At 36.8% G+C, this 57,671-nt stretch carries 54 protein-coding genes, 3 riboswitches and 1 other annotated feature (2 of these 58 only partly in view); of the genes, 8 read left to right on the plus strand and 46 right to left on the minus strand.

Annotated features, from left to right (window positions below; translation table 11 throughout):
- Positions 1-1,099 carry the 5' portion of an ABC transporter substrate-binding protein gene (locus MHB53_RS10990; RefSeq protein WP_340918083.1) on the minus strand. It extends 224 nt beyond the left edge of the window, so the window shows 1,099 of its 1,323 coding nt (coding positions 1-1,099); it begins with the start codon at positions 1,097-1,099; its stop codon lies beyond the left edge, outside the window.
- Between the two features lie 823 nt (positions 1,100-1,922).
- Here MHB53_RS10990 and MHB53_RS10995 point away from each other — a divergent pair.
- Positions 1,923-2,801 carry an AraC family transcriptional regulator gene (locus MHB53_RS10995; protein WP_340918085.1) on the plus strand — a complete coding sequence of 293 codons (879 nt, stop codon included), beginning with the start codon at positions 1,923-1,925 and terminating at the stop codon, positions 2,799-2,801.
- Positions 2,801-3,406 (plus strand): YesL family protein, encoded by a 606-nt coding sequence (locus MHB53_RS26365; RefSeq protein WP_445661424.1) that lies wholly within the window; start codon positions 2,801-2,803, stop codon positions 3,404-3,406. Before MHB53_RS10995 ends, MHB53_RS26365 begins: the two co-directional genes overlap by 1 nt.
- 242 nt (positions 3,407-3,648) lie before the next feature.
- Here MHB53_RS26365 and phoU read toward each other — a convergent pair whose 3' ends face one another.
- The 10 genes from phoU to MHB53_RS11045 form a co-directional block, all read right to left on the minus strand.
- Positions 3,649-4,308 carry a phosphate signaling complex protein PhoU gene (gene phoU / locus MHB53_RS11000; protein WP_340918088.1) on the minus strand — a complete coding sequence of 220 codons (660 nt, stop codon included), beginning with the start codon at positions 4,306-4,308 and terminating at the stop codon, positions 3,649-3,651.
- 24 nt (positions 4,309-4,332) lie between these two features.
- A complete protein-coding gene (gene pstB / locus MHB53_RS11005; protein WP_340924628.1) occupies positions 4,333-5,115 on the minus strand; it encodes a phosphate ABC transporter ATP-binding protein PstB in 783 nt (260 codons plus the stop codon).
- 23 nt (positions 5,116-5,138) lie between these two features.
- Entirely contained in the window at positions 5,139-5,882 is a 744-nt protein-coding gene (gene pstB, locus MHB53_RS11010) for a phosphate ABC transporter ATP-binding protein PstB (RefSeq protein ID WP_340924631.1), read from the minus strand.
- A gap of 106 nt (positions 5,883-5,988) precedes the next feature.
- Positions 5,989-6,873: a phosphate ABC transporter permease PstA gene (pstA, locus tag MHB53_RS11015; protein WP_340918090.1), complete on the minus strand. Its 885-nt coding sequence runs from the start codon at positions 6,871-6,873 to the stop codon at positions 5,989-5,991.
- The gene (pstC, locus tag MHB53_RS11020; RefSeq protein WP_340918092.1) at positions 6,870-7,802 is read right to left on the minus strand and encodes a phosphate ABC transporter permease subunit PstC; all 933 of its coding nucleotides are present in this window, start codon (positions 7,800-7,802) and stop codon (positions 6,870-6,872) included. The genes pstA and pstC overlap by 4 nt, the downstream gene beginning before the upstream one ends.
- A 68-nt stretch (positions 7,803-7,870) precedes the next feature.
- Positions 7,871-8,779 carry a phosphate ABC transporter substrate-binding protein gene (locus tag MHB53_RS11025; RefSeq protein ID WP_340918094.1) on the minus strand — a complete coding sequence of 303 codons (909 nt, stop codon included), beginning with the start codon at positions 8,777-8,779 and terminating at the stop codon, positions 7,871-7,873.
- Positions 8,780-9,357: 578 nt separating this feature from the next.
- Positions 9,358-11,130, minus strand: a complete 1,773-nt coding sequence (pnpS, locus tag MHB53_RS11030) for a two-component system histidine kinase PnpS (protein WP_340918097.1) — start codon at positions 11,128-11,130, stop codon at positions 9,358-9,360.
- A gap of 2 nt (positions 11,131-11,132) precedes the next feature.
- Positions 11,133-11,837, minus strand: a complete 705-nt coding sequence (locus MHB53_RS11035) for a response regulator transcription factor (RefSeq protein ID WP_340918099.1) — start codon at positions 11,835-11,837, stop codon at positions 11,133-11,135.
- A 50-nt stretch (positions 11,838-11,887) separates the two neighbouring features.
- Positions 11,888-13,966: a heavy metal translocating P-type ATPase gene (locus MHB53_RS11040; RefSeq protein ID WP_340918101.1), complete on the minus strand. Its 2,079-nt coding sequence runs from the start codon at positions 13,964-13,966 to the stop codon at positions 11,888-11,890.
- A 45-nt stretch (positions 13,967-14,011) separates the two neighbouring features.
- The gene (locus MHB53_RS11045; RefSeq protein WP_340918104.1) at positions 14,012-14,344 is read right to left on the minus strand and encodes an ArsR/SmtB family transcription factor; all 333 of its coding nucleotides are present in this window, start codon (positions 14,342-14,344) and stop codon (positions 14,012-14,014) included.
- Between the two features lie 290 nt (positions 14,345-14,634).
- Here MHB53_RS11045 and MHB53_RS11050 point away from each other — a divergent pair, with 290 nt between their 5' ends.
- The gene (locus tag MHB53_RS11050; RefSeq protein WP_340918106.1) at positions 14,635-14,877 is read left to right on the plus strand and encodes an indolepyruvate ferredoxin oxidoreductase subunit alpha; all 243 of its coding nucleotides are present in this window, start codon (positions 14,635-14,637) and stop codon (positions 14,875-14,877) included.
- Between the two features lie 68 nt (positions 14,878-14,945).
- On the opposite strand, the gene trpB is transcribed toward MHB53_RS11050, so the two are convergent.
- Positions 14,946-16,115: a tryptophan synthase subunit beta gene (gene trpB / locus MHB53_RS11055; RefSeq protein ID WP_340918108.1), complete on the minus strand. Its 1,170-nt coding sequence runs from the start codon at positions 16,113-16,115 to the stop codon at positions 14,946-14,948.
- A gap of 207 nt (positions 16,116-16,322) precedes the next feature.
- Positions 16,323-16,570 (minus strand) — a binding site (T-box leader).
- Between the two features lie 56 nt (positions 16,571-16,626).
- Positions 16,627-17,157, minus strand: coding sequence for an STM3941 family protein (locus MHB53_RS11060; protein ID WP_340918110.1), 531 nt, complete (start codon positions 17,155-17,157; stop codon positions 16,627-16,629).
- 261 nt (positions 17,158-17,418) lie between these two features.
- Here MHB53_RS11060 and MHB53_RS11065 point away from each other — a divergent pair, with 261 nt between their 5' ends.
- A complete protein-coding gene (locus MHB53_RS11065; RefSeq protein WP_340918113.1) occupies positions 17,419-18,594 on the plus strand; it encodes a Gfo/Idh/MocA family protein in 1,176 nt (391 codons plus the stop codon).
- Positions 18,595-18,703: 109 nt separating this feature from the next.
- Here MHB53_RS11065 and MHB53_RS11070 read toward each other — a convergent pair whose 3' ends face one another.
- The 21 genes from MHB53_RS11070 to flaG form a co-directional block, all read right to left on the minus strand.
- On the minus strand, positions 18,704-19,597 hold the full coding sequence (locus tag MHB53_RS11070) for a DMT family transporter (RefSeq protein ID WP_340918116.1): 894 nt from the start codon (positions 19,595-19,597) through the stop codon (positions 18,704-18,706).
- A gap of 401 nt (positions 19,598-19,998) precedes the next feature.
- A complete protein-coding gene (locus MHB53_RS11075; RefSeq protein ID WP_340918119.1) occupies positions 19,999-21,195 on the minus strand; it encodes a PDZ domain-containing protein in 1,197 nt (398 codons plus the stop codon).
- 226 nt (positions 21,196-21,421) lie between these two features.
- On the minus strand, positions 21,422-22,870 hold the full coding sequence (locus MHB53_RS11080; RefSeq protein WP_340918122.1) for a S41 family peptidase: 1,449 nt from the start codon (positions 22,868-22,870) through the stop codon (positions 21,422-21,424).
- Between the two features lie 95 nt (positions 22,871-22,965).
- Entirely contained in the window at positions 22,966-23,949 is a 984-nt protein-coding gene (locus MHB53_RS11085; RefSeq protein ID WP_340918125.1) for a homoserine dehydrogenase, read from the minus strand.
- Between the two features lie 72 nt (positions 23,950-24,021).
- Positions 24,022-25,317 (minus strand): O-acetylhomoserine aminocarboxypropyltransferase/cysteine synthase family protein, encoded by a 1,296-nt coding sequence (locus tag MHB53_RS11090; protein WP_340918128.1) that lies wholly within the window; start codon positions 25,315-25,317, stop codon positions 24,022-24,024.
- 132 nt (positions 25,318-25,449) lie between these two features.
- Positions 25,450-25,564: riboswitch (SAM riboswitch) on the minus strand.
- A gap of 262 nt (positions 25,565-25,826) precedes the next feature.
- A complete protein-coding gene (locus MHB53_RS11095) occupies positions 25,827-26,432 on the minus strand; it encodes a redoxin domain-containing protein (RefSeq protein ID WP_340918130.1) in 606 nt (201 codons plus the stop codon).
- Positions 26,429-27,049: a hypothetical protein gene (locus MHB53_RS11100; RefSeq protein ID WP_340918132.1), complete on the minus strand. Its 621-nt coding sequence runs from the start codon at positions 27,047-27,049 to the stop codon at positions 26,429-26,431. The genes MHB53_RS11095 and MHB53_RS11100 overlap by 4 nt, the downstream gene beginning before the upstream one ends.
- A gap of 24 nt (positions 27,050-27,073) precedes the next feature.
- Positions 27,074-28,528: a cardiolipin synthase gene (cls, locus tag MHB53_RS11105; RefSeq protein ID WP_340918136.1), complete on the minus strand. Its 1,455-nt coding sequence runs from the start codon at positions 28,526-28,528 to the stop codon at positions 27,074-27,076.
- Positions 28,529-28,652: 124 nt separating this feature from the next.
- Entirely contained in the window at positions 28,653-30,056 is a 1,404-nt protein-coding gene (locus MHB53_RS11110; RefSeq protein WP_340918139.1) for a murein hydrolase activator EnvC family protein, read from the minus strand.
- Positions 30,057-30,135: 79 nt separating this feature from the next.
- Positions 30,136-31,020: a permease-like cell division protein FtsX gene (ftsX, locus tag MHB53_RS11115; protein ID WP_340918142.1), complete on the minus strand. Its 885-nt coding sequence runs from the start codon at positions 31,018-31,020 to the stop codon at positions 30,136-30,138.
- On the minus strand, positions 31,010-31,696 hold the full coding sequence (gene ftsE / locus MHB53_RS11120; RefSeq protein ID WP_340918144.1) for a cell division ATP-binding protein FtsE: 687 nt from the start codon (positions 31,694-31,696) through the stop codon (positions 31,010-31,012). The genes ftsX and ftsE overlap by 11 nt, the downstream gene beginning before the upstream one ends.
- A 481-nt stretch (positions 31,697-32,177) precedes the next feature.
- Positions 32,178-32,501, minus strand: a complete 324-nt coding sequence (cccB, locus tag MHB53_RS11125) for a cytochrome c551 (protein WP_340918147.1) — start codon at positions 32,499-32,501, stop codon at positions 32,178-32,180.
- A 126-nt stretch (positions 32,502-32,627) separates the two neighbouring features.
- Positions 32,628-33,726 (minus strand): peptide chain release factor 2 gene (prfB, locus tag MHB53_RS11130; protein ID WP_340918150.1). Its coding sequence is split into 2 segments (ribosomal slippage): positions 32,628-33,653 and positions 33,655-33,726, totalling 1,098 coding nucleotides; the frame shifts between segments, so codons are not numbered across the junction.
- A gap of 156 nt (positions 33,727-33,882) precedes the next feature.
- Positions 33,883-36,396: a preprotein translocase subunit SecA gene (gene secA, locus MHB53_RS11135; RefSeq protein ID WP_340918153.1), complete on the minus strand. Its 2,514-nt coding sequence runs from the start codon at positions 36,394-36,396 to the stop codon at positions 33,883-33,885.
- A gap of 211 nt (positions 36,397-36,607) precedes the next feature.
- The gene (locus MHB53_RS11140; protein WP_340918155.1) at positions 36,608-37,141 is read right to left on the minus strand and encodes a chromate transporter; all 534 of its coding nucleotides are present in this window, start codon (positions 37,139-37,141) and stop codon (positions 36,608-36,610) included.
- Positions 37,138-37,695, minus strand: coding sequence for a chromate transporter (locus MHB53_RS11145; protein WP_340918159.1), 558 nt, complete (start codon positions 37,693-37,695; stop codon positions 37,138-37,140). The genes MHB53_RS11140 and MHB53_RS11145 overlap by 4 nt, the downstream gene beginning before the upstream one ends.
- A 131-nt stretch (positions 37,696-37,826) precedes the next feature.
- Positions 37,827-38,378: a ribosome hibernation-promoting factor, HPF/YfiA family gene (gene hpf / locus MHB53_RS11150; RefSeq protein WP_340918163.1), complete on the minus strand. Its 552-nt coding sequence runs from the start codon at positions 38,376-38,378 to the stop codon at positions 37,827-37,829.
- 266 nt (positions 38,379-38,644) lie between these two features.
- A complete protein-coding gene (locus MHB53_RS11155; RefSeq protein ID WP_340918165.1) occupies positions 38,645-38,998 on the minus strand; it encodes a flagellar protein FliT in 354 nt (117 codons plus the stop codon).
- Positions 38,998-39,402, minus strand: coding sequence for a flagellar export chaperone FliS (gene fliS, locus MHB53_RS11160; RefSeq protein ID WP_340918166.1), 405 nt, complete (start codon positions 39,400-39,402; stop codon positions 38,998-39,000). Before fliS ends, MHB53_RS11155 begins: the two co-directional genes overlap by 1 nt.
- A 32-nt stretch (positions 39,403-39,434) precedes the next feature.
- On the minus strand, positions 39,435-41,444 hold the full coding sequence (gene fliD, locus MHB53_RS11165; RefSeq protein WP_340918169.1) for a flagellar filament capping protein FliD: 2,010 nt from the start codon (positions 41,442-41,444) through the stop codon (positions 39,435-39,437).
- A 119-nt stretch (positions 41,445-41,563) separates the two neighbouring features.
- Positions 41,564-41,938, minus strand: a complete 375-nt coding sequence (gene flaG / locus MHB53_RS11170; protein ID WP_340918171.1) for a flagellar protein FlaG — start codon at positions 41,936-41,938, stop codon at positions 41,564-41,566.
- 222 nt (positions 41,939-42,160) lie between these two features.
- Here flaG and MHB53_RS11175 point away from each other — a divergent pair, with 222 nt between their 5' ends.
- Complete coding sequence (locus tag MHB53_RS11175; protein ID WP_445661425.1) at positions 42,161-42,433, plus strand: spore coat protein; 273 nt, start codon at positions 42,161-42,163, stop codon at positions 42,431-42,433.
- A 95-nt stretch (positions 42,434-42,528) separates the two neighbouring features.
- Here MHB53_RS11175 and MHB53_RS11180 read toward each other — a convergent pair whose 3' ends face one another.
- The gene (locus MHB53_RS11180; protein ID WP_340918172.1) at positions 42,529-43,011 is read right to left on the minus strand and encodes a glutathione peroxidase; all 483 of its coding nucleotides are present in this window, start codon (positions 43,009-43,011) and stop codon (positions 42,529-42,531) included.
- A gap of 161 nt (positions 43,012-43,172) precedes the next feature.
- Here MHB53_RS11180 and MHB53_RS11185 point away from each other — a divergent pair, with 161 nt between their 5' ends.
- Complete coding sequence (locus MHB53_RS11185) at positions 43,173-43,298, plus strand: hypothetical protein (RefSeq protein WP_340918174.1); 126 nt, start codon at positions 43,173-43,175, stop codon at positions 43,296-43,298.
- Between the two features lie 109 nt (positions 43,299-43,407).
- On the opposite strand, the gene tenA is transcribed toward MHB53_RS11185, so the two are convergent.
- The 11 genes from tenA to MHB53_RS11240 all read right to left on the minus strand — a co-directional run bounded on the left by tenA (position 43,408) and on the right by MHB53_RS11240 (position 55,447).
- Complete coding sequence (gene tenA / locus MHB53_RS11190) at positions 43,408-44,094, minus strand: thiaminase II (protein WP_340918176.1); 687 nt, start codon at positions 44,092-44,094, stop codon at positions 43,408-43,410.
- 84 nt (positions 44,095-44,178) lie between these two features.
- A riboswitch (TPP riboswitch) is annotated at positions 44,179-44,286 on the minus strand.
- Between the two features lie 232 nt (positions 44,287-44,518).
- Positions 44,519-44,932, minus strand: coding sequence for a YkvA family protein (locus tag MHB53_RS11195; protein WP_340918178.1), 414 nt, complete (start codon positions 44,930-44,932; stop codon positions 44,519-44,521).
- A 79-nt stretch (positions 44,933-45,011) separates the two neighbouring features.
- The gene (gene nadR / locus MHB53_RS11200; protein ID WP_340918179.1) at positions 45,012-46,034 is read right to left on the minus strand and encodes a multifunctional transcriptional regulator/nicotinamide-nucleotide adenylyltransferase/ribosylnicotinamide kinase NadR; all 1,023 of its coding nucleotides are present in this window, start codon (positions 46,032-46,034) and stop codon (positions 45,012-45,014) included.
- Positions 46,031-46,756, minus strand: a complete 726-nt coding sequence (gene pnuC, locus MHB53_RS11205; RefSeq protein WP_340918181.1) for a nicotinamide riboside transporter PnuC — start codon at positions 46,754-46,756, stop codon at positions 46,031-46,033. Before pnuC ends, nadR begins: the two co-directional genes overlap by 4 nt.
- A complete protein-coding gene (locus tag MHB53_RS11210) occupies positions 46,756-47,646 on the minus strand; it encodes an NUDIX hydrolase (RefSeq protein WP_340918183.1) in 891 nt (296 codons plus the stop codon). The genes pnuC and MHB53_RS11210 overlap by 1 nt, the downstream gene beginning before the upstream one ends.
- 144 nt (positions 47,647-47,790) lie before the next feature.
- A complete protein-coding gene (locus MHB53_RS11215) occupies positions 47,791-49,902 on the minus strand; it encodes a sensor domain-containing phosphodiesterase (protein WP_340918186.1) in 2,112 nt (703 codons plus the stop codon).
- A gap of 265 nt (positions 49,903-50,167) precedes the next feature.
- The gene (locus MHB53_RS11220) at positions 50,168-50,335 is read right to left on the minus strand and encodes a YezD family protein (protein WP_340918187.1); all 168 of its coding nucleotides are present in this window, start codon (positions 50,333-50,335) and stop codon (positions 50,168-50,170) included.
- A 175-nt stretch (positions 50,336-50,510) separates the two neighbouring features.
- Positions 50,511-50,620: riboswitch (SAM riboswitch) on the minus strand.
- Between the two features lie 142 nt (positions 50,621-50,762).
- Positions 50,763-51,902, minus strand: coding sequence for a J domain-containing protein (locus MHB53_RS11225; RefSeq protein ID WP_340918189.1), 1,140 nt, complete (start codon positions 51,900-51,902; stop codon positions 50,763-50,765).
- Between the two features lie 171 nt (positions 51,903-52,073).
- The gene (locus MHB53_RS11230) at positions 52,074-53,792 is read right to left on the minus strand and encodes an Hsp70 family protein (RefSeq protein WP_340918191.1); all 1,719 of its coding nucleotides are present in this window, start codon (positions 53,790-53,792) and stop codon (positions 52,074-52,076) included.
- 27 nt (positions 53,793-53,819) lie between these two features.
- Positions 53,820-54,356, minus strand: a complete 537-nt coding sequence (grpE, locus tag MHB53_RS11235; protein ID WP_340918193.1) for a nucleotide exchange factor GrpE — start codon at positions 54,354-54,356, stop codon at positions 53,820-53,822.
- Between the two features lie 203 nt (positions 54,357-54,559).
- The gene (locus tag MHB53_RS11240; protein ID WP_340918196.1) at positions 54,560-55,447 is read right to left on the minus strand and encodes an AraC family transcriptional regulator; all 888 of its coding nucleotides are present in this window, start codon (positions 55,445-55,447) and stop codon (positions 54,560-54,562) included.
- 102 nt (positions 55,448-55,549) lie between these two features.
- Between MHB53_RS11240 and MHB53_RS11245 the strand changes: the two genes are divergently transcribed.
- Positions 55,550-56,851 carry an alpha-glucosidase/alpha-galactosidase gene (locus MHB53_RS11245; protein WP_340918198.1) on the plus strand — a complete coding sequence of 434 codons (1,302 nt, stop codon included), beginning with the start codon at positions 55,550-55,552 and terminating at the stop codon, positions 56,849-56,851.
- Between the two features lie 163 nt (positions 56,852-57,014).
- A protein-coding gene (locus MHB53_RS11250) for a Gfo/Idh/MocA family protein (protein ID WP_340918199.1) crosses the window boundary here: on the plus strand, positions 57,015-57,671 show its 5' portion. The gene runs 351 nt beyond the window's last position; 657 of the gene's 1,008 nt are visible here — the first part of the coding sequence; it begins with the start codon at positions 57,015-57,017; its stop codon lies beyond the right edge, outside the window.

The following is a 57,671-nucleotide window of genomic DNA, read 5'->3' on the forward strand; positions in this document are numbered from 1 at the left end:
CTACATCCTCTTCCGATACTTCAAACGCTGTCATTTCCTCCCAAATTTGATAAACAATCTGAGGATCTTCAACCCCTTTTGGAATTACATCTCCACCAAAGTCGGAGAGAGGTGTGACATAGTCGGTTGCTTTTGGTCCTTTCGGCCAGAAAACATACCCCCACTCAAACGGAGCCTCTAGACGCCCTTCCGCTTCCCATACCCAACCTTGAGTCATGCCTACTAAACCTTCAGTAAAGTAATTACGGGGATCTTCATAGTTGTTACCTTCGTTTGGTTTAATTACCTTATGTTCATTGTATAAAGAAGAAACAAATTCCAATGCTTCAATTGCATTTGGTGAATCTACGGTTACTTTCCCTGTAGATGAATCAATAAACTGTGCATCATTCGTAAAAATTGAATACTCCGCCAGTAGATTCGGATCAGCGCTCAAGCCGTAAGTAGTGCCATTTGTAAGCTTTTTAGCCGCTTCTAACATAGCTTCCCATGTCCACTCTCCAGCTTCCTGCAATTCGTACGGATCAGGAAGACCAGCCTGTTCAAACATCGTTTTATTGTAGAACATGCCACCACTTTGATTTACTTGACTAGTCAAAAAGTAAACCTTTTCGCCAAGCGTACCTAACTTTTTCATTGTCTCAGTCATTTTTGATGATTCAAGATCAATAATCTCGTCTAACGCATACACATAATCTTGTTGAACAAGAGCGGCTACATCTGTAGTACCGAGCCCCCAAATATCAGCAGCGGGTTCGCCGGCTAATAATGTAGTGGTCAACTGATTTACTTTTTCCTCGAATGGGATAACCACCCATTCAATTTTGACATTATATTTTCCCTCTACTTCTTTCCACTTTTCAACCTTTAAATCTTCAATCTCTGTCCCACCCTGTGGAGTTCGGTCATAGTGATCCGCGATTTTAATTACTCTCCCACCTAAATCGTATGTTGCTTCATCTTCTTTTGGTCCCTCCGTTTTTTCCGAGTCATTTCCCGTTTCTGACTTCTCTCCAGAGGTTTCTTTTCCGCCACTACATGCAGTTAGTAACAAAACAAATATTGCCATGATAAGAAAAGACAGTTTAGCTTGTTTCACATTGACCCCTCCCGTATCTTTTAATTAAATTCAAAAGTAAATGCCGCCATCCTCCTTTCATTAAGGGAAAATTAGTAATCTTCCCAATTTTTAATTAATAACTCGCGCGATTAAGTTACACATTAATTACGAAACTTAATTAACGCCTTCCAAATTACTTTGTTTTTTCGATAAAGGTAATAATTGTAACCCCTTACATGTATACCTATAATATTCAAACTTGTGCACTAGGTAAATAGAAAAATACTAGTTATCATGTAAAAAGACTAGTTGTTTTTAGACAAATAGCTCAAAAAGGGAGTAATTGTTTCTTTAACACTATTGAAGTAGGATAAATCCTCCTCGTTTATAAAGTAAATGTCGATTAAGTTATTATTACTAAAAAGAAGGTTTATTTCACTAAAAAAGTAAGATGCGGATTACTAGGGATAGATGAGGCACAATATCATATTTCTATTTTTGGTAATTAAATTTAAAAGAAAAAGATTTCCTTAAGGTTTTGCCCTTTGAGGTTCTTAACGTACAATTGGATAATCATTTTACCAAAGCGTTGAGGAAAAATAATGGAGGTTTAATTAAATGAAATTTCTTTATAGAGCCCTTAAGTATGCAAAATGCGTGTTCACCCAAGACTATATCCAGCGGCTTCTAAAAAAGTGATTTCCCCCTTTATTCCTTTCGGTATACGTTGAACTTTCTCTCACATATCGTTATCCTAATCATTAACCTTATTAATTAGGTAACCATCAGGATAAATGTTTATCAATAAAGTTAATTTATATGGTATAATCATTTACATTCACTTACCCAAGGAGGTAAACTTATGTCGCAAACCTTGGTATACGTCCCAAAAAATTTACATTTTAAAGATCTTTATTTACATACATATGGAGTGGAAACATGTTGGCCTGGGTATTTCTTTGGTCCTGCTGTTCGTGAATACTATTTAATTCACTTTATTCTTGATGGCGAAGGAGTTTTTAAAGTTAATGATGAGGTATATCATTTAAAAAAAGGGCAAGGTTTTCTAATTGATCCACATATAGTAACTTACTATAAAGCTGATCAAAACAACCCTTGGACCTATTGTTGGATTGGGTTTCATGGTATTCAATCGGAAAGTTTCATTGGTGAAACAAGGCTGTCTAACCGTGCGCCTATTTTTGATTTCGATTTAAATGATCCTTGTATTCTGCTTTTTCAGGATGTGATTAAACGCGAGGATTCGACCGTTCAAGGAGAGTTAAGAGTGCATGGTTTGCTCTATTTATTACTTGCTCAAATTGTGGAAGCGTACCCAAAACGGAAAGTTAGCCGGCGGCAAATTAAGAAAGAAGAATATGTAAATAAGGTCATTGATTTCATTGAAATGAATTATGTTAATAAAATTACCATCGCAAAGATCGCTGAATATGTCGGCCTTGACAGAAGTTATTTATGCTCCCTTTTTAAGGATTATCTACAAACTAGCATTCAACAATATTTAATCCATTTTCGAATGAATAAAGCTTGTATACTTCTTGATGACAGTGATTTATCGATTGGAGATATCGCACGGTCTATCGGTTATGAAGACCCATTACTATTTTCAAAGATGTTCAAGAAATATAAAGGCGTATCACCTAAAAAATATCGAAATAACGCCTACACACAAATGCCTGCTGAAGACGGAAAACCAACAACCTATTATGGAGGAACATAATGAAACTACTTGACTCCAAATTCTACTCAATATTAGAATCGCTATCAAACTTCTTCTTACTTAATTTAATATGGATTCTATTTTCCTTACCCTTGATCACCTTATTCCCTGCAACTGCTGCAATGTTTGCTGTAATAAGAGATTGGAAACTAGGAAAGCATACTAGTATATTCATTGCATTCCTTACGTATTTTAAATCTAATTTTATGATAAGCTTTATCTCGGGATTATTATTTTTCCTATTCGTGTTCATTTTTTACATAGACTTTACATTGATGGACCAGTTAGGACCTACAATGAGTGTGCTCGTGCTATCCCTACTTTTTATTCTGAGCTTAATTACCCTGAGCGTCAGTATCTATTTATTCCCCGTAATCGTGCATTTTAAGTTATCGTTTAAAAATGCCTTAAAAAACTCATTTCTATATGCGGTTATGTATTTTCCAACTACTATTGTTTCTATATTATTATTGATATCAATGGCATTGCTCATTTTCCTTGTACCTATTTTTTCACTTATTGCTTTCAGTGTCACCGCTTATATTATCTTTCTATTATGCCATCGAAGTTTTAATAAAATTGAGGCCCTTCGTTCAGTCGATTAATTAACAGGTCTTATCATCAGCTAACCTAATGGTAAGCCGTTCATAGAGAGCGAGGACTTTCTCTATTTGTAAGCAAAAAAAAAGCGGGGATCCCTTACGATCCCTACTTTACTATATATATTTTTATAAGTAATGATGTTGCACAGGACTTGATCCTCTTCGTCAGTATTCCTTCTCGAACTTAATCAATGTTCAATTTTACATATACGATGATAGCTAGGCCACTTTCGTTTTTCGGTTCATCAATTATTCAATTCCACTATTTGTCCCGCTTCCATATAAACAATCCATTCACAAATATTCGTAGCGTAGTCGCCAATGCGTTCCAAGTACTGGGCAACTAATAATAAATGTGTCGCCTGACTAATCAATTGTTTATCTTTCGTCATCATATCGATTAACTCAGAAAATACTTTTCTATACTGAGCATCGATCGCATCATCTTGCAGTGCAATTTTATATGCACCTTTGTGATCCAATTGAATATAGGCGCTAATCGAATCTCTGACAATTTTTTGCACATGCTCACCCATTTTCGGGATATCGATTAACGGTTTTGCATATGTTTCATCTTTTAAGATAATTGTTGTTTCAGCAATGCTAACTGCATGGTCTGCCATTCTTTCTAAATCGGTAGCTACCTTTAACGTTGTTGCAATTCTTCGCAAATCACCGCCGACCGGTTGTTGTAGAGCAAGTAGAGAAAAACATGCTTTTTCAATTGCAATTTCGGCATCATTAATTGCTTTATCCCCAGTAACAATCGATTGAGCTAAAACCACATCTTTTTCACTAAGAGATTTTACAGATTTAAAAACGGCTTCCTCGACCATCATCCCCATTGTTAATAATTGCTGATGAAGTCCATTCAACTGTTCATCAAATTGGCTTCTTATCGCCATAACAAACCCTCCTCTTTAATTTTCTCAACCAAATCTTCCAGTTATATAATCTTCTGTTTGCTTATTAGTAGGATTTGTGAAAATCTGGTTTGTATCGGAAAACTCGACCACTTCACCGTTTAAAAAGAAAGCAGTCTCGTCTGAAATTCTAGCAGCCTGCTGCATATTATGAGTGACAACAATGATCGTATATTGCTTTTTCAAGTCTAAAATTAATTGTTCCAACTTCAATGTTGAAATCGGATCTAAAGCAGATGTAGGCTCATCCATTAATATAATCTCTGGCTTGACAGCGAGGACTCTTGCTAAAACCAGACGTTGCTGTTGACCACCAGATAAACCCAACGCAGATTTACCCAAAGTATCCTTTACCTCATCCCAAAGCGCTGCTGAACGTAGGCTTGATTCAACTAATTCATCCAATTCACTTTTGCTTTTCCGTCCATGGATACGAGGACCATAAGCGATATTGTCATAGATTGACATTGGGAATGGATTCGCTTGTTGAAATACCATGCCAACTCGTTTCCGCAACTCTACAGCATCCATATTCGGATCGTTTACATTCCAGTCGCCTATCATAATTTTACCTTCTGTTCTCGTGTTAGCGATCAAATCATTCATTCTGTTTAATGTTCTCAGAAAAGTAGATTTACCACAGCCGGAAGGACCAATTAGAGCTGTTGCCCTGTTTGGTTTAATATTCAAATTAATATCTATTAATGCATGCTTTTTTCCATAATAAAAATGCAATTGTTCTGATCGAATGGCGAATTTTTCAGCGACTTTGTTTTTTTCATTAAGCATTACGGTCATCGTAGTCCCTCCTTTTAGCTAAAATTACCTGAAATATAATCTTCCGTTTGTTGCTTACGTGGATTGGTAAAAATTTGTTCTGTTTTTCCATATTCAACGACATTCCCCATATAGAAAAATGCAGTGTAATCGGAAATCCGCGCAGCTTGCTGCATATTATGTGTAACAATAATAATCGAGAATTCTTCTTTTAACTCACTGATTAACTCTTCGATTTTTCCCGTTGAAACAGGATCAAGTGCAGAAGCAGGTTCATCTAGAAGCAGTACTTCAGGTTTCATTGCCAATGCTCTTGCAATACAAAGACGCTGCTGCTGACCACCAGATAACGCTAATGCTGATCGATGTAGCTGATCTTTTACTTCATCCCATAATGCTGCTTTTTGTAAGCTTTCTTCCACGATGTCATGCAGTTGTTGCTTATTTTTCACTCCATGATGGCTCGGTCCGTATGCTATATTATTAAAAATCGACTTTGCAAATGGATTTGGCTTTTGAAACACCATGCCTATTTGTTTTCTCACTTCAAAAACATTTGCTGCATCACTATTAATATCTACTTGTTTATACATAATTTTTCCGTCTGTTCGACATTGTTCTATTTCATCATTCATCCGATTTAAGCTACGTAAATACGTAGACTTCCCACATCCAGATGGCCCGATTAAGGCCGTTACATTTTTTTCAGGAAAACGTAATGATACTTGGTGAATTGCTGTTTTCTCACCGTAATGCACACTTAAATCGATTGTTTCCATAGCTATCTTCTCTATATCAGCACCAGTTTGAACTGGTTGTTTATCTGTGTTGAACACGTCTTGAGTTTTTCTTTCAAGTATTGCTGCCATTACTAAACCCTCCTGCTTATGCTGAAGTCATTTTCCGATGGACAAAGCCACCGATCCACCGTGCTCCAAGATTAAAGATAAGAATCGCTATTACAAGTAATGCTGCTGCACCGTCAGAAACTGCTGCTGCATCAGGCATAATTCCTTCCCCATTGATTTTCCAAATATGAACCGCTAATGTTTCAGCTGGTCGCATAGGATTGAGAGGAGAAGTTGGCGATAACGGATTCCAGTTGGAGAAATCAAGATTAGGGGTGCTCATTCCTGCTGTATAAATGAGCGCTGCTGCTTCGCCAAATACCCTTCCTGACGCTAAAATAACGCCGGTAATAATTCCTGGTAATGCTGCTGGAAGCACAATTGTTGTAATTGTTTCCCATCTTGATACACCGAGTGCTAATCCTGCTTCTCTTTGCTGCTGAGGAATATTGCGGATCGATTCTTCCACTACTCTGACCATTAATGGTAAATTAAACACTGCTAGTGCAAGTGCACCTGAAAGAATCGAAAATCCCCAGCCCATATAAATAACGAAAAACAAAAAACCGAACAATCCAACGACGATTGATGGAAGCGATGAAAGTACTTCGATCATCGTCCGAAGAAAATCTGTCCACGCATTTTTTTTTGCGTACTCAGCCATATAAATGCCAGCCCCGAGTGAGATTGGAATGCTAATAATCATTGTAAGCACAAGCAAATAAAATGAATTGAAAAGCTGCGGCCCAACACCTCCACCAGTTTTAAATATTTGTGGTGGGGAGGAAATAAACTGCCAACTTAATTTCGGAACACCGTGATATAAAACATAGCCTAGCAAACTAGCTAATATGAGAACGATAATAATCGCAATCGCATAAAAAATTGCTGTGGCTACCCGATCTGCAAATTTAGCATTCATGATGTCTTTTTCCCCTTCCCAATCATTCTGACCGCAATGATAAATATAAATGACATAATGAGGAGAACGAGTGCAAGTGACCAAAGGGCATTATTTTCCGCTTGCCCCATCACCGTATATCCCATGCCCATTGTCAAAATACTTGTCAAAGTCGCGGCAGGTTCAAATAATGAAGATGGGATAACTGCTGAATTCCCAATAACCATTTGGACGGCTAATGCTTCTCCAAAAGCCCGAGCCATGCCGAATATAACAGCTGTTAGCAAACCAGGTCTAGCTGTTTTCAAAACAACGCGGTAAATCGTTTGCCAGCGCGTCGCTCCAAGTGCTAACGATGCTTCTCGCAACTGCCTAGATACACCTCTTATTGCATCTGTCGCTAAGCTAGTAATCGTCGGTAAAATCATCACTGATAATACTATTGTTCCAGCTGCAATCCCAAATCCACTACCTGTTAGATGATCTCTAATAAATGGAACTACTACTGTCAGTCCAATAAATCCGTAGACAACAGATGGAATTCCAACGAGTAATTCAATTACAGGTTGAAGGATTTTCTTTCCGAATCCTGGGGATATTTCTGTCATAAAGATAGCTGCTCCAATCGCAATTGGTGCACAAATGAGAGCAGATAAAAAAGTAACAACAAAGGAGCCAAATATGAATGGCAAAGCACCAATTATTGGTTTCCCAAGTTCATTCACTGTCCCTGGATTCCATTTCAAACCGGTGAAAAAGTCAATCACACTACCTTTATTAATGTAAAATGTAGATAAACCTTTTGATGTAACAAGAAATAAAATAGCAAAAGCAATGGTAATTGTTATTCCCACTGCTGTAAATGCAAGTATTTTTCCAGTCCGTTCTATTCTGACTTTTTTATTCGGCTTCAATAATTGAAGTGAAATATCTTCTGTCCATTTCTCCACAGATGTTACCCCTTCCCATTAAATGGCTTGAGGTGGCTGTTAAGCCACCCAAGCTGAGCATACTAATTTTATTTCACATTGCCTTCTGCATCGCGTTCCACTTTCATACCTGTAACAGGTAAATAGTCTAGTTGCGGAACTAATTCTTCTTGTACTTCAGCTGTTAACATATAATCAAGAAATGCCTTCGTTAAGCCGGTTGGCTCACCATTTGTGTACATATGTTGGTATGCCCAAATTTTCCAATCATTTGTTTCTACATTTGCTTGTGTTGGTTCATTTCCATCAATAGTCAAGGCAACAATGGAATCATCAAAATAGGAGAATGCTAGATAGCTTATGGCCCCAGGTGTTTCACTAACAATTTTTCTAACCGTACCTGATGAATCTTGTTCTTGTGCTTCCGTTGCCTCTGCACCATTCAAGCCAAATTGTTCAAAAGTCGCTCTAGTACCTGACCCTTGCGCACGGTTGATTACGATCACTTCTTGATCAGCTCCACCAACCTCTTTCCAATTTTTAACTTTACCTGTAAAAATATCAATCAACTGTTCTTGTGTTATATCTTTAACATCCACCTCTGGATGAACGACTGGTCCCATTCCAACAACTGCTACTTTATGGTCAACTAATTTTGCAGTATCAATACCACCCTTTTCCTCTGCAAAAATGTCCGAGTTACCAATATCGACTGCGCCTTCGCTAATTTTGCTTAAGCCCGTCCCACTACCGCCGCCTTGCACATTAATAACTGCTTCAGCATTTTCAGTGGAAAACTGTTGAGATGCTGCTTCCACTAATGGTTGTAATGCACTTGAGCCAACGGCAGTGATCGATCCAGATATGGCGGCAGCTTTATCTTTATCACCTGTTTTTTCTTCTGCTTTCGCCCCTGTATCTTCATTTTTACCGCAACCTGCTATAACAATCATACAAATAAGTACAAAGCTGTAAATAGCTAACATATTCTTTTTCATGAGTGAACCCCACCTCTTCAATTTTTATAATCTACTAACTGCTTGCATATATAATGTAACCCCCTATGTTTAAGTTCATATGAATCTATTGTTAAGATATTGTAAAGATTAAAAGAAAAGCAGGAAGCGCCTCGCAATGGAAGAACGACTAAGTTCGCCTCGTCCTGTGGCAACACCGTCCTGACCCGCATCGTGCGGTACGGGCCGTATTGTGAGATTTTACTGGACTCCTGCGGGGTTTGTTGGCCACTCACCAGATTTGTTGGCCACTCGGGGGATTTACTGGCCACTCACGGAATTTACTGGCCACTCACCAGATTTGTTGGCCACTCACCAGATTTGCTGGCCACTCGCGGGATTTGCTGGCCACTCACCAGATTTACTGGCCACTCACCAGATTTACTGGCCACTCACCAGATTTGTTGGCCACTCACCAGATTTGCTGGCCACTCGCGGGATTTGCTAGCCACTCATGAGATTTGCTGGATTCTATAAAAAATCCCTGCATCCGTAATGAATGCAGGGATTAGATATGATCAAACCATTAATGGAGCTTCAGCTAAGATCACTACTTGAACTTAACTATTAATTGATTGTTTTTTTGGTAGGGTGACGGTAAATGTCGTGCCTACTCCCTCTACACTTCTCACATCAATTGTACCATGATGTGCATCGACCAAATGCTTTACAATCGCCAGTCCAAGACCTGTTCCACCTGAATCACGCGATCTTGCTTTGTCTACTCTGTAAAACCTTTCGAAAATTCTTGGTAGTTCTGATGTACGAATCCCGATTCCTGAATCTTCAATTTGTAACATTACATATCTATCACTTTCAGTCATACTAATCGTAATTTTCCCCTTATTTGGCGTATAGGCTATCGCATTGGAAGTTAAGTTCAAAATAATTTGTAAAATGCGATCTTTTTCACCTTCGATCCATATTTCTTTTTTCTCAGGAAGCTTCATTTCCAAATTCTTTTTCATCGCTTCCTCTTTGACAGTATCGAATGTTCCATACACGGCTTCCGTCAAATTGACATTTTCAATTTTGAGCGGAATTTGGTGTTGCTCAATACTAGATAGGTCGAGAATATCATTAATTAACCGATGGAGTCGCTCACTTTCATCATATATAATCGTGAGAAAGCTGCGTAAAACCTCTTCATCTTCCAATGCTCCATCTAGTAATGTCTCCGCAAAACCTTTTACAGACGTAATTGGTGTCTTTAATTCATGTGAGACATTGGCCACAAATTCACTTCTCATTTTTTCAAGTCTGCGAATATCTGATACATCATGGAGCACCGCAACAATACCTTTCATATCTCCTTCATCGTCTACATATGGAGCGAGATGTGCATCCAATATCCTCTCTTTCGGATAAAATAGTCGAACTTCCTCCCGCATTTCTTTTCCAGTTTGTAAACACTTTTCTATTAACGTACTAAGATCTACACTTCTGCCTACTTCCATATGTAACTTACCAGTAAACTTATCTAATTTCTCACCAAGTAGGTGCCCTAAGGCTCTATTCGCTAATAATATACGCCCTTCCGTATTAACGAGCAACACACCGCTCATCATATTCGCTAAAACACCAGTAAGTTGTTGTTCATTTTCCTCGATCATTTCCATTTGTTTTTTTAGGCTGGAAGCTAGGACATTGATCGCCTGAGCTAACTGCCCAAGTTCACCTTTTGGATTAATTATTACACGCGCATCATAATCGCTATCCTTTAATTTATCCGATACTAAAATCATTTCTTCTACAGGTCGCGAAATTCCCTTCGCTATCCTAATACCAATCAAAGTAATTAATAAAATGGCAGCAACTAATACAATTATAATACTTGTCCATAATTTATTTATCGCAGCATCAATATTTTTTAATGTGAGCGCTGTTCTCATTACTCCGCTCACTTCTCCATCTTCATAAATCGGAATAGTCGCATACATCATCCGATATCCAAGCGTGTTACTATACCTAATCGATAATCCAGATGTCTTATTTTCTTCAAAAATTTGTTTTACTTCTGGACGGCTCGCATGGTTACTCATCTTTTCCGGATCGTCTTCAGAATCTGCCAACACATTACCATCGCGATCAATCATCGTAATCCGTGCATTGATTGGTTTTGATAAATCTGTTATTCTATTTTGCAAATTAAGATTACTATCATCCATTTCTATCGACTTTAATATAACTGCTGCCGTTTGATTTAGATAGTTTTCTTTCAAATCAAGATATGTATTTTTCATAATTTCCGCAAGAAAAAAACCCGCTATAAGCAATACAGATGAAAACAGTACTAAAAACGAGAGAGTAATTCGGAGCCATAGTCTTTGCATAATTATGGTGTCTCCAGTTTATAACCAAATCCACGAACTGTTTTAATATAAAGCGGTTTTCGCTTATCCATTTCTATTTTTTCACGTAAATGACTGATGTGTACGTCAACAATTCGCGAATCACCAGCATAGTCATAATTCCAAACAGCGGTTAGCAGTTGATCTCGATTTAACACTTTTCTGCGGTGATGCGCAAGGTATAGTAATAATTCAAATTCTTTCGGAGTCAAATCGAGAATATTGCCACCCATCGTCGCTTCATATCTCTCAGGATAGATGACGAGCTCTCCTATTTGGATAGAAGACTTTTCTTCCGTTTCATTATTTGCTCCCTTTTCACTCATATTTACTCGTCTTAAAATCGCCTTAACCCTAGCAACTACTTCACGGGGGCTAAAAGGTTTGGTCAAATAATCATCTGCACCAAGTTCTAATCCAAGTACTTTATCAAATTCATCATCCCGGGCCGTTAACATCAAAATAGGTGTTTCCACTTTTTCCTGTCTGAGCTGTTTGCAAACATCCATTCCATCCATAAATGGCAGCATCAAATCTAGCACGATTAAATCAGGCTTTTCTTCCATCGCCAATGAAAATCCTGCTTTTCCATCCACCGCGGTAATCACCGAAAATCCAGCCTTTTCCAAATTAAATTTAAGCAATGTAACAATCGATGGTTCATCATCCACTACAAGTATTTTCTCCACAAATTTACCTCCCTCAAACAAAGGTCAGATTTTTAGACCTGACCTTATATCTATTTTCTTTTTTCGATTAATACCGTCAAGCTAATTAATGTTACGAGCACGGTCGCTCCCATATCTGAAAGGATTGCAATCCACAATGTAAGCAAGCCAGGTATCGTCAGCAGCAAAGCAATGATTTTTAATCCTAAAGCGATTGAGATATTCCACTTGATAACAGCATTTACACGTTTTGAAATGTTAATTGCCTCAGGTAATTTCCCTAGATGATCCTGCATTAAAACAATATCAGCCGTCTCTATCGCGCTATCTGTTCCTTTCCCCATTGCAATGCCAAGGTCAGCCGTGGCGAGTGCCGGCGCATCGTTGATCCCATCACCAACCATCGCAGTTTTACCATTCAGTGTCAATTCCTTCACTTTATTTACTTTCATATCAGGTAATAGATTTGCGTAATAATTTGTTAAGCCAGTTGCATTCGCTACTTTCTTCGCTGTCATTTCATGGTCACCTGTCAACATGACGACATTGTGCACACCTGCTTTATACAACTCATCAACTATCTTTTTGCTTTCAGGACGTATTTCATCCGCGATTCCAAATAGCCCAAGCACTTGATCCCGATCCGAAACAGCAACAATCGTTAATCCATCTTCTTTATATACTGCAATTTGCGACTGGATATCTGCAGTAAATGCTGTGGGAGGGATACTTGCTTCATTTCCAAGCCAATATTCTTTTCCACCTATCACGGCTTTAATTCCTTGACCAGCTATTGTGTTAACTTCAGTCGGTTCTTCTAGCACTACTGAATATTCACTTACCTTTTTCAAAATCGCTTTCGCTAAGGGATGGGAGGATGACTTCTCTATAGATCCAGCTATATGTAGAAATAATGAATCATCATATACATCCATTTTTTCGACATGTGGTTCTCCCTTAGTCAGTGTTCCAGTTTTATCAAACGCCACCGTTTTGATTCGTCCTAACTGCTCTAAAAAAACGCCGCCCTTGATTAAAATACCATTTCGAGCATTACGAGCAATCCCGGAAACAATCGCAATCGGTGATGAAATAATAAGTGCACATGGACAACCAACGATCAATACAGCAAGACCTTGGTAAAACCATGATCCCCAAGTGCCACCAAATAAAGGTGGTACAACCATTACCAACGCAGCAATAACCATAATAATTGGCGTATAGTATTTCGCAAACTTATTAATAAATTGTTCAGTAGGTGTTTTCGTTTCTTGCGCTTCTTCTACTAGATGTAAAATTTTTGCAAGAGAAGAATCCTCGTAAGCTTTAAGAATTGCTACTTTTAAAACACCTTCATTATTAATACTTCCCCCAAATACTTTTTCTCCTGGTACTTTATCCACCGGCATGGATTCGCCCGTAATTGCAGCTTCATTTACAGAGCTTTTACCAGCTTCAATCGTCCCATCTGATGGAATTTTTTCGCCTGATTTAACAAGTACAATATCGCCAACACGTAAATCAGCAATTGGAATAACTTTTTCTTCATTCCCTTGTATAATGATCGCTTCTTTTGGCGCCACCTTTAATAAGGTTTCCATAGATTTTCTTGCTTTTTCCATCCCCATGCCTTCAAGATACTCATTAATACCAAATAAGATAGCAACGAGCGTACCTTCTTTCCATTCACCGATTCCGAATGCACCAATTAATGCAATTGTCATTAATGTATCAATATTAAATTTGAACTTGAAAAGATTTTTCAACCCTTTTAGAAAGGTAGAATAACCGCTAAATGCCGCAGCACTTATATATATAAACACCGCAAAAGACTCACTCCATTGCTTTTCAACAATAATTGCAACTGCAAATAGAATAGCTGATAAACCAATTAAAAAAAGCAGCTTTCGTCCACTTCCATGACTGTGTATGTGGCCTTCAGAATCTGAAGTTGTTTCTTTTACAAATGCTGCTCCATCATTTGCTAAGATTTTCTCCACTTTATCTAATGCAATCTCATCTGAAACAATCAGTTTGCTTGAATTAAATAAAACCTTTGCATCGTCACCATTGTGAAGCTTTTGAATTTCTTCTTCTATTTCTCGGGCACAATTTGCGCATGATAACCCTTGAAGCTTATACTCCGCCATAATGCTTCCTCCTTTACCTGCTAATTCGCTCATTATCATGTACAATTAGTTGTGCATTGCGTGGTCAATTGTATGTTCTAACATATTCATTACATGATCATCATCATGCGAATAATAAAGGCTTGTGCCTTCTCTTCTATATTTAACTAATCTTAAATTTTTTAAAAATCGTAACTGATGCGAAACCGTTGATTGTAACAGGGATAATTTTTCGGCAATTTCATTGACAGAGCACTCTCGATCTGATAATAAATGAAGAATTCTAATTCGGGTCGGCTCTGATAAAGCTTTGAAGGTTTGCGCGACAATAAACAATGTTTCTTCATCTAAACCCTCTGTTCCACCATGCTTATGAGATGTTGATTGATCCTTTTCCATTTGGATTAACCTCCTTTGAAATCTATATATGAACATATACTCATGTATTAATATAAGTGTATGCAATACTCGATAAAGTGTCAAGGAAAATATAGAAACTAATAAAAAATTCTGTTGATTTGATGAAAATTATATACTAAAAGTCCGTGTAGTGGTTAATGATATTACACCATGTACATATAAACTGCATTGAATCTAAGTCGCTTTTTTGTTATATTAACAATATTAGTCCAAGTAGATATCTAATATGGTGGAAGCATATATACTTTCATAAAAGGTGGTTATTTAGAATGGCTTATGTAATTACATCACCATGTATTGGTGAAAAGTTTGGGGAATGTGTGGACGTTTGTCCTGTTGATTGTATCGCGGAAGGTAAAAGTCAATTTTTTATCGACCCTGATATTTGCATTGACTGTGGCGCATGCCAAGCAGTATGTCCAGTTGATGCAATTTTCCATGAAGAAGAAATGCTACCAGAAGATGAAGTTTATCTCGAAAAAGCACGTGAGTTTTTCGGAGCAGCAGAATAGTTGATTCTATAAAAAGACAAAGTAAAAAAATTCACTTTGTCTTTTTTATTTTGTCTGTAAAAAGATAGTTATTTATTCTCTAACATATGAAATACTTGCTCGACATCCTTATCTCCACGTCCAGAAATGTTAACGATAATACTCTTCTCGCTATCTAGCGTTGGAGCCAATTTCATTACATGAGCTACTGCGTGTGCACTTTCAAGTGCTGGAATAACCCCTTCCAATTTTGACAATACTTGAAATGCTTCTAATACTTCCTCATTTGTTACTGATACATAATCAGCGCGACCTGTTGTCTTTAAATGACTATGCTCCGGCCCACAACCTGGATAATCTAAACCCGCAGCAATTGAATATGTAGGCATCGGGTTCCCTTGTTCATCTTGCAAGACAATACATTTGAAACCGTGTAATGCTCCAGATGTACCAGTCGTTAATGTTGCAGCTTCACTAGGTTCTACACCGATTAAACGGACTTCGTCATCAGAAAAATACTCTGCAAAAGAACCAATTGCATTACTCCCACCACCAATACATGCCACCACTGCATAAGGAAGCGTTCCTTCTTTTTCAAGGATTTGCTTTCTGCTTTCCTTACTAATCACAGATTGGAAATGTTTAACCATAGTTGGAAACGGGTGTGGTCCTACTGCAGAACCTAATAGATAAAACGTGTGTTCATAATTTTGAACAAGATCTGCAAAAGCAGCATCCACTGCATCTTTTAACCGTGCTTGTCCTTCTGAAACAGCCACTACTTTAGCACCTAATAATTCCATCCGGAAAACGTTTAGTGCTTGGCGTTTTGTATCTTCTTCCCCCATATATATAGTACATTCCATACCAAACATCGCACAAACAGTAGCAGTTGCAACACCATGTTGACCAGCACCAGTCTCGGCAATGACACGTTTCGCTCCCATTCGTTTCGCTAGAAGAATTTGCCCCAACACATTATTAATTTTATGGGAGCCTGTATGATTTAAATCCTCCCTTTTCAAATAAATTTTTGCCCCGCCTAATTCCTTCGTTAGCCGTTCGGCAAAATAAAGAGGTGACTCTCTACCTACGTATTCCTGCAAATAATATTGAAATTCCTGATTAAACGCATCATCATTTTTATATTTTTCAAAGTTCTTATCTAAAATATCTAACACATTTTGAAGTTCAGGCGGAACAAAACTACCTCCAAATTCCCCAAAATATCCTTTTTCAAGCTGACTTGTCTTACTCATCTAAGCTCATCTCCTCTATTTATAAAGTGAAACTTCAATCAGTGGGGGTTCTCTATCATCCCACACTGATTGTTAGTTAAACCAATCGGGCCTTTACGGGCGTTGATACTCCACTTACTCTTCATTGCTTAAACCTGAATCCTTGAAGTGGGGGTTTTACTGCCCGTTAATTCTGCGATAAAAAAAAAAAGAGCCCCTCAGCCGATTAAAAAGGACGAGAAACCCGTGGTGCCACCTTTGTTCGTCTACTCTAAGTAAACGTACTTATTGTACGCAAACAAGCTTCCTCGTTCCATACCTTGCCTCTTTTATCGGTGAGACTATCCGCCATAACCTACTATTTATTCAGTCTGGATGCTCAGAAGTCCATTCAACAAAAACCCACACTGATTTCCACCAACCATCAGCTCTCTAAAGTGTTATTCTTGTCTACTCCTCTTCCTCTTCGCATACATTATATATTATGTTGATTTTATTACCTATTCAGAAAATAGTCAACCACTAATATCCCTTAATTATAGTTACTTGCACTAACACTCTGCCAATGATTCTCGATTTCATTTACTAATTCATCCATAGAACACGAAAGAATCTTTACTGGAATATTCACTTGCGCTTCAACAAGGCCTTTATTAAGTTTGTTCAGTACCCTTTTAATGCCATTTGAGCGATTTACTATTAAATTGGGATCTTGCGTTTTTATTCCGAGAAATAATTGTCCCGAAAAATAAATAAAATCAATATCCTCTATTTCTTCCCACTTAACTAAACCTGCTCCTATAAAACTGGATTGATCAAAAATACCTTCATTTGAGACAATTAAGGCGGGTTTTCGTTTGATTAATACGTTAATATAATAAATTAAGCATAATCCAAATATCACACCAGTAATTACACCGATAATCTTTAATAAGAGTCCCCCTGTCCCTGGGTCTCCGGACGACAATATGTAAAACAAAATGCCAAGCAGTAAAAATAGAAAAGATGCTAAACCTAACATGACAATTCTTCTTACTTTAGGATAAACAATAAAGTCATTCATCTTCAGAAAACTCCCCCGATAGATATTTCTTATTTTCTATCATTTTACCATTTTCGCTAAATAATGTTGCATTAATTAGCAAAAATTCTCATGAAGAATCCGACTTTTAATTATTTGGTTCGTAGGAATTTTTTAATGGAGAGGCATATACTTGATGGTTGCTGAATTTTCTAATAATATATACATAGGAACGCTATATGATAAACCGTTTGCATTGGAAGACGATCCAGTACATATTATTTATTCAGAGGAGCAAAAACGATGATAAAAAAAAGAGTTTCTATTGTTTTAGTTGGGATTAATGGATATGGAAGTGTGTATGTAAAAGAGCTATTAAACGCTAGTGAAGATGCGTACATAGTAGGTGTGGTTGACATTTTTCCAAATAAATCTAGGTATTATGATCAATTAGTAGAAAAAGACATTCCGATCTATGAATCTCTCCACGAATTTTATGCAAAATCAAAAGCGGATTTAGCAATCATTTCTACACCGATTCATTTACATAAAGAACAGTCCTGTTACGCGATGCTGAATGGAAGCCATGTATTATGTGAAAAGCCTGCAAGTGGAAATCCGCTTGATCTACAAAAGATGATCGATGTTCGTAATAGAACTGGAAAGTTTTTAGCAATCGGATTTAATTGGTCATTCACTCCCGCTGTTCAACAATTGAAACAGGATATTTTAGACGGTGTGTTTGGTAAGCCGAAACGAATGAAAGCGATTGTACTATGGCCACGCGATGAAGCTTATTACAACAGGTCCTCTTGGGCAGGAAAAAAATATAGTACTTCTGGTGAAATGATTTTTGATAGTGTCGCTAATAATGCGACATCCCATTTCTTGCATCATCTCTTTTATCTTTTAGGTCCAACAATAGATACAAGTTGTCATTTAAAAGATCTTACAGCAGAATTATATCGTGTAAATAATATTGAAACCTTTGATACTTGTGCCGTTCGGATCCATACAAAAGAAGAGACAGAAATATTATACTTCGCTTCACATGCAGTGAACAAGGAAGTCAATCCGCGTTATGAGTTAGTATTTGAACATGCCACTATCTCCTATCAAGCTGGCAATTCTATAGAGGCACATTTTGCTGACGGAACTTCAAAAAGCTATGCTGACCCAGGAGAGGACTCGCTTGCAAAGCTACAAATATGTATTGAAGCCGTAGCCAATAGCCATGGCCATATTTTATGTGGGATCGAAGCAGCTTCTTCCCATGTCTATAGTATAGAGGCAATGCATGAATCCGTGCCAACGATATCGACTTTTCCGGAAAAGCTTGTGAAATTTGAGCAACAAAGGAAATTACATTGGTTTGAAGGATTGGCCGAAACATTAATGGACTGTTACGATAACGAGGAGCTACCTAGTGATAGGGGCTTAAGTTGGAGTGAAAAAGGTAATAAAATAGATTTTGAATAGTAAGTACGAAAGCCAGATATAAGTGATATGTCTGGCTTTTACTCCTTTATTTCAGTATGGGTAACTACAAACACATATGATATTATGGATGCAATAGACATAAGCTAATTCAGCTATTAATTGCTATTTTCTTTGCTTTTGTTCGTATTGATATAAAGACTCCAACGATAATGACAAATGCACCGACCAATTGCAGTGTTTTAATACTATTACCTAAAATCAAAAAGGCAAAGACCATCGCTATAAATGGCTCTAAATTCAATAATAAGGCTGCTTTTGTAGCCCCTACCTTATGTATCGAATTATTCCATAAAAATGTACATAAACCATGCATGATAATTGCAGTAATGATGAGCAACGCCCAGTAACGAAATGGAACGGACCATACAAGAGATGTATTTTTCCACGGCACGAATGGGAGAAGAAATACAAGACCAAATATATTACTATACCAAGTGATGGTAGCCGGGTGAATCGATTTGGATAAATGCTGTATCAGGATTAAAAAAATAGAAAAAGATAGCATCGTCAAACCGATTAATAGTTCTCCTTTACCAATATGTGGGACAAAAAATGAACCTTTTGTAATGACTAACCATACACCTAATAAAGCAATAACAGAACCAGCCCAGAAAGGTAACTCCTTTCTTTCTTTAAACCAATAGGATGAAATTAATGCCGTGACAACAGGTGATAAAGCTAGTATTAATGCGGCTGTAACAGGTTCCGTATATTGCAAACTTGCATAAAAGCTCCATTGATTTATTGTTATACCACAAAAGCCAGCAACCGATAACCATATATATTGAAGCATATCTAACTTGCTTTTACGAACGTGGCGAAAGGTCACAAAGAAAAGAAATATAATAATGAATATAAGTCGAAAAAACGCAATGACGCTCGGATCAAAATTCCCCACTAGTATTGCTCCGAAGACAAAGTTACTCCCCCAAGCGACTACGCAGAATAATAAGATAAAGTATGTGATGAACGATTTATTCATTCTGTATAATAATCTCCTTCCTAAAAAAAGCTCCCTAGACCTAAGCTTAGGAAACACTTTTACCGCAAAAATCGCTACTGCCCATAAAAATGAAATCGGATATAATAATTTAGGCAGTACAACATTTTTTTCAAACGTACTAAGCTATTCTACTAAAACCCAATTTCCTTGTCTAATTTAAGCTTAGTAACAATTATCTCCACTCAAATATGCCCGCTTCTTCAATCAAGGAAGTACGAGCTGACTTGTTATATTTGATATTTAATCTTATTGATGATTACATTCTTTTTTCTAAGTCCAGTCATCCAGAAACAGGTAATAAAATCGATAAATGAAATAAACATTCTAATTCGATAAAAAAAATAGGCACCTCGTTTATGAGCGCCTATCTGATAATCACATTATCCCACTTCTTCTGAAACTGGTGTTACACGCTTTTCTACAAATAGTACTCCTAATGCATGATGTTCTCCTTCAAAAAGGGCACGTTGTAATAAGCGAACTTCCTTATTAACATCCAACACTTCAAGTTTGCAGTATGCCCGGTTAACGAGCAATGCCTCGTATAAATCCTGTTTATTCTTTACTGGAATACTATTACAAGTTTTAATAATCTCGCCTGTTTTCAATTGTAATTTATCTGCAGGTGAATCCGGGATAACATCCAATATCATAATTCCACTATTTTGTTGAGTAAAATAATATGGATTAGCATTTTCGCGAACCCGATGGCGATGAGATATCCATAATCTACCAATAATCGCTACTATACCTGCAACAAATGGCATTATTTGTGGTAACCAGAAACCAGAAAAGGCGAGTGCAAACGTAATGACCCCTAACATAATTACATGCTTGGCAAGTGTATGAATTGCTATTTTGGGAAGTACCGTTTGAATTTGATTTTGAAACCCAATAATAAAAGGTACTAAGATAGGCGAATACACGCCCGTTCCCCATTCAAAAACCGGCCACCATTCAAATGGTGCAGTTAAAGGACCTGCTGGTAAAAATAAAAAGATAGGTAAGAACCAAAAACGTTTCGTTTGGTGGGCCCCCACCGTCATTCCTCTACGACTTTTCCTTAATTTTGGCGATATGTCTTTCAAACCATCTTTTAATAAAAGGAACCCTTCAGTTAGAGTTAAGATTCCTAGTAATAAGGCCGTCGCTATAAAAAAATTATTTTCAGTCAGATAGCTTTGATCGAAATAAGGTATTTGAAAATCAAAATATGTAACAGCATACAAAGATAGCAATGGAATCCCAATAGTTAACGCTGGTGATAATAAACGTGCATTTCCAATTAACCCTAGTACTATCGTAACAGTTGCTATACTAGCAATTATTATCGCAGGGAGTGCAAAGCCAACCACGATAAATGTGACCGATAAAATACATCCAACCATAATCCCAACAGGCAATAAATTTCTAAGCTCATGTGAAAAGTCATTTACTCTTACGTTGAAATCACGACGCTCTCTCTTTACTCTCAAGGTGCCGGCAATAAGAGCAATCATAAACGAAAAATAAAACACGGGATGTATGAACATTCTCCCAAAGCCTTTCGCAAACTCTATTAGCCACATTTCATCCATAAAATCACGCACCTTCCTAAAACGATAATCCTTTCTCTTATTCTATCAGAAATTTTAGCATAGCGCCTTTAATATTTGATAGAACGAATGACATCATTTTATAATCTTCACTTGCTCAAACAAGCATTCTAAGAAAAACTTAATATTACAGACTCTAATCCTATTCTAAGATAAAAAAATACAAGCCAATGTATAAATAAATTATACACTAGCTTGCCTATATATTTTATCTATTAAAAGATTTGATTGCAACTTGCAATTGCAAATCATTATCCTCTTTTTGTACAGCATCGATAATTGCTGTCATTAACTTCTCAGATGTCTCTACTGTAATTTGACCTGTGACTGGTAACTTCATCATTGATTGAAATGCCCTTACTGCTATCTCTGTTTGCTCATCAAAATATCCATCTTCTCGACCCGGTCCATACCCTAAACCTGTTAACATTTCCTGAGCAATCTTTATATCTTCATTATTCATATCTCTCACTAAAGCTTTTTCTAATTGAAGCATATGCGTTTTAAAGTAAGCCGGCTGCGCCACTTCAAGTGTAGGTTCAATTCCCTTTCCATGAATCCAATTTCCATCTGGCGTTAGCCATTTGGCCATTGTAAGCTTAATATTGCTACCATCATCCATCGGTATAGCCTGCTGAACCGTACCTTTTCCAAAAGTCTTTACACCAATCAGTGCATATCCCTCTGCCTCTTCTAAGGCTCCAGCTAATATCTCTGAAGCAGATGCGCTTCCCTCATCAATCAGCACTTTAATTGGATATGGTTTGCCTTCTTTCAACTCTGAAAAATAAGGTTTTTTATTCCCGTTCCGATCTTCAATTTGTACTAATGGCTTCGTTTCCGTTACGAGTTGACCTAGAATTTCCTGCACACTTGATAACATACCTCCTGGATTTCCTCGGACATCAATGATTAGGCCTGTGATGTTTTGTTCCTCTAAGTTCTTAAGGAGGGCTGTAAAATCCTTTGCTGTTGATTGTGCAAATGAAGTAATCTCCAAGTAACCTATCTTTTGTCCTGCATTTTTTTTCACATCCGAAAACACTGTTAATACTGGGACTTCATCCCGAGTTACCGATATGTTTATTGGATTTGCTAATCCCTTTCTTCTAATATCGAGTTTAACTACTGTACCCTTTTTACCACGAATTTTCGTCGAGGCTTCATATAAATCAAGTCCTTGCACACTTTTCCCATCAATATTAATAATTTCATCCTTCGGCTTCAATCCAGCCTTCTCTGCGGGTGAATTTTTAATAGGTGAAATAATGAGTAATTTACCTTCCTCAATAGCAATCTGGGCACCAATTCCATCAAAGGAAGAATCCATGCTGTCATTAAAGTTGGCTGCTGCATCTGGTTCCATATACACTGAATATGGATCCTTCAACGTTCCGATCATTCCTTGAATAGCCCCTTGAATTAACTGAGATTCATCAACCTTTTCAATATATGAATGCTGAATTAATTCATATGCCTTAGCAACTTTATTAAGGTCAGCGTCACCGATCTTTACTTCTGACTCCGAACCTACATCCACTTTCTTCCCTGTTGCATTTTTCCATTGTGGGATAATCCACGTTATGCCAGAATATGTCCCCCCAACGCCAATGAGGAATGAGCAGACAATAATTATCGTAAGCCACTTTTTTTTCATCCTATCCCTCCACCCACTCACGTAAGAATATTACTTCCATACATGATATGTTGTATGTGGACAAGATATGATAGGAATGGAAACATGTCTTCTTCTTAATTCAATGCATAACTAGCTTTTTTCTTTTGAAAAATATGAGCAAAATCTTCGATCATTGCGCTTGCAGTTGGATCGCTCCCCGCTCCAGGACCTTGTATTGTAATCGTACCAGCTAATGTGGCTTGAACAAGTATTGCATTGTCCACACCTTCTACATTATAAAGTGGGTGATTTGCATCAGTTAATACAGGACTGACAGACGCAAGTATTTTTCCGTCTTTTTTTGTCACTTCAGCAATATGCTTATAACGATGGCCATTGTTATAAGCCACTTCAATCTGTTCATTGGATACGGCTGAAATCCCCTTAACATTTACTTCATCCCAGCTAGGCTGGCTGCCGAATACAAGACTACTTAATATCATCAGTTTATAAAACGCATCAAATCCCTCTACATCATTAGTCGGATCTGCCTCCGCATAACCAAGTTCCTGAGCGGTCTTCAATACTTCCTCAAAAGATAATTGTTTATTTCTCATTTCTGTTAATATATAGTTCGATGTACCATTTAAAATAGCTTGAATACGCTCTACCTTATTCACCTGCAATTGATGTGCCAGTGTTCTGATTATAGGCACACCACCGGCTACAGTTGCTTCATAACCAATCTGGACGCCTTGCTCATAAGCTTTGCGTAATAGCCTTTCTCCATGCCTTGCAAACATCACCTTATTTGCAGTGACGATATCGCAGCCTTGTTCCATCGCTCTTTCCAAATATATATAACTTGGATCCTCGCCCACAATTGCTTCAAATACAACTTGTAGATCTGGGATATTTAATATCTCCTCGAAATTAGTTGTCACTAATACATCTTCGGAGATACTACGATTCTTTTCTAAATCTTGGATAAGCACTCCAACAATTTGCACTTCAGCATCAAGTATATCCTGCAATTGCTGCTGATGTGTTTGAACTGCTTCGTACACTCCTTCTCCTACTGTTCCAAAACCGAGTATTGCTGCCTTGATGACTGCCATTTGTTTCCCCTCCTAATGTTTAAAATCAAAAGGCTGAGACGCAATGCGCTCAGCCCCTGTTATCCTGAAGTATTATTTAGTAGTAGCTTCAACAGATTTTGCGATTGCTTGTTCCAGATCTGCTGTTATATCTTCAATTGCCTCTAATCCAACTGCAAGGCGAATCAATTCCTCTGTTACACCTGTTGCTTTTAAATCATCTCCACTTAACTGCTGATGTGTAGTAGAAGCAGGGTGAATAATCAATGATTTAGCATCTCCAACATTAGCAACATGAGAAAACAGTTTGACATTATCTATTGTATTTCTACCAGCTTCGCGGCCACCTTTTATTCCAAAGTTCACGATCGCTCCAGCACCTTTAGGGAAATACTTCTGTGCAAGTTCATATGATGGATGACTTTTAAGACCAGGATATGCAACCCACTCAACTGCATCATTTTGTTGTAAATATTCTGCCACTGCTTTTGCATTCTCCACATGTTTCGTAATGCGTAGATGTAATGTTTCCAATCCTTGCAAGAAAATGAACGCATTGTCAGGACTTAAGCAAGGTCCAAAGTCACGTAGCAGCTGAACACGTAATTTAGTAGCAAATGCTGCATCTGGTACATCGATGCCAAAACGGATGCCGTGATACGAATGGTCAGGCTCAGTGAATCCAGGGAATTTCTCATTGTTCCAATCAAATTTTCCGCTGTCTACAACAACTCCACCTATTGCTGTTCCATGACCACCAATCCATTTTGTAGCTGAATGGACGACAATATCTGCACCGTGTTCAATCGGTCTGCTTAAGTATGGAGTTGCAAATGTACTGTCTACGATTAACGGAATATTGCTTTCATGCGCAATCTTAGCAACTGCTTCAGTATCAAGAATATGCAAGCTTGGGTTGCCGATAACTTCTGCAAAAATTGCTTTCGTTTTCGGAGTTATTGCTTTACGGAAGTTTTCCGGATCTTTCGGGTTAACAAAGTTTACTTTAATTCCGTATCTTGGGAGCGTTACAGCGAACAAATTGTATGTTCCACCATATAAATCTGTAGCAGCTAAAATTTCATCACCTGCATGTGCAATATTTAAGATTGAAAATGCAATAGCAGCCATTCCAGATGATAATGCAACTGCGGCAGTTCCGCCTTCTAACAATGCGACTCGCTTTTCAAATACGTCGACTGTCGGGTTCATGATTCGAGAATAAATATTTCCAGAAACCTCTAAACCAAATAGTTTTTGAGCATGCTCCGTGTTTTCGAATACATAAGAAGTTGTTCTATAAACTGGTACACCTCGTGACCCTGTTTCATCAGGCTCTTGCCCACCATGAAGTAATAAAGTTTCTGGCTTAAAGTTTTGTTCTGACATTTTTTTATCCCCCTAAATATTATAGTAATTTGATTGGTAAACTTGGTTAAAAGGTTGCATAATATTTTCTGCAATCTTCTTTATACAAAAAGCCCTCTTCTGAATAAGAAGAGGGCGTATATACAGTTCCTCCCCTTATCTTCCAGGTTACTAAATAACCTGTAGGAATTAGCACCTTTTCAGATAAAATCATCTGAAGGTTGCCGGGCATCGCAGGGCCTATTCCCTCCGCCGCTCTAGATAAGAGTAATGCTTATTATTAAATTTTAGATAGTTCAATGAACTCTTAAAAATTAGTATACTACGTATTTGAATAATGTCAACCCTTTTTCACTTATTTTAAAATTTTAAGTTTTTAAATGCTGTCTAACCTAGATTGTACACAAGGCTAGTTCTTTTGTGATAAGGAACTCATGTATGCTTTAGATAGTGTAATCACTAAACGTACGGATCTAAATAGATGCTCGTTCCTGTTATGAAACGAGCATCTATTTACGTGGTAATGTTCACTACTTCATTTCCTTAACTAATTTTCCAATCATTTCTTCATCCATTGGACCGACAATTCGTTTATGAATAAATCCATTACTATCAATCATATACGTTGTTGGTATTGTTAGTATTTGATATTCATTACCAACATTTCCTTTTTCATCTAGAGGTATTGGAAATGTTAATTCATACTCTTTAATAAATTTGCTGATTTTGTCTCTTTTATTGACACCACGTTCTGCATTCGTTAAATTTACTGCAATTATTTCAACATTATCATTCTCGGCAGCCGTTTTGTAATAGTTCTCCATATGAGGCATTTCCGCCTTACATGGGGGACACCAAGTCGCCCAAAAATTCAAAATCACTTTTTTGCCTTTATAATCAGACAGTTTAATTGATTCACCATCCAGTGTTTCCAATTCGAAGTCGGGTGGTTGATCTCCTGTTGTTAGCCCAGGTGCAGCAGTATCTACTTGTGCTTCCTTTGTTGATGATTCCATTAAAAATTCTTCTTGGGCCAATTCCTCTGCTTTTTTTGCTTGTACTTCTTTTACAATATTCACTGTAACAATACTGATTAAAATCACGATAACTATTAACCCAAAAATATTTTTCTTCACTTGGCACCAACTTTCTTTATTTTAGATATGATAAGTAATGCAATAACTACTATTATATATGTCATAATTGGAACGGAAAAAAGTCGATCCATTACCGAATAAATAAGTAGCTGAATAACCGTAAACAAAATGAGTAATTGCTGTAGCCATCTTATTTGGTTATTTTTTAAAATGGCCATTACAACAAATCCAAAATTGATTAAGATGAGTATCACTCTAAACAATAAAGGGTAATCATCTACTATGCTTATAACAATCTCATAAATAGAAAACGTCATTAACCATACTTGGAAAATGTCACCTATGCTCATTTCCGCTTGTTTTTTTCTTTTACCTATAATAAATAAGTATATGCATCCAGCGATCAGTCCAAGCCAAAAACCTTTTATCCCACCATTAAAATACAATATAGTTAAAGGGTTCTGTATACTGAATTTAAATTGAAATAAAATTACACTCAATTTCCACGTGATAATAAATATAAAAATAGCATTCCCATAATAATCAGCTATATGCTTTTTCTTTAAAAGCAACAACATGCCAGTCGTTAGAAAAAATGCTATTACGATCGCTACCCAAGAGACTGGGAAGGATAAAGAACCAATTGAAAGCCACATTTCATCCGTCCCCCCTTTCTTCCTTTAAAGAACTGGTGATAGTAAGCGTGAAACGGATTCTTTAAATCTTATATATAGTGGACGTTTTTGATACTCTTCTAATGTAAGCTCCTTCGATTGTTCCATATCTTTGTTAAAAATATCGACAAGCTCTCCAACGAGTTCTTCATCATACAGAAATGCATTCACTTCAAAGTTAAGTCGGAAGCTACGTACATCCATATTGGCAGTACCGACGGTAGCTATCTTCCCATCGGCTACAATTGCTTTCGCATGAACGAAGCCATTTTCATATGTATATACCTTCGCACCCGTCTGTAGAATTGCTCCTACATTTGAGTACGTTGCCCAGTAAACAAAAGGATGATCAGGCTTGTTAGGTATCATTACCCTTACATCTACGCCTGATAAAGCAGCAATTTTGATTGCATCCAATACACTTGCATCTGGAATAAAATACGGCGTTTGAATATAGATGTAATTTTTAGCAGAACTAATCATTTTTATCATTCCATATTTAATTTGTTCCCATTCCGAATCAGGACCACTAGATACAATTTGTACATCGGTTTTACCTTTAGGCTGTATTTCAGGGAAAAGTCTATCGTCGTACCTAATTGGAGTTACTGATGCTTGATTCCAATCAAGAATAAAACGAGTTTGTAATGCATATACCGCTTTTCCACTAATCTTCAAATGCGTATCTCTCCAATTGCCAAACCTCTTATCCAGGCCAAGATATTCATCACCTATATTGAAACCACCAATATAACCGGCTTTCCCATCGAGAATGACAAGCTTACGGTGATTGCGATAATTAACTTGTAAATTGAGATGAGGCAATATAGCAGGGAAGAATGCACTCACATTTCCACCGGCATCAATGAGTGGACGAAAGAACTTCCGGGGTAGTCTTCTGGATCCCATCGCGTCATGCAGCACCTTTACTTGCACCCCATCACGCGCTTTTTGTATTAACGCTTCAAGCACTTCATTTCCTAAACGATCATTCCGCCATATATAGTATACAAAATGTATATGGTCTTTGGCGTTCTTAATATCATGAATAAGTGACCGAAATTTGTCATTACCGTCAATGAATATATCTACTTTATTATCTTGAGTAAGGACAGCGCTGTCGTTCACGAGTAGCATATATACTAAATCTTTATATTTAGCTGTCTTATTACCGTGAAATGGAAACTCCCCTTTTCGTAGCAATTCAATCTGATATTTAGTAATTTCCATAATGCCGATTTTATTTTTATCTTTCCAGCTAAATATCTTTTTTCTACTTAGATTTTGACCAAAGATTAAATAAAGTATAAATCCAGCTATAGGTATAAAAAATAATACAAGTAGCCACGCCCAGGTAGCACCTACATCCCTGCGTTCTAAGAATATAACAAATCCAGCTAACACAATATTCAAAATGACGACCATGCTTAACAATATAGCCGTAACTGTAGTAAGTGTCATAAATTGGCCCCTCGCATTCCCTTTGTCTTTTTAACAAACAATCGATTTATGTATAATATTAGCATATTTACAAATAAAAGACCGTACCCAAAAGGATACGGCCTAACTATTATATATTATTTTATTAATTAATATATCCCCGAGGATCAACAGCATTAGATTTTGCACCATTCCATGGACCTAGGTGTAACTCAAAATGTAAATGTTGGCCAAAGGATTGACCAGTGTTCCCCATGTAGCCAAGTTGCTGACCTTTTGACACTGATGCTCCTGATGAAACACTCAGACTACTCATATGTGCATAAACCGTTGTATATGTTTTTCCTTCAAGATGGTGAGAAATGTATACAACATTTCCGTAGCTTGGAGAAAATTCGGATCTTATTACAACACCAGCTGCTGCTGCAACAATTGGAACCGTACCACTAGCGGCAATGTCAGTTCCGTAATGCATACCACCAAAACTCGCACGATAGCCAAATCCTGAAGAGTAATAGCCATTCGCAGGCTTCATAAACAAACCGGATGTAACTGGTGGCTTGCCAACACTAGGGCCTTTTGAAACATTGGAGTTACTAGAATTACTTGAACTACTAGTACTCCCAGCGCTACTGCTACTACTACTTGTTTGTTTCTTCGTAGTATTAGATGCTACAGAACTCTGCTCTGCCTGCTCGCTTGCTTTACGCTCCGCGTCTGCTTGACGCTCAGCTTCTTCTTTTGCTTGACGGGCTGCTTCTTCTGCTAAACGATTTCTTTCCATATCAATTGCTTTTTGGATCGCTTCATCTTGTGATGCAAGTATTGCTGATTCTTCTTCTAAGCTCATTTTTTCACTTTCAACATGCTTTTTCTCAACATCTAAAGCCTTCATAACTTCTGCTTTTCTAGCATTTTGATTTTTTAAGTCTGACTTCAATGTTTCTAATTCGGATAACATTTCTGTTAAACTAGCAAGTTTCTCTTCTACTAGCTTCTGATTATCCTCAAGCTGCTTCTTATCTTTCGCTTGCTCTTCAATAATTTCTCTATCTGCTTTAACTAATGTCGACATTGCAGAAACCCTATCGACCAAATCACCGAAACTTTCAGCACCAAGCACAATATCTATGTATTTCACAGATCCACCGTTCATTTGGATAGTACGGGCCCGTTCACGAAGCATTTCATTTCTAGCTTCGATCCTTTCTTTTAAGTCCTCTATTTCTTCCCGTAATCTTTCAATCTCGGCTTTTGTGTCAGAAATTTGTTTTTCTTTTTCAGCAATTTTACTATCTGTATCCGCTATTTCGGATTCAATTCTTTTCATTTCAACTTCTAATTGACTTTGTTCTGATACAATGTCAATAATTTTATTTTCTTTTTCATTAATGGAGTTCCCAATATTCGACCGTTTATTTTGTATGTTTGACTTTTCCTGTTCTAAATCTGATAAATTTGCACCTAATGCTGCTCCTGCGCCTGAAAAAATAGTTCCTAACCCTAAAACGGCGGCCAATGAAAATGAAAGTAATGAGTGTTTATTCAAAAAGTACTTCCCCTTTCTCTCTCCCTAGTTTTATCTACAATCGTAATGATTATAGTTATGTGTCTCTCTCTCAAACCAATTAAATCTTTAGGAAACGTCGGACTGACATAAAGCTTCCCCAACCGCCTATAATAACTCCAATTAGCAAAATAATCACTGAAACTTGATACACGAAAGGATTATAGGCTAATGGTATAAGCAATTGCCCCGGAATACGAGCTACCATGAAATCATAAGCATAATAATATCCAGTAGCAACTACCGTTATTGGGATAATCGCTCCTAATAATCCAAGCCACATTCCTTCTAATAGAAATGGCCAACGAATGAACCAGTTTGTAGCTCCTACCAATTTCATTATTTCAATTTCTCGTCTTCTAGCAAATATTGCAATCTTTATTGTATTTGATATTAAAAACATCGCGGTAAATAACAAGCCAATAATTAAAACAATTCCAACGTTACGACTTGTCTTTAATATATTGAATAAGCTTTCGACTTTTTTCTCGCCGTATAATGCCGAATTCACAAAGTTAAGTTTATTAATTTTCTTAGCAACAATCGGCGTATCAGTAGGTTTCTTCGTTTTTACGACAAATACATCATGCAATGGGTTTTTTTGTTCTAAAAGCTCCCATTCTTTTCCCATCGATTCTATTAGATGTGTCAATTCATCTTCCTTAGATGAAAATTTAACAGATTCAACTAGATCTATAGACTCTATTTCTTTTTGAAGTTCTGCAATATTTTCTTTATTTGCAGTAAGTTCAACATGTGTCTTAATCTCCACATCTTTTTCGATATCCGTTGCAAACTTATTCATGTTCAGCATAATAACGAAGAAAACTCCGACTAACAGTAAAGTGACAGTCACTGCGCTTGCAGAAGCAAATGTCATCCAGCCGTTGCGGCGCAAACTCTTAAAACTTTCGCGAAAATGCCGCCCAATAGTTCTAGCCTTCATAACCATACTCTCCTCGCTGCTCATCACGTACAATTCGTCCATTTTCAATAGCCACAACACGATGTTTAATTGTGTTAACAATTTCTCTATTGTGAGTAGCCATGATAATCGTCGTACCCTGTATGTTAATTTCTTCAAGCAAACTCATAATCTCCCATGATGTTTCTGGATCAAGATTACCCGTCGGCTCATCCGCAATTACAAGTTTAGGTTTGTTGACAATGGATCTTGCGATCGAAACCCGCTGTTGCTCGCCCCCAGATAATTCCGTTGGAAGCATTCGTACTTTATGTTTTAAACCAACTAGCGAAAGTACTTCCATTACTAGCTTTTTAATTTCTGCAGGTCGTTGTTCGATCACTTCAAGTGCAAATGCAACATTTTCAAATACAGTCAATGTTGGCAATAGTTTAAAGTCTTGAAATACAACACCAATATTTCTACGTAAAAATGGAACTTGCTTGTTTTTTAGTTTTGCTAAATTTATACCATTTACAATGACTTCACCTGAAGTAGGCTTTTCCTCCCGGTACATCATTTTGATAAACGTAGACTTACCAGCTCCGCTTGGTCCTACTACATAAAGAAATTCGCCGTCTTTGATACTAATATTCAAGTCATTAGCGGCGATAATACCATTTGAATATTTTTTTACTACCTTTTTCATTTCTATCATATATTTCACCCGGCTTCCAACCAACTCGTGCCATCGCAGTGGTCTTGTCCCAACACTTGGAATTTCTAGAACAAAAACGGTGGTTTAACTTTTTCTGTTTTTCATCATTATTTTTATAAAGATGAAAAAGCTGAAGTAATTAGTCTGATGCTGACAATTTATAACCCAAACTAATTATAACATCAGATTTTAATATGTTAAGGGAAATCTATATTACAATTTCATTTCATTTTAGATATTTTGTAACATATTCATACAAAATGCGTGTAATTCCTTTTACTCAGACGGAAGTAGGACTTTAGAATGGAAATTGTTGGTTAATATCTTTTCAATATAGTCATTAGTATGGGGTTTTTTTGAAACTTTAGTTGAATTATCAAGGAGAATTCTCGTCGATTGATCAATATTACATGGAAGAACCATATTCCCTCTTTTACACGCAAAAAAAAATGCAGCCGCAACAGCTGCATTTTTTAACTTTTTACTTTTTTTCTGATAACCATTCGGCAACTTTAACTGCTTCATCGCCTTCAATAAGGCCAGCCGGCATTGCACCACGGCCATTTTCAATTACATCTAAAATTTCCTCTTTATCTAAAGTTGCACCAATTTTGTCTAATGCAGGGCCATTACGGCCTTCTAAGTTTTCTCCATGACAAGAGATGCAGCTTTTATTAACAATTGCTTCAGCATCATTTACAGATGCACCTTCATCGGCATTTTTATCGCCATTACCACCGCCGCAAGCTGTAAGAATAATTGCGAGCGTTGCTCCCATCATTATACCTAATAACTTTTTTTTCATGGATACATCTCCTTAACAAATGTTAATTCTAGTATACCAACTAACAGGCTTTTTTAAACATTTTGTCCTTGATCCCATGGAACGAATGCTTAATTGTATCTAAAGGGTGACAATCATATCAAAAAATTAGATCCGCGAACGTAAGTATGCATCTATAAATGGATCAATTTCTCCATCCGTTACAGCATGCACATTGCCAATTTCTGCATTCGTTCGATGATCCTTAACCATTGAGTACGGATGAAAAACATAAGAACGAATCTGGCTTCCCCAACCTATTTCCTTTTGTTCGCCACGAATTTCAGCCATCGCCTTCTCTTTTTCCTCAATTTCCCTTTGATAAAGCTTTGCTTTCAATAACTTCATCGCTTGTTCACGGTTTTTAATTTGCGAACGTTCGTTTTGACATGTAACAACAGTTCCAGTCGGAATATGGGTAATTCGAACAGCTGAATCTGTCGTATTAACATGTTGTCCACCTGCGCCACTTGCTCGGTACGTGTCAACCTTAATATCTTCTGTTCTAATTTCAATTTCAATTTCTCCGGTGAATTCAGGAACAACATCACATGACACGAAAGATGTGTGACGGCGACCTGATGAATCAAATGGAGAAATTCGTACAAGTCGATGTACGCCCTTTTCTGCTTTTAAATAGCCGTATGCATTATGGCCTTTGATGAGCAACGTCACACTTTTAATGCCAGCTTCATCCCCTGGTAAATAATCAAGTGTCTCTACTTTAAATCCTTTTTTCTCCGCCCAACGAGTATACATCCGGAGTAGAATGGAACCCCAATCCTGTGATTCCGTTCCACCTGCTCCTGGATGCAATTCCAGAATAGCGTTGTTTTGATCGTATGGATCACTTAATAAAAGTTGTAATTCAAACTCATTTAATTGTTCGATCAGCGCTTTTAGTTCTTCCTCAAGTTCTGCTTCCAAATCTGCTTCTGATTCTTCTTTTACAAGCTCATGTGTCAACTCAAGATTTTCCTGAGTTTCCACAAGATCTTTATACTCATTGACCAGATCTTTTAATGCATTTACTTCATTTATTATTACTTGTGCCCCTTGCTGGTCATCCCAGAATCCAGGTTCAAGCATTGTTTCATCCAATTCAGCTATTCTTGTCTCTTTTTCTTCTAAGTCAAAGAGACCCCCTAAAATCAGCTAAACGCTTTGCTGAGTTTTCTAATTCTGCTTTTATTTCAAATAATTCCATTACAGTCCACCTCAATTATCAGTTTAGCATGCTTTAATTCAAATATTTTTATCCCGATTTTTCTTTAGGTTTTAAGAACCCCACATCTAAGCGAAGCGTATGTGGTAGAATCCCCGCTTGATTTCACGATGTTTCAGCTTGCTGAAACGAGTTCACTTATGCGAGTCTTCCGTGACAGTTTTTGTATTTTTTTCCACTGCCACAAGGACATGGGGCATTTCGCCCGATATTTTCCTCTTTACGCATCGGTTTCTTTTTTACTGCTCCGCCTTCTTCTTTCGGATTAACAGCTTGCCCTTTGGCTACTTCTTCGCGTTCCAAATTATTACGTATTTCCGCCTTCATGACATATTTAGCTGCATCTTCTTCAATCGATGCGATCATACTTTCAAACATCGCGAATCCTTCACTTTGGTATTCTCTAAGCGGGTCAATTTGACCATAAGCTCTTAAATGGATACCTTGACGAAGTTGTTCCATCGCATCGATATGATCAATCCATTTTGTATCTACAGATCTTAGTAAAATAACCTTTTCAAATTCGCGCATTTGGTCCGAAGTCAAAAGCTCTTCTTTTTCATCATAACGAACTTTAATTTGATCAATAATCATTTCAATCATTTCATCCGGCTCTTTACCACTTAAGCCCGAAACAGTAATATCTCCTTCTGGCAAAAGGTTAGCATGAATATAGTCTACAATTCCTTGCAAATTCCATTGTGTTTCTTCTTCATGTTTAGGCGTATGAGTATGAATGATATTTTCTACGACAGTTCGAATCATATTCTCAACAATTTCACGCAAATTTTCTGATTCCATTACATCGTTCCGTTGTTTGTAAATAATTTCTCGTTGCTGACGTAGTACGTCATCATATTGAAGTAGCTGTTTCCTTGCATCAAAGTTATTACCTTCCACTCGCTTCTGCGCGGATTCTACAGCTTTGGATACCATTCTACTTTGAATTGGTTGGGAATCATCCATACCAAGACGTTCCATCATCGATTTCATATTATCTGATCCGAACCTTCGCATCAGTTCATCTTCCATAGATAAATAAAACTGAGTAATACCAGGGTCACCTTGACGTCCCGAACGTCCACGCAACTGATTATCAATTCGACGTGATTCATGGCGTTCAGTACCAATTACAGCAAGACCACCTAGAGCTTTCACTCCATCACCGAGTTTAATATCAGTACCTCGACCAGCCATATTAGTAGCAATTGTTATTGCACCGGGCTGCCCCGCTCCAATAATAATTTCCGCTTCACGACCATGATTTTTTGCATTTAGTACATTATGTTTTACGCCTTTTTTCAATAGAAGGGAAGAAATCAATTCTGATGTTTCAATTGCTACAGTACCAACGAGAACCGGTTGGCCTTTTCTATAACGTTCTTCTATATCCTCAACAACTGCTCTGAATTTTCCTTCCATGGACGAATAGATAAGGTCTGCACGATCATCCCTCATAATTGGTTGATTAGTCGGAATAGCGATAACGCGCATATTATAAATATTACGGAATTCTTCTTCTTCTGTTTTCGCTGTACCTGTCATACCAGCTAATTTTTCATACATCCGGAAGTAGTTTTGAAAAGTGATTGTCGCCATTGTCATCGATTCATTTTGAATTTCCGCGCCTTCCTTTGCTTCAATTGCTTGGTGGAGTCCATCGCTAAAACGGCGCCCTTTCATTAGTCTTCCAGTGAATTGATCGACAATAACAATTTCATTTTCTTGGACAACATAATCAATATCCAAATGCATACTAACATGCGCTTTTAAAGCTTGATTAATATGATGATTTAACGTTACTTGAGATATGTCGAAGAGATTATCTACTTTAAAATACCGCTCTGCTTTATTGATACCTTCTTCTGTTAGCTGAACACCTTTTGTTTTCTCATCATACGTATAATCCTCTTCTTTTTTCAACATCGTTACAAACGAATTTCCCTGCAAATACATTTGCGTGGATTTTTGTGCTTGTCCCGATATAATAAGTGGAGTTCTAGCTTCATCAATTAAAATCGAATCGACCTCATCAATTACAGCATAATGAAGTGGACGTTGAACTCTTTGTTCCGCATAAAGAACCATATTATCGCGTAGATAATCGAAACCAAACTCATTGTTTGTCCCGTAAGTAATATCCGCTTGATATGCTTCTTGCTTTTCTTCCTTTGTCATACTGTTCAAATTCATGCCAACTGTCAAGCCAAGAAATTCGTACAGCTCACCCATCTCACTAGCATCACGGCTCGCTAAATATTCGTTTACGGTAACAACATGAACACCTTTTCCCGTAAGGGCATTTAAATATACGGGCATTGTTGCTGTAAGTGTTTTACCTTCACCAGTTTTCATTTCGGATATATTACCTTCATGCAGGGTCGCAGCCCCCATAAGTTGAACCGGATAAGGATATAGTCCTAGAACGCGACGAGCAGCTTCACGTACTACAGCAAATGCCTCCTCAAGAAGGTCATCCAGGGTTTCACCATTCTGGTATCTCTCTTTGAATGCATCCGTCTTTCCACGCAATTGATCATCCGATAATTTTTCCATCTCAGATTCAAGACTACCTACTTGATCCGCAATTTTATCAAGACGTTTTAATTCACGGTTATTAGGATCGAACATTTTTTTGATAAAAGTAACCATTTAATACGCTCCCTTTACTTTCAAATATGAGCAGACTTCTTTATATATATCAACCTGGACAATTTTCCAGAAAATATGATAAAAAACTAAATCTAAGGAAAACCTTATAGTAAAATAATACAAATTACCCTACTTATCTTATCACTATTAAAGGCCAGGTTCAATTGTCACCTCTGAGGTGTACCACAAAGTTCCACTTTCCTTTAGGCTATTATAGAAAGATGGCACCATAAAGAAGCGCTCCCGCAATTACATATGCCGGATGAACTTTTCTTAATTGAAGTAAAAAGATACTAACTATACTGATTAATATCGTCTGAAAATAACCAGCACTATTTTCCGAAATTGAGCTCGAAAAAAAGTTAACAGTAAGCATTCCAAGTAAAACGGCAATTGCTGGTCTCACGAGCTGGGTCATACGTTTCACCTGAGGAGAATTTTTAAACCTTAATAAGAGTCCAAGCAAGGATATCATTAATAGTAAAGATGGAGCTACGGTTGCAAACAAAGCTATAACTGCTCCTGGAATACCAGCTTGTTGATAACCGATATAACCAGCCATTTTCGTAGCAATTGGTCCTGGTAAAGCATTTCCCATTGCTAATACTTCACTGAATTCATCTACTGTCAGCCAATCATATTTTCCGACCACTTCATTTTCAATAAGTGGGATCGAAGACGGACCACCGCCATAACCAAGTATGCCTGGAATAAAGAATGCAATAAAAACATGCCAATAAATCACGAACGTTCACCTCTCTTACCTGTTCTCCTGCGAGAGAAAAGTGCAGCACATAATAAACCTGTAATTAATATAGCTGGATGAATGCCGAGCAGTTCTAAACTAAGTATACTTAATACGATCAGTAACACCGTCCACTTCCAACCTAGAGTAGCTTTCGACTTTACAATAAAGTCCCATGTTAACAACCCCATCATGACTCCTGCAACTGGAATTACCGCACGCGACATACCAGCTACCCATGGTTTATCTTTATGTGCAGTTAGAAGAGTAAGAAAAATGACCATTAGCGCTACAGTTGGAATAACAGTAGCAAATAAAGCATTCAACATACCGACTAATCCTCCCACTCGCCAACCAATATAGCCAGCCATTTTTGTATTAATTGGCCCTGGTAGTGCATTTGCTAATGCAAGCACATCAGAAAACTCTTCATCATTCATCCATTTATATGTATGTACGACTTCTCTTTGGACAAGTGGAATCGCAGATGGACCACCACCAAATCCAAGTATCCCGGAACGAAAAAACGCAATGAATATGTCTTTTTGTTTCATCATCTCAACTGCTTTCTAATGGAAGTTAGTTTCATAATCCTTTAATAAATTAAGTATATTTACCGAATTGTACAGTAGACACTATAAATCAATAAAAAAAGCACACACCCAAGGTGCGTGCTTTACTTGTATTAATTTGTTTCGATTAAGCCATACTTTCCATCTTTTCGTTGATAAACAATATTGGTAGCATTTGTTTCCGCATCTGTATATACGAAGAAACTATGTCCCAGCATATTCATTTGCAAGACAGCCTCTTCGCTATCCATAGGTTTTAAATGGAATTGCTTTGTTCGAACAATATTTAGTTCGTCTTCGTCATCCTCGGCTACTGAGCCATTCGCACCTGTTGCAAAAAACTCATTTATATTGCCTTTTTCGCGGAATTTACGATTTACTTTAGTTTTATGTTTACGAATTTGTCTTTCTAACTTGTCTATGATTAAATCAATCGCTGCATACATATCATTATTCGTTTCTTCAGCACGTAATACAAGCTGCGGAAGCGGAATGGTTATTTCAACTTTAGATTTTTTATCTGGATTTACTTTTAAATTCACATGTACATTTGCTTCTGGAATTTCATTAAAATAGCGTTCGAGTTTACTTACCTTTTTTTCAATGTGGTCTCTTAATGCCTCTGTTACCTCGATGTTTTCTCCACGTATTTGGTAGTTTAGCATAAAAACTCCTCCTTATTAAAGGCTATATATATACTATTCTATATACCACATAAAAATCCTGCTTAATCTCGATAAAAATTTTGTCGAATTTATGAGAATCTAGAAAAAAGATGGAATTACACTGATATTACCCATTTTGGCGATAACCTGACCAAATTTATGGTTAAACAATTTTTTTAATCACAATTTAATATGTGCTTCTCTAAGCTTATTTTAGAACCGTCAAGAAAAGAACATCATCTAGATAACGTCGATGAGCAAGACGCTTATTTACGTTTGTCATAGAATGCTCCGTCAAATTCCTGCATACTTGCATATGGATTGGAATACCGTGTGGCAGAGGCACGTTTTTGTTCAAGTTGATTTAAGTCTTTTTTTATATGTATCCGAATATTTGCTAATAATGGATCCAGTTCTTTGTTAAGTTTTAAAATTTGCTTGCCAATTTTATTTTCTTGCGGAGAAAAGGGACCTTGGATAGTAGGCAATATTTCCTCACGTTTTTGCATTAACTCTTCAATTTGAAATATTACTGTATCACGGTCCACATGATTGACTGTTTTCGCCAGTTCAATAAGTTGCAATGTAATAAAAACGCATGTTTCTAGCTGTTTTTTCATTATATCGAGCCACCAGCTACTGCGTGCTTTTGCTGCCTGTTCATCTGAATGGCTTGTTTCCAAGTATCACGAAACTCAGTAATCAATTCTTCTACTTCTGTTAGCATAGCGATATCATTATGAATATTTGCCTCAATTAATCGGCGATTGGCGTAATCATATAATGACATCATATTATTTGAAACCGCTAGATCCATGTTCAATGTAACCATTAGCTCACTAATAATATTTTGCGCCTTTTGGATATTAGTATTTTTCGCCTCTATATTTTTCGTTTCGACCGCATTTTTCGCCATATTAATAAATTTCAAACAGCCATTATAAAGCATTAATGTTAATTCTCCAGGTGATGCAGTGGTTACAGAATTCGTTTTATACGCTTGGTAAGGATTATTCTTAGCCAACTTTATACCACTCCTTGTTTCTCTTCAGCTTATTATAATCCGCTAAATTGTTGCATTAAATACGCAGACTGACTATTCGCCTGCTGAATCGCCTTTTCCATTGCTGTGAACTGCTTCCAGTAACGTGCCTCTACAGTCTTCATTTTATCTTCAAACCTGTCAATACCTTTACCGACGTTTAATAATTCTAGCCCTAATGAAAATTGTTGGTTTGTAGAAGTCGCTCTACCTGCTTTATCTTGCACTTTTTTAATAGAACCATCTACAGTGTCATAAAGCTTATGAATAATCCCTTGACTAGCTCCATTACCAGTACCACGGAATAAATTTTCGACAGATTCGGGATCCTTTTCCAGGGCGGCTTTTAATTTCGCCTCATCAATTTCCAATTTTCCACCTTCCATATAATTGGCTGTTGTTTTAATACCAATACTTGCAAGTTGATTGAAAAAACCGTTCGTTTCAACCGATTTCGACATATCGAGCCGCATTGCGGATAAGACACCTGACAAAACAGGATCATTTTTCAATAAGCCACTTCTCGCAATTTCATCCCACTTCTCTTGCTGCTTATCCGAAAGTTCTTCACGTTCTTCTTCTGTCAAAGGTTTATAATCACGATTCTTTTCTTCATTTAATTTCTTACCAACTTCTGCAATAAGCTCATTGTATTGTTCAACGAACCTTTTGATGTTTTCAAATACTTGGTTGCTATCATTGGCAACCCCGATAGAAATGGATTCCTCAAATGTTTGTTTGAGTGTAAATGTGACTCCACTCATATCGAAGGTGTTGGAAGAGCGTTCAGTTTCAAGACCATTTATTGTGAATTTGGCGTTTTGACCACCAGTTTCGTTTTCTATTTTATTATCGAAATGTAAAACATTCTCCATGAAAGCCCCTGAGACAACAATTTCAGCATTTTTAGTCGAAACATTACCATTTCCATCTAAGGTATCTTTATTAAAATCGCCAGTTTCTTTTCTCGTTAAAGTCATTCGTTGAGTATGAGAATCATAAAACATCGTGACTCCTGCTTCAGATTCATTTACTTTACGGATAACACTGTTTAATGTATCACTTTTTGTAATAAAGAATTGTTCGTTCTTTTCACCTTTTGATGTATGGGTATTAATATTAAAGGTTGAGTAATTTTGTGTATAGGTTACTTGAATATCCGTTTCCTCAGTACGCTCTGGGTCAAAAGTAATTGTTCCTGTTGTAAGATTTAATTTACCTACACCTTCAAGTTTAACAAAACCATTTTCATCAGCAGGAGTAGTATTATTTATAGTAAAATTCTTATCTCCGATAGTAATGTTAGCAGTCGCAATTGACCCTGCTCCGATATTCCAAACACTCATAGGGTTGTCATTGTCTCCATGATAACTAAACACCACTGTTTTTTCCTTAAGTATATAATCAACTTTAACAACGCTATCTTTTGCTATCGGGGTACCAAAATCAAGGGTGCCATCCTCGGCAATGGTAACTTGTCCTGCCTGAGGAGGAGAAGTAGTGACTACTTCCAATCTTTGTCCATTCACTTTTATACTTGCTGTTCCCGACTCCGGTTTACCCTCAAGTTTCAGAGTTTGATTCCCATCTTTAACATTAAAAGTTTGTGACTGTACGACACCTTGACTCCAAAAACCTGCCCCCATATCTTGACTACCAAAACTTTTCTCAGGATCAATCGTAACATTACCAGCATTAATTCTCGTCGCAGCCGTCGCCAATTGTTCCACTTTAGATATCGAATAAGAGGCTTGCGACGCTCCACTTGTCACTGTTGCCGATATTTTATCTTCATTTGACGATGTAACTGTTCGCGCTCGGTAATTTGTTGTCAATTTCAATTGTGCAAGTTTGTCACGAAAACTAAGTAATTGTGTATTTAATGCGCGGTAGTCATCGCGCTTCCATTCAAGTATTTGCTTTTTTTGTTTTAATTTATCTAATGGCAATCGTTCTGCTTGCATTAGATTTTTTACCATCGAATCAATGTCCATTCCACTAGCCAATCCAGCTATTCTCATCATCATGCACTCCTATCAATATAAATCAAATTCGCCTTGGGTATTTACGCCCAGCTGAATTGGATACCTGTTTGGCATTCATTTCGCCACTTATAGAAGTGGGAGACTTCTGCTGAGCAAAGTTAAATCTTTTTATCTACCATTAAACCGAGAAATTCCGTCATTGCTGCAAACATATCCAGCATTTTCTTTGGCGGAATCTCTTTAATTACTTCATTGGTTATATCATCCACAATAGTTACATAATATTCATTTAATTCGTCATGAAATTCAAATTTTAAATTAGTATGTGGTGATGCTTGCAAAAAATCATTCATCCCACTAACAATCTTTTTTACTTGTTCTTTAGGATAAACTTGGGACTGTTCTATTTTTCCTAGAATAGCCTTGGCATCAACTTTTGACGCATGAGTGCTTGTTTCTAGTGTATTCTCTTTGGCATTATTTCCAACTGATACAGCTGTATAATCTCCATTAATCCCCACTTGTCCAACCATTTGATTCTCTCCTTCATACATAATGTATGCACTTATTTCTATTATCGGCTTATCAATGGGTTTGTTTAACAAATTTTTTCTTCGGAAAACATTGTTTAATTTTTACCTTTAATCTTCCTTGTGGTTATCGCCCATTTTACAATACCTTCAAGCTCCATTCCTAGTACAAACGCATATAATGGATTGTTATAAATTGATTGTAAATTAAAGGGAGGATGCTTTATGCAACCATATAATGATGTACATGAATATGGATACTACAATTACAATTCCATGGGACACCAAGACGAAAGAATTATTGGTCGTCGCCCATTTGGATTTGGAAGGCGACCTTTTGGTTTCGGTAGACCTTTTGGATATGGATATGGTTTCGGCGTACCATTCGCTACTGGATTACTAGGTGGGCTTGCTGCTGGAGCTCTAATAGGCAGACCATATGGATACGGATACGGCTATCCATATCCGTACCCATATTACCCAAACTATTATTATTGATAAAACGAAACAGACTGGCACTCAAGCCAGTCTGTTTCCTTTCGACATTTCCCGGGAAATTACTCCTAACTCCCATTGCCTCATATGCTATAGATTTACATACTATTTAATTGATGTTTAATATCTACTTCCATATTTTGCGGACTAACCATTGGGGAATAGCGTTTTACAACCTCTCCTTGACGGTCAATGAGAAACTTTGTAAAGTTCCACTTAATACCACTAGTTAAAAAGCCTTTACTCTGAGCAGTTAAATACGCAAAAATTGGATGTATTTCTTTCCCTTTTACATCTACTTTCATAAACATAGGAAATGTAACTCCATAATTTTTTTGACAGAAGGATCGTATTTCATCTTCATTTCCAGGTTCTTGATTTCTAAATTGGTTACATGGAAATCCGAGAACAGTAAAGTCTTCACTTTCATATTTTTCATATAATAATTGTAATTCCGCGAATTGCTTTGTAAATCCGCATTTACTCGCGGTGTTTACAATTAATAAAACCTTACCTGCAAAATCACCAAAATTTATCTCATTTCCATCCATAGATATTGCAGAATATGGATATATGGACATCATATAACCTCCAATCCATTTACACTTAGTTAAGTGTTTTATTGTTATTAACGTAATCATAACAATTTGTTTTTATAATATTTTATTAAACTTCGTGTTTTTTTAAATCAATAGGGAATAAGAAGGAAGGACAGCCATTACTATTAAAGGAGAATGCCTACATGAAAAACAAAGCATTATTTACATCTCTCGCACTTGGTGCAGCATATTTATTAAGAAATGAGAAATCTCGCAACAAAATAATGGATCAAGTTAAAAGTTTTAGCGCCCCTAGAAAAGAAAAATAACAGATATAAGTAAGGTTGGTTCTCCCTCGATCGATACGTGTTGCAATCAGATTTTTCTAATTAACGGAAAAACCCTGTGAAGAATGTATGTCTTCCAGGGTTTTAATTACTAAACTTGTACTTCGTCCGAGACCTTTATCCCCCAGTCCTGAAGCGTATATGACATATCCCAAAAACAGTATTCATAATAAGTACTGATTCTGAATAATTCAAGCATATCAGCATGCTCTTCCTCTGTTGCATTTTCCGCTAATTCATCGAGCCTATCGACCTGTTCTGTTACAAGCGATTTAAACCAATCGCCATTGTATGTGTTAATCCACTCTTGGTATATTGGTTCATCTGGTGTACTTTCTTTTAAATGGCTGCCAATTTCTAGATAAAGCCAATAGCAAGGTAAAAGTGCTGCAATGACATACCCCAAATTCCCTGATAAAACCGCTCTGTATAAATGCGATGTATATGCATAAGCCGTCGGAGCTGGTTGGAATTTCTCCCTGTCTTCACTTGTGATCCCAAGCAGATCTGAAAATCTACGATGTAATCCCATTTCAGCCTCATACGTACCTTGCGCGTGATGGGCCATACGGTTTGTTACAAATAAATCTTTTGATAGTGCAGCACCATATGACTGTACTTTTGCAAATTGAGTTAAATAATAAGAATCCTGCAATACATAGTGACGAAATTTCTCCAATTCCAATTCACCTGTTCCAATTCCCTTTACAAAAGGATGTTCAAAACTAGCATCCCACCATTTTTTTGATACTTCTAAACAATCTTCTGAAAACTTCATCTCTCCAGTCCTCCCCAAAAATTATAATAAACCACATCCTAGTGGAGGAAAGTGACCATTTAAAAAGTAACGAAAAAACATTCATTACTCCGTCATCCACTTCCCTCCGCTGGTATCAACCAGATCAGGTTCCAAGAGTCTCAAAGTCATCCTTTAATCTCAGCCTTTAATAAGGCACCCCTAGTGGCAAATCTTATGCAGTTTTCTTCCTTATTGTACTATATCATGTTAATATTTCAATAATATGAATAATTCCCTATACTTTTTCACTATAATTCGACAAACACAGTTGCGGACCTACTTTCAAACGTAGCTGTCGAACTAAAGACATCAGTTAATAGATTTACGATTTAAACAACATGACGTTGGGGCTAGATAAAAAACAGCATTCCCAGTAAGAAAACTGTTGGAATGCTGTTTTTCCTTATGCAAAGTCATTATCATAGTGAACGCCAAACCAAGCGCTCATTTTCTGACGGGCTTTGTCTTTCGTTTCATCATCGATTGCTTCGTACAGTTTTCCGAGTGCTGCGATTAAAATAGCAGCATCATCACTCAATCCTATAATAGGGAGAAAATCAGGAATAATATCAATTGGTAAAATAAAATAACCTAATGCCCCTAAAATAATCAATCGTGAGCGCCGTGGCAATTTAGGGCTTTTTAGCGCATAAAACAGAACAAGTCCTGCATATAAAGCTTTATGCGCTAGTTTTGTCCCTGTTTTCTTTATCTTGTTAAGGAATTTCGAATCTGAATAATGCTTTTCCATATTATGTGTATGTTCATCAAAGTTTAACTTTTCTAAATGAATTTCAGTTTCTTTTTCTTTTTCCAAAATGCTTCACTCCTTCATTACAAGCACCTCTGTTTACAATACCCTATTTTGGCACTTTTAAGCAAAGCGGAATCTTATGTTACTGCATAATCCTTTCAACTAAATCTCTGCTTTGTTCAAGCCTATCATAATAGCTTCCACTGATTTCATGAAATTCCACCTTGAATTCTCTAAGCATTCTTTTCAATCGCTGATTATTTGCTTCCCTTACGTGATGTTCGCCGTGTGCTCGTGTTCCATCATCTACCCACTTAACATCGGGTTCGAGAAATAAATATAAATCATAGTCTTGGAGTTCTGCGATACTAGTTAAAATTTCTTGCTTTTTATTAACATAAAGCTCTGAATAATACTGTGTAACGATGGCCTCTGTGTCAATAAAAAGCACTTTATTTGCACGTTCCGCTTGTATTTTTTCATGATATTTTTGTTCAAAAGCAATTTCGTGATAATCACCTTTCATTGTAACTGAAACGCAATCTTTGAATTTTTCATAATATGTGCGTCCATATTCTTCTACATATCTCGTATTGAAAATTCTTGCTAGGTTTTTAACAAGTGTAGATTTTCCGCAGCTTTCTGTTCCTACTACAACAACTTTTTTTACAAAATAAGGGCGTACCTCTTCAGGAATCATCTCCCAGTGCTTATATACACCTTCTTCACGAATTTTCGTTGCTGAGATATTTACCATTAAGCGTTGACTATCGATGATTTCATGTGTTGCTAGTGGATACAATTTTTCAAAATAGGGAGAATAACTTTCTTCTGAACTAAAAATGACATCAATTTCCGCTCCGATTGATTGTTTGATTTTTCTCGCACCTTCTTCCCAATCAACAAAAGAACCAGTTTGCTTTTCTTCAATCGCATGAACGTAAACATAATCCATATCTTTAGTTATTTGGCTCCACCAGCGAAGCCGCTGTTTATAAACAATTGGTATGAGATGGCTCTTTTTAAAATAATGTTTTTCATATTCCTCATCGTAGGAAACAATAATATGCAATTCATCTACCATTGTAGAGGCAATAATCATTGCATTCACATGCCCAAGATGAACTGGTAAAAATTTCCCACCAAACATACCTACTTTTTTCATTGATCCAACACCTCCTGTTTACGATATAATTTCCGCCAATTTACATATCCGTATATGCTGTTAATTAAAAATGCAGTCCACATTAGTGCAATAGCCCAGTCATTTCCATCTTGGCGAATCAGTTCAATTATCCACATCGCAATGGAAAAGATATTAACTAAAATCCACACGAGCCATTGTTCCACATATCTTCGAATCATTAGAATTTGTGCAATCACAGATAATACGGTAGTCGCAGAGTCGAGACCGATACTTTTCCCGCCTATATTGACTAGAAACGTCGCATATATCGCCCAAAGAGCAATCGTTAACATTATTAATTGAAACTTTTTCTGAATTCTAGCTATAGCAACATCTTCTCCTTGAGTAATTCCAGTAGCACGATGCTTTCTCCACACATAAATCCCAATAAATTGAGTTGGAAAATAAAATAGTAGATTCAACATCGCGTCACCGAATAGTCCATACGTATAAGCTAAATAGCCATACGTCAGGGTATTAACAATACCAAAGTAATAATTTGTTATTTTCCCTTTTGCAACAAGCACGACACAAAGCATCCCAGTTAAAGATGATACGAGTCCGAGTAAACTATCTTTTAAAGCGAAAAACAAATAGATTGTGATAACCGTAAATGTAGTAAGCCATATTTTTTCAAATAATGTCCATTTGCCAAAATAATGAGTAACTCTTTTTGTGTTGACACTTTCTACAGCTTCCATCACCCATCGCTCCAATCATTTTTAAATGAAAATAATTGTGAAGGCCTATGCCCTGCATCCGTTGTATATTCATTTGTTTCCATCACCATATGGGAGACTTTCCTTCTAAAGTTTGCTTTAATCAACTTTTTATCAAGAATGGTTTCATACACTTTTTGTAGCTCTGTAAGAGTAAATGAATCAGGCATTAATGTAAAAACAATATCCGTATATTGGATTTTGTTACGCAAACGGTCTAGCGCATATACAATAATTTTGGCATGGTCAAAAGCAATTCCATCACTTAGTGTAATTTCCGTATGAACATTTTCTACTTTTCCGCTTTTTACACGATTTACAACCACATCTGCTGTCATTGTTATCTCTTCGTTTTTCAACGTAAGTAGGAATATCTCCTTTTTAACAAATCCGTCTTCCATCATTTTCTTTTCTTCTTTTTGCATTTTTAATGAAGCATTAAACCACTCCGCTTCTTCCGCATCATCTCCCGAGCTAATAGTCAATTTCTTATGATCAACAAGTGCCAAATAAGAGACACTAATAATTCTTGTTCTCGGATCGCGATCAACATTCCCCCAAGTGTAAAGCTGCTCCAAATACACATCCTCCACATTGGTCTCTTCTTTTAACTCCCTATATGCAGCATCTTCCAGACTTTCATCCATCTGTACAAATCCCCCAGGTAATGCCCATTGGTTTTTAAATGGATGCTTTCCTCGCTTAATAAGTAAAATTTTCAATTCCATATTAGGAAGCTTACGATAGTTCTGTTGTTCGCCCCTTGCTACTGTAAAAAGCAACATGTCTACTGTGACCGATGGTCTTTCATAATGTTCTGGATTATATGTTTTTAAAAAACGTTGTTCTGAAGTAGAAGTTTCATTATTCATATAGCACCTCTTCTTATTATCATTTTGATAATATCATTTTGATAATATCATCATACCTGACTTATTATGTTATTGTCAATATGATACTATCAAACAATAAAAAAAGACCTGTTCTTGAATGTGTAGCCATCAGAAACAGGTCGTTTAGATTATATGTGATTTTGAATTGTATTGATGAATCCATTGCTTTACTTCATTGATTGGCATTGGTTTTGAAAAATAATAACCTTGTAACTGTGGACAGCCAAGCTGCTTTAATATTTTCCATTGCTCTACTGTTTCCACACCTTCACTAATAATATTTAACTTCATCATTTTCCCAAGATCAATAATTGTTTTTGTAATACCGAGACTCTTTTCATTATCCGCAATATCTTGAATAAATTGACGATCTATTTTTATCCCATTAACAGGGAAATGCTGTAAATATTGAAAGGCCGAAAATCCCGTACCAAAATCATCAATGCTCACAGTAAAGCCAAGTTGATGAAGTTGCTTCATCCGAGCTTGAACTAAAGTGAAGTCCTCCATCGCTACGTTTTCAGTAATTTCAATATTAAGATTTGCAGGATTCACATTGTACTTTTCTAGACTCCGCTTTAAATAGTCATATAGACTTACATGTAAAAAGTGACGTGGCGAAATATTCACCGATAAGGTAAATTCATCAGTCTCGCTTACATTCCATTTCTCCAATTGTTCAAATGATTGCTCAATGACCCATTCACCAATCGGTATAATAAGTCCCGTGGATTCAGCCAAATTGATGAACTCCATTGGGGTGACTAGGCCACGCTCTGGGTGGTTCCAGCGTATCAATGACTCAAAGCCGATGATTTTTCCTGATAGACAGTCGATTTGTGGTTGATAGTATAATTCAAATTCATTTAAATCTAATGCTCTGCGCATATTCATTTCAATGATTAAATCATTGGCCATCACACTAAACATATTACTTGTAAACCGCGCTTTCACGTTACGGATATTTTTCTTTCTTCCCATGTTTAAAGCAATTTGTGCGGTTTGTAAACATTTCTTTGCATCATCGCCATGATCAGGATAAATACTCACACCATAGCTATGTGTCATATACACTTCCTGTCCCAAAATATACATGGGTTGTAATAATTGATTCATCACTTGTTCAATAGAATCCATTGCTACATTCGTATCACGTCCCGCTGGAAGGAAAATGGCGAAATGATCAAAACCGATACGTCCTAATATCCCATTATCACCGAATATTTCTTGAATACTGTTAGCTGTATGAATGATCACTTCATCCCCCCCGGCATGGCCGAGAACATCTTGGATATTGCTAAATTGATCAAGCTTTAAGTAAACCATTAAACCTTTTTCTTTCACCTTTATCTTTTGCATTTTTTTATTTACTAATTCAAAAAATGCATACTGGTTGGATAGCCCTGTTAACTGATCTACATATGCAAGTTGTTTCATTTCATTTTCCGTTTCAATTCGCTGTTTACGTTCAAATAGGAAGCTTATCATATCAACCAGCGTCCTAACAGTCTCTTGGTTTAATTCAGTCCATATCCTTTGCGAGAAGGATTCACAGCAAAGTATCCCTAAAATACCAGTACTTAAAACAAGTGGTACTTCCAATATTGATTGTGTTTCCGTTACTTCTTGAAAATATTTGAACTTATACCCAAGTACTGCATCCTCTGAAATATCTTCTACAGCAAAAGATCTTCCATTTAGTATTTGTTCGAAATATAATGGCGCATCCTTTTGTTCATATACCCAATCAGAAAAACATTCATCGATATTGCGATTGAATGAATATTGACATTGCAAACTTGTCTTGTCTTCATTAAATAACCATATACTTACACGGTCCGCATCAAGGACCGTTGTAATCGTTTGACAAATTTCTTGTATTAACGATTCAATAGCCTCTTTCGACATTAGCTTTGACTTTGCCAATTCAAACAAACGATGTTGTTGCATGCGTAGCATCTTCTCATGCTCTAATGATAAATATAATCGTCTTTGATCACATGGTGACATATACAGAAGTAGCGATTCTTCCTCAAATGGCACAGAAATAACTTCATAACGTCGACTGTTCATATCCATATAAAACAGTTCCTCTGTGACGTCTTCTTGCCTCTTAATGCGCTGCAAAATTTTTTCGCTATTATTGTTCAATACATTGCAACGATCACTAATCGAAGTATATGTATGGTTTTTCATGTGGTATAGCAATACACAGGGAGCTTGCTGCTCATCCATGCTGTTGCCCCCTTCTTAGAAAATGTTAAATTCCGACAAATCATTATCGATTATTATATCGACTCAACAAAAAATATTTCCAGTAAGATATTAAAATAATATTCGAACGATGTCGAAAACACCGTGCATTTTGTCGAAAAAAAACACGATTTACTATTCAGGAATATCCTTAAATAGTAAACCGCTAGCTGGCTTAAAAGTTAATTTAATGTGTTTTCTTAATTTAAACTCGGTTACTTATTCTTACAACTTTTCAAATTTGTCTTTACTTTTTTACTGAGCCAAGTTTAGTTGCCTGTGAAAATCGCTTTTTTTCATTTTTTTCAATTTGTGTAACCTTACCATCATGCACGGTAATAACGATAGAACCATAGTCAATACTGCTTAATTCCGATTTAATGTAATCAATTACTTTTTCATCTTGGGTAGCCATTGCCATCCCCTCCATTTCTTAAATAAAATGTCAGATCCATAGTGCTTACACAACATTAAGAGTGTAGAAATAGGTATATAATTAATTAAAATTCATGCGTTCCTAACGAACAAAAAACCTCCAACTCTAGTACATATGAGTGGAGGTTCAACGGACATCATGCCCAATTAAAGCACACTCATCTTTAGAATACATAGTATTCTTCTGAAATTAGCACCATACAATATACAATTGCTGGTTGCTGAGGCATCGCAGGGTCAGTCCCTCCGCCTCTCTCGATAAGTTTTACTATTCAGTTATTTAGAATTTTTTAAATAAAGCTATGTATAATATTGTAAATTACTTTTCACTTTGCGTCAATCCCATTTTTAAAAATGGTTAAACATACATATAAAGCACTATATTAAAATTAATTAATACGCTGCATTTAAATAATGCCAAAAGTTTTTAACAAACTAAGAGCAACGATACTGTAGCCGATAAATGCCCGAAATTTCTTACCACGTCGGTAATATAAAATCGCGACAATTATTCCTAAAAGAGGCGCTGCTGTTAATAAAGTAAGAAGCAAACCGACAATCAACGTTACAATGATAGATGATTTATCCAACCATGAATTAGCTGAATCTGAGTCTGCCCCGGACTTTTCACGGGCAACGTATTTTTTTAATTCCACAATACGAGCATTTAAATCATGATCCTTTTTATCATTTAACTTATCAGCAATTGCAACTAAATATTCAACTCCATCTAAGCTATCTCCTGGCTGAATATTATCGACAAAATGTAGTATCATGTTTAATTCCTTTTCACGTTCTTCTTCATTTTTAGGTATCGAGAGGATTGTTTTGCGCACACGATTAAAATCAGTGATATACATATTAACCATATTACCTGGTAACATTAAGAAATCAATAAAAGTCGGTATAAAGTCAATTGTTTTTTCAACCTTTTTATTTCTCATTAGCTTGTTAATGAGAGTTTTTATCTCTTTATATTTTTTTTGTTTCTTGTATATCCGAACTAATAGCTCATATGGCTCACTTTTTTCTGGAAAGTGGGAAATAAATTGCTTACCTGCCTTTTCAGCTTCGTTATTTTGTTCGATTTGTTGATGAGAATATATTGTATAATAATAGCGAAACATATAATCATCTTCTGTCATTGGTTGCATACTTTTCAATTGTCGCAATACATATGCAATATTACCGAGCATATACTCACAAACAATATCTGCTCTCAATAAATCCATACTTGGATCGCCATTAACCATTTCTTGCTTTACTAAATCAAGTGCATCCTCGTACTCACTTTGTTCTATTAATTGAAGAATATGATCCAGCACATTGTCGTATATACTTTCCGGATGGAACATCTGATCATAAGCAATCCTCTCGTTAGCATTGCTTAATATTTCATATGCTTTTCGAATCAACTTAAATTCTTCTGGGTGCTTTTCATTCGTATACATTCTAATTTTACGATGATAGGCTCGCTTTATTTCCTCTTCTGTCGCCTCGTAATCTACTTCTAATATTTCGTAATATGTTAAAGTTTCCGTTATCATTCTTTCGTCACCTATCAATAAAATATAATTTAGAAAAGCACAAGCGTCCTTTTTGCATAATCCTAACATTGGCTATGTGTTTTATATTACAGTTGATTTTTGGCTCAACACTATTCTTTAACTATAAAATGTGATTTCTATTAAAAATTAAATGCTCTACCTTATCTTTACCTAGAGAAGTGAAGATAATTGCTGCTCAAGCTTTTTGATTAAAACGATATTTCCCGTTTCGATCGCATGAGTTAAAGCAGTAAGTAATCCGCCGATTATTTCGTTCTTTTCTGGTGAATTATGTTCCATCTTTCGTTTTGCCTGTAATGTTAGCGCATGTACACTAGCTAGTAGTTCCGAATCAACACGCTCATTTTCCAAACGAGCAAACGATTGATCGATTTCTTTATCAGACATAACCCCTGGTTGGTATTGAATTACTTGTGTTACCTTTTTACCTGTACTTAAAATCTTTGCGTCCACTTGAATCAAACCATTAATATCATAATTGAAGGTTACTTCAAGAGATTGCCGTCCAGCAAGGTCGCGGGGAATACCATCAAGCTTTAGATCATCGGATACTAGTTCTGTCTCACTAATAAACCGCCCCTCCCCTTGATAAACGCTAACATCTACCACTTCCTGATAATCATTTGCAGTATAGTAAAGCTTTGTTTCAGAAACAGGGATTGTACTATTTCGATGAATAATCGGATCAAAAAATCCGTCCATCATTCGACCATTAACATGTAAATTCACTTCAGTACCAAGTGTATATGGACAAACATCAATCGCCATCAAACCGGTTGTGGAATCGATCTCGCCACTTTTTATTGCTGCTTGCACAGCCGCACCAATCGCAACGACCTCATCCGGATTTAAATCTGTCCTAACTGTTTTCTTAAATTCTCGCTCCATGCTTTCGCGTACAAGTGGAATACGTGTACTACCACCGACCATAAGGATTTCGCTAATATCTTCAGCTACTAAATCGGCATCACTTAATGCTAGATTGATTTTATCTAAAGTAGAATTTACTTGGTCGCGAATAACATCTTCAAATCTTGATCTAGTTACTTTCATTTGATGACTAACAGGCACATTGTCTCGCATTCCAATCAGTGGCAGCATTATTTCCGTTTCTAATTGAGTAGACAAGTCAATTTTTGCGTTTTCTGCAGCTTCCTTTAGCATAAAATAGAGCATGTCACTATCAAAAGCTACTTCATCTATTGCATAGCCTTTTTCGCTAGTAAAATCAGCTTTTATCATATTCATTATTGCTTCATCAAAATCTGTTCCACCGAGGAAATTATCCCCAGCACTGGCCTTTACTTCAACTACACCTTCAAATAATTCAACGATGGAGACATCAAATGTTCCACCTCCCAGATCGTAGACAAGCACATGCTGATTTTTATCCATATGCTCATGACAATATGCTAATGCTGCTGCAGTTGGCTCATTAATAATCCGTTCTACCTTCAGTCCTGCCAATTCTCCAGCGATTTTTGTTGCTTTACGCTGTGCATCTGAAAAATAAGCAGGGACAGTAACAACCGCTTCTGTCACTTCTTCTCTTAATTTTTCTTCAGCACTCTTTTTAAAATAAGCTAATATTTTTGAAGAAATTTCTTCTGGACGGTATTTGCGCTCGCCAACTGTTATTTGCTCATCTTTTCCCATTAAACGCTTTACTTCCATTACTGTGTGCCTAGGTAATGATAATGCACCTTTTTTTGCCGAAGAACCAATGATTTCCTCGCCATTAGGCTTTAATTGATAAACTGAAGGAGTCGTTCGTTGGTCACTTCCATTTAACACGATTTCGCTACGTCCATTACGATAGATTGCCATCGCAGAGTTTGTTGTACCAAGATCTATTCCAATTACCGCCATCTATTACACTCCTTAACCATTGAGGTTTCAAATTATTGTCTTTACAAGTGCATCTTGTATCACCTTTCCGCTTTCCTTTAGCTTAAAAGCTCGACGAAATACATATGCAACATGATAGGAAGGGATTTCTTCTATTATTTCCTCGTTTGTTATCGCTCCAAGCGATTCCATAAAATCACCATCGAATTCCTGCCCATATACTGAAATTTCCTCAATACCTAATTGTTCAAGTCGGATAAGCAATTGCCTATGCTGACTGCTAAACTGATTTTTCTTAGCAACATCTATGTTTTGTATAATCGTCCATTCCAACTGATCAATGAGATTAAATGCTGAAACTGCAATACGAGCTATCTCTTCCAGCTTTTCTATTTTTTCAAATGTATGTACATCATGTTCAGCTGTATTCCATATTTTTTGGTATTGTTCTTTTATTTTTTCCTGTTGAAGTTCCAGCGGCTGAATATATGCTACACCCAACAACCCCCGAAAAATTTCGATACTTTCGAAAAATACTTGAAAAAAATCTACAGCTTTCACTCTAGTATTTTTAACTACACCCATAAACTACACCTCATTTTTTTACAAGGGAAGCTCAATCAGATTGCACGTTTGTAAAACAGACATATTTTCCCATGACTAGCGACATTATTACAATTTTACTTGTCAACTTCCATTCATACAACCTATCCAGAAGGTTTTATCAAAGTCAACACTTTAGAACTAGGATAAAGTGAGTAACGATTGGACCTGGCACAGCCAAATGATTAGTCTGTCATGATGTGATCGACAGGCACTGTGTATTTGCTTTCACGAAATTGGCCAGGAGACATACCTATTCGCTTGTTAAAAACTTTAATGAAGTAATTACCAGTTGAATAGCCCACCATTCTCGCAATATCGTCAATAGAATGATTCGTCATCCTTAGTAGCTCAATCGCTTTATCAATACGAATTTTCGTTAAATATTGAACAGGAGTTAAGTTTGTCGTTCTATGAAAAAGTCTTGTAAAATGATATTTAGAAAGTCCCGATGCAATAACCAAATCTCCCAAACCTATTTGATCAGAATAATATTTTTTAGCAAATAAAATGGCCTTTTCCACTTGCTCCGGCCACTTTTCCGTCGATACACCGATATTTAATGCATAGCGGTAAAGCTCCATAATAAAGGAGTAGGCCATTGCAGATGACTCATACGCATCTGTAATATTCCTATTGATCGCCTCTTGAAAAATACTCATTAATAACTTAATTGGCGACGATTCCGGATTGAACTGGATAACATATCCGAGTTTACTATTAATAAAATCGAATGCCTTAACCGCTTCTTTTCCATACAGAGTAATGAACATAAATTCCCAATGTTCACTATCAGCTGGCAAATAATATCGATGCTTACTCGGAATTTGTACGAGAAAAGCTTGTCCTGCCGTCAAAGAGTATTCTTTTCCATCGACATCTATTTTTCCTGCCCCAGAAAACGTATATTGAAAGACACATTTACCATATTCATTTCTTGTCATTCCATCATAGTCGTAATCCTGTGTAGACTTTCTTTCCCACCCTATAGAATAAACTCCTGAAACTTCATTTTGATGCTCACCTGAAAACCGAAAACCAAAAGCTTCAAACTCTTCATTCTTAGTAAGCAATATATTACCCCCCTTTCATTCAATTTTACCATTGAAAGAGCTTACACTAGGATATATCATAAAGTTAATTCAAGCAATTATTTACTATGGAGGGAATATATCATGGCAAAAATAACATTTCTTGGTGCCGGAAGTACAGTATTCGCAAAAAACGTGCTCGGAGATTGTATGACAGTACCAAGCTTACAAGATTTTGAATTCGCTTTATTCGATATTGATCACGAAAGATTAGCAGATTCAGAGAATATGTTAAACAATATGAAAAATGGTATGCAATCAACTGTAAATATTAAAGCATATACAGATCGTAAAGAAGCATTAAGAGGCGCTAAATACGTTATCAATGCGATTCAGGTCGGTGGATATGATCCTTGTACGATCACTGATTTTGAGATACCGAAAAAATACGGACTTCGACAAACAATTGCTGATACGGTTGGAATAGGTGGTATTTTTAGAAACCTAAGAACGATTCCTGTTATGCTTGATTTTGCAAAAGACATGCAAGAAGTGTGCCCTGACGCATGGTTCTTAAATTATACTAACCCGATGGCAGTATTAACTGGAACGATGCTACGTTACGGCGGGATCAAAACAGTCGGCCTCTGCCATAGTGTCCAAGCTTGTGCTCCCGAATTACTTAAATCGCTCGATATGCCTACTGACAATGTCCAGTGGAAAATTGCCGGTATCAATCATATGGCATGGTTGCTTGAAATCACACGAGATGGTAAAGACTTATATCCAGAAATTAAAAAACGAGCTGCTGAAAAACAGAAGACGAAGCATCACGATATGGTGAGATTTGAATTAATGAATCGATTCGGTTATTACATAACGGAATCATCTGAGCATAACGCGGAATATCATCCATATTTCATTAAAAAGAATTACCCTGAACTAATCGAGAAATTCAATATTCCACTTGACGAATATCCACGTAGATGCGTCAACCAAATTGCTGGTTGGAAACAGATGCGCGAGGACATGGTCAATAATAAAGACTTAACGCACAGTCGCTCTCATGAATATGGCTCATATATTATTGAAGCAATGGAAACAAATATTCCTTTCAAAATTGGTGGTAATGTCCTGAACACAGGAAGATTAATTAGCAATCTACCTGAGAATGCTGTTGTAGAGGTACCATGCCTCGTTGATAGTAGCGGTGTTACACCGACATATGTTGGTGATTTACCAGAACAACTCGCTGCCCTTAATAGAACAAACATCAACACACAACTATTAACAATCGAAGCAGCTGTAACTGGCAAAAAGGAGCATATTTATCAAGCTGCAATGCTCGACCCTCACACTTCGGCAGAGCTATCTATGGATGATATTGTTTCATTATGTGATGATTTGATTGAAGCACATGGAGACTGGATTCCAAAGTTTGTTTGATAATAAAGGATTAATAAGCAAATTTACTGATATTTTCCGTCAGTGAGTTTGCTCTATTTTTCGATTACTTATTTATTTTCAAATAAAAAGAATTGTTTACTAGCCAATATGAAAAATCTATCATAATATAAATATAGTACATAAAATTAGGAGGCTACCACATATGTCCGAACAAAAAGTAAGATGGGGAATTATAAGTACTGCAAGTATTGGACAACGCTCTGTCATACCAGGAATTCAAGAATCTAAACGAAATATAGTCGCAGCAGTTGCTAGTAGATCGCTAGAAAATGCAGAACAATTTGCTAAGGAACTCAATATTCCTAAAGCGTATGGCAGCTATGAAGAATTGTTAGCGGATCCAGAAATTGATGCCGTTTACATACCACTTCCAAACCATTTACATATAGAGTGGACACTAAAGGCCGCTGCTGCAGGTAAACATATACTGTGCGAAAAGCCAATTGCACTAGATGAGGTGGAAGCACAGGAAATGGTCGACGCCTGTGAAAAAGCTGGAGTCATTTTGGCGGAAGCTTATATGTACCGTCATCAACAGCGATATGAAGATATTAAAAATCTCATTAGAGACGGAGAAATTGGTGAGATCCGCGGGATTCATGGCGTATTTTCATTTAATGGTGCAGCAAATTCAGGGAATATCCGCTACACAAAAGAATGGGGCGGTGGCTCGATTTATGATGTAGGCTGCTATCCTATTAGTGCTGCAAGACTGATACTAGATGAAGAACCTACTGCTGTAACGGCTCACGCATTGTTCTCTCCTGAACATGGCGACGTAGATATGATGGCCGCAGGA

It is taken from the genome of Bacillus sp. FSL K6-3431 (assembly GCF_038002605.1).
GTDB lineage: Bacteria > Bacillota > Bacilli > Bacillales > Bacillaceae_C > Lederbergia.

Bases quoted from the DNA above. Each gene is read 5' to 3' on its own strand.
- secA (WP_340918153.1), bottom strand. From the start codon at position 36,396: ATGGTTACTTTTATCAAAAAAATGTTCGATCCTAATAACCGTGAATTA.
- MHB53_RS11175 (WP_445661425.1), top strand. From the start codon at position 42,161: ATGCAACCATATAATGATGTACATGAATATGGATACTACAATTACAAT.
- MHB53_RS11085 (WP_340918125.1), bottom strand. From the start codon at position 23,949: ATGGCAGTCATCAAGGCAGCAATACTCGGTTTTGGAACAGTAGGAGAA.
- pstB (WP_340924631.1), bottom strand. From the start codon at position 5,882: ATGGAAACAATCGATTTAAGTGTGCATTACGGTGAGAAAACAGCAATT.
- MHB53_RS11070 (WP_340918116.1), bottom strand. From the start codon at position 19,597: ATGAATAAATCGTTCATCACATACTTTATCTTATTATTCTGCGTAGTC.
- phoU (WP_340918088.1), bottom strand. From the start codon at position 4,308: ATGGCGATAAGAAGCCAATTTGATGAACAGTTGAATGGACTTCATCAG.
- MHB53_RS11225 (WP_340918189.1), bottom strand. From the start codon at position 51,902: ATGATAACGGAAACTTTAACATATTACGAAATATTAGAAGTAGATTAC.
- MHB53_RS11215 (WP_340918186.1), bottom strand. From the start codon at position 49,902: ATGGATGAGCAGCAAGCTCCCTGTGTATTGCTATACCACATGAAAAAC.
- MHB53_RS11145 (WP_340918159.1), bottom strand. From the start codon at position 37,695: ATGAAACAAAAAGACATATTCATTGCGTTTTTTCGTTCCGGGATACTT.
- MHB53_RS11065 (WP_340918113.1), top strand. From the start codon at position 17,419: ATGATAAAAAAAAGAGTTTCTATTGTTTTAGTTGGGATTAATGGATAT.
- hpf (WP_340918163.1), bottom strand. From the start codon at position 38,378: ATGCTAAACTACCAAATACGTGGAGAAAACATCGAGGTAACAGAGGCA.
- MHB53_RS11100 (WP_340918132.1), bottom strand. From the start codon at position 27,049: ATGTGGCTTTCAATTGGTTCTTTATCCTTCCCAGTCTCTTGGGTAGCG.
- MHB53_RS11210 (WP_340918183.1), bottom strand. From the start codon at position 47,646: ATGAATAATGAAACTTCTACTTCAGAACAACGTTTTTTAAAAACATAT.
- pstA (WP_340918090.1), bottom strand. From the start codon at position 6,873: ATGAATGCTAAATTTGCAGATCGGGTAGCCACAGCAATTTTTTATGCG.
- MHB53_RS11180 (WP_340918172.1), bottom strand. From the start codon at position 43,011: ATGTCCATATATCCATATTCTGCAATATCTATGGATGGAAATGAGATA.
- cccB (WP_340918147.1), bottom strand. From the start codon at position 32,501: ATGAAAAAAAAGTTATTAGGTATAATGATGGGAGCAACGCTCGCAATT.
- pstB (WP_340924628.1), bottom strand. From the start codon at position 5,115: ATGCTTAATGAAAAAAACAAAGTCGCTGAAAAATTCGCCATTCGATCA.
- pnuC (WP_340918181.1), bottom strand. From the start codon at position 46,756: ATGGAAGCTGTAGAAAGTGTCAACACAAAAAGAGTTACTCATTATTTT.
- trpB (WP_340918108.1), bottom strand. From the start codon at position 16,115: ATGAGTAAGACAAGTCAGCTTGAAAAAGGATATTTTGGGGAATTTGGA.
- cls (WP_340918136.1), bottom strand. From the start codon at position 28,528: ATGACACTTACTACAGTTACGGCTATATTGTTAAGCATGGTCGTCATT.
- MHB53_RS11155 (WP_340918165.1), bottom strand. From the start codon at position 38,998: ATGAAAAAACAGCTAGAAACATGCGTTTTTATTACATTGCAACTTATT.
- ftsX (WP_340918142.1), bottom strand. From the start codon at position 31,020: ATGAAGGCTAGAACTATTGGGCGGCATTTTCGCGAAAGTTTTAAGAGT.
- MHB53_RS11045 (WP_340918104.1), bottom strand. From the start codon at position 14,344: ATGGAAAAGGATCAATCAACATCTCATAAGCATGGTGGAACAGAGGGT.
- MHB53_RS11245 (WP_340918198.1), top strand. From the start codon at position 55,550: ATGGCAAAAATAACATTTCTTGGTGCCGGAAGTACAGTATTCGCAAAA.
- MHB53_RS11090 (WP_340918128.1), bottom strand. From the start codon at position 25,317: ATGTCAGAACAAAACTTTAAGCCAGAAACTTTATTACTTCATGGTGGG.
- grpE (WP_340918193.1), bottom strand. From the start codon at position 54,356: ATGGGTGTAGTTAAAAATACTAGAGTGAAAGCTGTAGATTTTTTTCAA.
- MHB53_RS26365 (WP_445661424.1), top strand. From the start codon at position 2,801: ATGAAACTACTTGACTCCAAATTCTACTCAATATTAGAATCGCTATCA.
- MHB53_RS11040 (WP_340918101.1), bottom strand. From the start codon at position 13,966: ATGGCGGAGTATAAGCTTCAAGGGTTATCATGCGCAAATTGTGCCCGA.
- nadR (WP_340918179.1), bottom strand. From the start codon at position 46,034: ATGAAAAAAGTAGGTATGTTTGGTGGGAAATTTTTACCAGTTCATCTT.
- MHB53_RS11230 (WP_340918191.1), bottom strand. From the start codon at position 53,792: ATGGCGGTAATTGGAATAGATCTTGGTACAACAAACTCTGCGATGGCA.
- fliD (WP_340918169.1), bottom strand. From the start codon at position 41,444: ATGATGAGAATAGCTGGATTGGCTAGTGGAATGGACATTGATTCGATG.
- tenA (WP_340918176.1), bottom strand. From the start codon at position 44,094: ATGAAGTTTTCAGAAGATTGTTTAGAAGTATCAAAAAAATGGTGGGAT.
- MHB53_RS11075 (WP_340918119.1), bottom strand. From the start codon at position 21,195: ATGGATGAAATGTGGCTAATAGAGTTTGCGAAAGGCTTTGGGAGAATG.
- MHB53_RS11060 (WP_340918110.1), bottom strand. From the start codon at position 17,157: ATGAATGACTTTATTGTTTATCCTAAAGTAAGAAGAATTGTCATGTTA.
- MHB53_RS11050 (WP_340918106.1), top strand. From the start codon at position 14,635: ATGGCTTATGTAATTACATCACCATGTATTGGTGAAAAGTTTGGGGAA.
- pnpS (WP_340918097.1), bottom strand. From the start codon at position 11,130: ATGCAAAGACTATGGCTCCGAATTACTCTCTCGTTTTTAGTACTGTTT.
- MHB53_RS10995 (WP_340918085.1), top strand. From the start codon at position 1,923: ATGTCGCAAACCTTGGTATACGTCCCAAAAAATTTACATTTTAAAGAT.
- MHB53_RS11025 (WP_340918094.1), bottom strand. From the start codon at position 8,779: ATGAAAAAGAATATGTTAGCTATTTACAGCTTTGTACTTATTTGTATG.
- flaG (WP_340918171.1), bottom strand. From the start codon at position 41,938: ATGGTTGGACAAGTGGGGATTAATGGAGATTATACAGCTGTATCAGTT.
- MHB53_RS11080 (WP_340918122.1), bottom strand. From the start codon at position 22,870: ATGAAAAAAAAGTGGCTTACGATAATTATTGTCTGCTCATTCCTCATT.
- ftsE (WP_340918144.1), bottom strand. From the start codon at position 31,696: ATGATAGAAATGAAAAAGGTAGTAAAAAAATATTCAAATGGTATTATC.
- MHB53_RS11185 (WP_340918174.1), top strand. From the start codon at position 43,173: ATGAAAAACAAAGCATTATTTACATCTCTCGCACTTGGTGCAGCATAT.
- MHB53_RS11220 (WP_340918187.1), bottom strand. From the start codon at position 50,335: ATGGCTACCCAAGATGAAAAAGTAATTGATTACATTAAATCGGAATTA.